The sequence below is a fragment of the Microbacterium salitolerans genome (assembly GCF_019720895.1).
Lineage (GTDB): Bacteria > Actinomycetota > Actinomycetes > Actinomycetales > Microbacteriaceae > Microbacterium.
Genome location: NZ_JAHKSH010000002.1, coordinates 1 through 57671, shown reverse-complemented (window position 1 = coordinate 57671; position 57671 = coordinate 1). Strand labels below are relative to the sequence as shown.

49 protein-coding genes (1 of these 49 running past the window's edge) are annotated in these 57671 nt (G+C 70.1%); 17 read left to right on the top strand and 32 right to left on the bottom strand.

From position 1 onward, the window contains the following. Nucleotides 1-1285, top strand: the 3' portion of a protein-coding gene (locus tag KOL93_RS03430; RefSeq protein WP_221583934.1) for an AMP-dependent synthetase/ligase. Its footprint begins 578 nt before the window's first position; only the last 1285 of its 1863 coding nucleotides appear in the window; the start codon falls outside the window, past its left edge; its stop codon occupies nucleotides 1283-1285. An 88-nt stretch (nucleotides 1286-1373) separates the two neighbouring features. On the opposite strand, the gene def is transcribed toward KOL93_RS03430, so the two are convergent. From def to KOL93_RS03415, 3 genes are read right to left on the bottom strand one after another with little or no spacing between them, the layout of a single operon-like run. Continuing rightward, entirely contained in the window at nucleotides 1374-1865 is a 492-nt protein-coding gene (def, locus tag KOL93_RS03425) for a peptide deformylase (RefSeq protein WP_221583933.1), read from the bottom strand. Further along, nucleotides 1862-3925, bottom strand: coding sequence for a nucleotide-binding protein (locus KOL93_RS03420; protein ID WP_260405919.1), 2064 nt, complete (start codon nucleotides 3923-3925; stop codon nucleotides 1862-1864). The genes def and KOL93_RS03420 overlap by 4 nt, the downstream gene beginning before the upstream one ends. A gap of 47 nt (nucleotides 3926-3972) precedes the next feature. Continuing rightward, the gene (locus KOL93_RS03415; protein ID WP_221583932.1) at nucleotides 3973-7380 is read right to left on the bottom strand and encodes a pyruvate carboxylase; all 3408 of its coding nucleotides are present in this window, start codon (nucleotides 7378-7380) and stop codon (nucleotides 3973-3975) included. A gap of 86 nt (nucleotides 7381-7466) precedes the next feature. On the opposite strand from KOL93_RS03415, the gene KOL93_RS03410 reads away from it, so the two are divergent. After that, nucleotides 7467-8282, top strand: coding sequence for a ParA family protein (locus tag KOL93_RS03410; RefSeq protein WP_221583931.1), 816 nt, complete (start codon nucleotides 7467-7469; stop codon nucleotides 8280-8282). A gap of 71 nt (nucleotides 8283-8353) precedes the next feature. Here the strand turns inward: KOL93_RS03410 and KOL93_RS03405 are convergent, their stop codons facing one another. The 3 genes from KOL93_RS03405 to KOL93_RS03395 form a co-directional block, all read right to left on the bottom strand. Beyond that, nucleotides 8354-8896, bottom strand: a complete 543-nt coding sequence (locus tag KOL93_RS03405; protein WP_221583930.1) for a MerR family transcriptional regulator — start codon at nucleotides 8894-8896, stop codon at nucleotides 8354-8356. Between the two features lie 127 nt (nucleotides 8897-9023). Then, nucleotides 9024-9722 carry a transcriptional regulator FtsR gene (ftsR, locus tag KOL93_RS03400; RefSeq protein ID WP_221583929.1) on the bottom strand — a complete coding sequence of 233 codons (699 nt, stop codon included), beginning with the start codon at nucleotides 9720-9722 and terminating at the stop codon, nucleotides 9024-9026. Beyond that, a complete protein-coding gene (locus KOL93_RS03395) occupies nucleotides 9722-10195 on the bottom strand; it encodes an FHA domain-containing protein (protein WP_221584493.1) in 474 nt (157 codons plus the stop codon). The genes ftsR and KOL93_RS03395 overlap by 1 nt, the downstream gene beginning before the upstream one ends. 153 nt (nucleotides 10196-10348) lie before the next feature. Here KOL93_RS03395 and KOL93_RS03390 point away from each other — a divergent pair, with 153 nt between their 5' ends. Next, nucleotides 10349-11029 (top strand): copper resistance CopC family protein, encoded by a 681-nt coding sequence (locus KOL93_RS03390; protein WP_221583928.1) that lies wholly within the window; start codon nucleotides 10349-10351, stop codon nucleotides 11027-11029. A gap of 44 nt (nucleotides 11030-11073) precedes the next feature. Continuing rightward, complete coding sequence (lpdA, locus tag KOL93_RS03385; RefSeq protein WP_221583927.1) at nucleotides 11074-12471, top strand: dihydrolipoyl dehydrogenase; 1398 nt, start codon at nucleotides 11074-11076, stop codon at nucleotides 12469-12471. 57 nt (nucleotides 12472-12528) lie between these two features. On the opposite strand, the gene KOL93_RS03380 is transcribed toward lpdA, so the two are convergent. The 9 genes from KOL93_RS03380 to KOL93_RS03340 form a co-directional block, all read right to left on the bottom strand. Continuing rightward, on the bottom strand, nucleotides 12529-13131 hold the full coding sequence (locus tag KOL93_RS03380; RefSeq protein WP_221583926.1) for a CYTH domain-containing protein: 603 nt from the start codon (nucleotides 13129-13131) through the stop codon (nucleotides 12529-12531). After that, nucleotides 13131-13349, bottom strand: coding sequence for a response regulator (locus tag KOL93_RS03375; RefSeq protein ID WP_221583925.1), 219 nt, complete (start codon nucleotides 13347-13349; stop codon nucleotides 13131-13133). The genes KOL93_RS03380 and KOL93_RS03375 overlap by 1 nt, the downstream gene beginning before the upstream one ends. A 40-nt stretch (nucleotides 13350-13389) precedes the next feature. Next, a complete protein-coding gene (locus KOL93_RS03370) occupies nucleotides 13390-14463 on the bottom strand; it encodes a YihY/virulence factor BrkB family protein (RefSeq protein WP_221583924.1) in 1074 nt (357 codons plus the stop codon). Between the two features lie 48 nt (nucleotides 14464-14511). Beyond that, entirely contained in the window at nucleotides 14512-14982 is a 471-nt protein-coding gene (locus KOL93_RS03365) for a prepilin peptidase (RefSeq protein WP_221583923.1), read from the bottom strand. Between the two features lie 47 nt (nucleotides 14983-15029). Further along, complete coding sequence (smpB, locus tag KOL93_RS03360; RefSeq protein WP_221583922.1) at nucleotides 15030-15506, bottom strand: SsrA-binding protein SmpB; 477 nt, start codon at nucleotides 15504-15506, stop codon at nucleotides 15030-15032. 68 nt (nucleotides 15507-15574) lie between these two features. Beyond that, nucleotides 15575-16486, bottom strand: a complete 912-nt coding sequence (ftsX, locus tag KOL93_RS03355) for a permease-like cell division protein FtsX (RefSeq protein WP_221583921.1) — start codon at nucleotides 16484-16486, stop codon at nucleotides 15575-15577. After that, nucleotides 16483-17547 (bottom strand): cell division ATP-binding protein FtsE, encoded by a 1065-nt coding sequence (gene ftsE / locus KOL93_RS03350; RefSeq protein ID WP_221583920.1) that lies wholly within the window; start codon nucleotides 17545-17547, stop codon nucleotides 16483-16485. Before ftsE ends, ftsX begins: the two co-directional genes overlap by 4 nt. Before the next feature lie 57 nt (nucleotides 17548-17604). Further along, nucleotides 17605-19263: an ABC transporter ATP-binding protein gene (locus KOL93_RS03345; RefSeq protein WP_221583919.1), complete on the bottom strand. Its 1659-nt coding sequence runs from the start codon at nucleotides 19261-19263 to the stop codon at nucleotides 17605-17607. Beyond that, nucleotides 19260-20930, bottom strand: coding sequence for an ATP-binding cassette domain-containing protein (locus KOL93_RS03340; protein WP_221583918.1), 1671 nt, complete (start codon nucleotides 20928-20930; stop codon nucleotides 19260-19262). Before KOL93_RS03340 ends, KOL93_RS03345 begins: the two co-directional genes overlap by 4 nt. Before the next feature lie 107 nt (nucleotides 20931-21037). Between KOL93_RS03340 and KOL93_RS03335 the strand changes: the two genes are divergently transcribed. Then, nucleotides 21038-21637, top strand: coding sequence for a TetR/AcrR family transcriptional regulator (locus KOL93_RS03335; RefSeq protein WP_221583917.1), 600 nt, complete (start codon nucleotides 21038-21040; stop codon nucleotides 21635-21637). Between the two features lie 61 nt (nucleotides 21638-21698). On the opposite strand, the gene pepN is transcribed toward KOL93_RS03335, so the two are convergent. Continuing rightward, the gene (gene pepN / locus KOL93_RS03330; protein ID WP_221583916.1) at nucleotides 21699-24206 is read right to left on the bottom strand and encodes an aminopeptidase N; all 2508 of its coding nucleotides are present in this window, start codon (nucleotides 24204-24206) and stop codon (nucleotides 21699-21701) included. 109 nt (nucleotides 24207-24315) lie between these two features. On the opposite strand from pepN, the gene KOL93_RS03325 reads away from it, so the two are divergent. After that, on the top strand, nucleotides 24316-25815 hold the full coding sequence (locus KOL93_RS03325) for an alanine/glycine:cation symporter family protein (protein ID WP_221583915.1): 1500 nt from the start codon (nucleotides 24316-24318) through the stop codon (nucleotides 25813-25815). A gap of 40 nt (nucleotides 25816-25855) precedes the next feature. On the opposite strand, the gene KOL93_RS03320 is transcribed toward KOL93_RS03325, so the two are convergent. After that, complete coding sequence (locus KOL93_RS03320) at nucleotides 25856-26500, bottom strand: NAD(P)-dependent oxidoreductase (protein WP_221583914.1); 645 nt, start codon at nucleotides 26498-26500, stop codon at nucleotides 25856-25858. A 94-nt stretch (nucleotides 26501-26594) separates the two neighbouring features. Between KOL93_RS03320 and KOL93_RS03315 the strand changes: the two genes are divergently transcribed. After that, nucleotides 26595-28190, top strand: a complete 1596-nt coding sequence (locus tag KOL93_RS03315) for a cation:proton antiporter family protein (protein ID WP_221583913.1) — start codon at nucleotides 26595-26597, stop codon at nucleotides 28188-28190. 4 nt (nucleotides 28191-28194) lie between these two features. On the opposite strand, the gene KOL93_RS03310 is transcribed toward KOL93_RS03315, so the two are convergent. The 8 genes from KOL93_RS03310 to KOL93_RS03275 form a co-directional block, all read right to left on the bottom strand. Beyond that, nucleotides 28195-28701, bottom strand: a complete 507-nt coding sequence (locus KOL93_RS03310; RefSeq protein WP_221583912.1) for a flavin reductase family protein — start codon at nucleotides 28699-28701, stop codon at nucleotides 28195-28197. A 65-nt stretch (nucleotides 28702-28766) separates the two neighbouring features. Further along, nucleotides 28767-29423: a ThuA domain-containing protein gene (locus KOL93_RS03305; protein ID WP_221583911.1), complete on the bottom strand. Its 657-nt coding sequence runs from the start codon at nucleotides 29421-29423 to the stop codon at nucleotides 28767-28769. A 5-nt stretch (nucleotides 29424-29428) separates the two neighbouring features. Then, on the bottom strand, nucleotides 29429-30121 hold the full coding sequence (locus tag KOL93_RS03300) for a ferredoxin-NADPH reductase (RefSeq protein ID WP_221583910.1): 693 nt from the start codon (nucleotides 30119-30121) through the stop codon (nucleotides 29429-29431). A 3-nt stretch (nucleotides 30122-30124) separates the two neighbouring features. Continuing rightward, on the bottom strand, nucleotides 30125-31021 hold the full coding sequence (locus tag KOL93_RS03295) for a carbohydrate ABC transporter permease (protein WP_221583909.1): 897 nt from the start codon (nucleotides 31019-31021) through the stop codon (nucleotides 30125-30127). Then, nucleotides 31021-31947, bottom strand: coding sequence for a carbohydrate ABC transporter permease (locus KOL93_RS03290; RefSeq protein ID WP_221583908.1), 927 nt, complete (start codon nucleotides 31945-31947; stop codon nucleotides 31021-31023). Before KOL93_RS03290 ends, KOL93_RS03295 begins: the two co-directional genes overlap by 1 nt. Before the next feature lie 66 nt (nucleotides 31948-32013). After that, nucleotides 32014-33297, bottom strand: a complete 1284-nt coding sequence (locus tag KOL93_RS03285) for an extracellular solute-binding protein (protein WP_221583907.1) — start codon at nucleotides 33295-33297, stop codon at nucleotides 32014-32016. A 37-nt stretch (nucleotides 33298-33334) separates the two neighbouring features. Further along, nucleotides 33335-35281, bottom strand: coding sequence for a DUF2264 domain-containing protein (locus KOL93_RS03280; protein ID WP_221583906.1), 1947 nt, complete (start codon nucleotides 35279-35281; stop codon nucleotides 33335-33337). Further along, the gene (locus KOL93_RS03275) at nucleotides 35278-36291 is read right to left on the bottom strand and encodes a hydroxyacid dehydrogenase (protein ID WP_221583905.1); all 1014 of its coding nucleotides are present in this window, start codon (nucleotides 36289-36291) and stop codon (nucleotides 35278-35280) included. Before KOL93_RS03275 ends, KOL93_RS03280 begins: the two co-directional genes overlap by 4 nt. A gap of 112 nt (nucleotides 36292-36403) precedes the next feature. Between KOL93_RS03275 and KOL93_RS03270 the strand changes: the two genes are divergently transcribed. The 3 genes from KOL93_RS03270 (at nucleotide 36404) to KOL93_RS03260 (ending at nucleotide 39664) form a co-directional block, all read left to right on the top strand. Next, a complete protein-coding gene (locus KOL93_RS03270) occupies nucleotides 36404-38290 on the top strand; it encodes a heparinase II/III domain-containing protein (RefSeq protein ID WP_221583904.1) in 1887 nt (628 codons plus the stop codon). After that, nucleotides 38287-39387: a substrate-binding domain-containing protein gene (locus KOL93_RS03265; protein WP_221583903.1), complete on the top strand. Its 1101-nt coding sequence runs from the start codon at nucleotides 38287-38289 to the stop codon at nucleotides 39385-39387. The genes KOL93_RS03270 and KOL93_RS03265 overlap by 4 nt, the downstream gene beginning before the upstream one ends. 76 nt (nucleotides 39388-39463) lie before the next feature. Further along, complete coding sequence (locus tag KOL93_RS03260) at nucleotides 39464-39664, top strand: LuxR C-terminal-related transcriptional regulator (RefSeq protein ID WP_308291524.1); 201 nt, start codon at nucleotides 39464-39466, stop codon at nucleotides 39662-39664. 6 nt (nucleotides 39665-39670) lie between these two features. On the opposite strand, the gene KOL93_RS03255 is transcribed toward KOL93_RS03260, so the two are convergent. The 5 genes from KOL93_RS03255 to KOL93_RS03235 all read right to left on the bottom strand — a co-directional run bounded on the left by KOL93_RS03255 (nucleotide 39671) and on the right by KOL93_RS03235 (nucleotide 43965). Further along, entirely contained in the window at nucleotides 39671-40783 is a 1113-nt protein-coding gene (locus KOL93_RS03255; RefSeq protein ID WP_221584492.1) for a fatty acid desaturase family protein, read from the bottom strand. Between the two features lie 125 nt (nucleotides 40784-40908). Then, entirely contained in the window at nucleotides 40909-41829 is a 921-nt protein-coding gene (locus tag KOL93_RS03250; RefSeq protein ID WP_221583901.1) for an ABC transporter substrate-binding protein, read from the bottom strand. Beyond that, nucleotides 41826-42557, bottom strand: coding sequence for an ABC transporter permease (locus tag KOL93_RS03245; protein ID WP_221583900.1), 732 nt, complete (start codon nucleotides 42555-42557; stop codon nucleotides 41826-41828). Before KOL93_RS03245 ends, KOL93_RS03250 begins: the two co-directional genes overlap by 4 nt. Then, nucleotides 42554-43216 (bottom strand): ABC transporter permease, encoded by a 663-nt coding sequence (locus tag KOL93_RS03240; protein ID WP_221583899.1) that lies wholly within the window; start codon nucleotides 43214-43216, stop codon nucleotides 42554-42556. Before KOL93_RS03240 ends, KOL93_RS03245 begins: the two co-directional genes overlap by 4 nt. Then, entirely contained in the window at nucleotides 43213-43965 is a 753-nt protein-coding gene (locus tag KOL93_RS03235; RefSeq protein WP_221583898.1) for an ABC transporter ATP-binding protein, read from the bottom strand. Before KOL93_RS03235 ends, KOL93_RS03240 begins: the two co-directional genes overlap by 4 nt. A 120-nt stretch (nucleotides 43966-44085) precedes the next feature. Here KOL93_RS03235 and KOL93_RS03230 point away from each other — a divergent pair, with 120 nt between their 5' ends. Then, nucleotides 44086-44517, top strand: a complete 432-nt coding sequence (locus KOL93_RS03230) for a DUF1761 domain-containing protein (protein WP_221583897.1) — start codon at nucleotides 44086-44088, stop codon at nucleotides 44515-44517. Next, complete coding sequence (locus KOL93_RS03225; protein WP_221583896.1) at nucleotides 44514-45851, top strand: dihydrolipoyl dehydrogenase family protein; 1338 nt, start codon at nucleotides 44514-44516, stop codon at nucleotides 45849-45851. Before KOL93_RS03230 ends, KOL93_RS03225 begins: the two co-directional genes overlap by 4 nt. A gap of 63 nt (nucleotides 45852-45914) precedes the next feature. On the opposite strand, the gene KOL93_RS03220 is transcribed toward KOL93_RS03225, so the two are convergent. Then, complete coding sequence (locus tag KOL93_RS03220) at nucleotides 45915-46400, bottom strand: SRPBCC domain-containing protein (protein ID WP_221583895.1); 486 nt, start codon at nucleotides 46398-46400, stop codon at nucleotides 45915-45917. A 106-nt stretch (nucleotides 46401-46506) separates the two neighbouring features. Then, on the bottom strand, nucleotides 46507-47781 hold the full coding sequence (locus KOL93_RS16315; RefSeq protein WP_221583894.1) for a helix-turn-helix transcriptional regulator: 1275 nt from the start codon (nucleotides 47779-47781) through the stop codon (nucleotides 46507-46509). Nucleotides 47782-47900: 119 nt separating this feature from the next. Between KOL93_RS16315 and fdhA the strand changes: the two genes are divergently transcribed. The 5 genes from fdhA to KOL93_RS03190 form a co-directional block, all read left to right on the top strand. Beyond that, entirely contained in the window at nucleotides 47901-49121 is a 1221-nt protein-coding gene (gene fdhA, locus KOL93_RS03210) for a formaldehyde dehydrogenase, glutathione-independent (RefSeq protein ID WP_221583893.1), read from the top strand. Between the two features lie 27 nt (nucleotides 49122-49148). Continuing rightward, nucleotides 49149-49547 (top strand): GlcG/HbpS family heme-binding protein, encoded by a 399-nt coding sequence (locus KOL93_RS03205; RefSeq protein WP_221583892.1) that lies wholly within the window; start codon nucleotides 49149-49151, stop codon nucleotides 49545-49547. A gap of 109 nt (nucleotides 49548-49656) precedes the next feature. Beyond that, nucleotides 49657-50973 carry a coiled-coil domain-containing protein gene (locus tag KOL93_RS03200; RefSeq protein ID WP_221583891.1) on the top strand — a complete coding sequence of 439 codons (1317 nt, stop codon included), beginning with the start codon at nucleotides 49657-49659 and terminating at the stop codon, nucleotides 50971-50973. Nucleotides 50974-50979: 6 nt separating this feature from the next. Further along, nucleotides 50980-51696 carry a GAP family protein gene (locus KOL93_RS03195; RefSeq protein WP_221583890.1) on the top strand — a complete coding sequence of 239 codons (717 nt, stop codon included), beginning with the start codon at nucleotides 50980-50982 and terminating at the stop codon, nucleotides 51694-51696. 166 nt (nucleotides 51697-51862) lie between these two features. Continuing rightward, on the top strand, nucleotides 51863-57671 hold a 5809-nt coding region (locus KOL93_RS03190), incomplete at its 3' end, for a DUF5979 domain-containing protein (protein ID WP_221583889.1).

Below are 57671 nucleotides of genomic sequence, written 5' to 3'. Positions count from 1 at the left end.
GACGATCATCTACACCTCCGGTTCCACAGGCCGCCCCAAGGGGTGCGTGCTCACGCACAGCAACTTCGTCGACCTCGCGCAGAACGCGTACGTCTCGCTGTCCGAGGTCATGGACCAGCCGGGCGCCTCGACGGTGCTCTTCATCACGACCGCGCACGTGTTCGCGCGGTTCATGTCGGTGCTCTACATCCACGCCGGCATCCGAACCGGCCACGAGCCGAACACGAAGAACCTCGTGAAGACGCTCGGGTCGTTCAAGCCGACGATCCTTCTCGCCGTTCCTCGCGTGTTCGAGAAGGTGTACAACTCGGCAGAGCAGAAGACCGAGGCAGAGGGTAAGGGCGGCATCTTCCGTCGGGCCGCGAAGGTCGCCATCGAGCACGCGCGCCGCGAGCAGGAGGGCGAGCGCATCGGCCCCGTGCTCGCGTTCCAGTTCAAGCTCTTCGACAAGCTCGTGTACGGCAAGCTCCGCGATCTTATGGGCGGGCGCGTGACCTACGCCGTCTCGGGCTCGGCCCCCCTCGGTGCGCACCTCGGATACTTCTTCCGCGGCCTCGGGATCAAGATCCTCGAGGGCTACGGCCTCACCGAGACGACCGCTCCCGCGACCGTCAACGTTCCCGCCCGCATCGAGGTCGGCACGGTCGGCCCGCCGCTCCCCGGCGTCGGCATCCGCCTCGACGACGACGGCGAGATCCAGGTGCGCGGCATCAACGTCTTCCGCGAGTACTGGCGCAATCCCGAGGCGACAGACGCTGCGTTCGACGGATCGTGGTTCCGCACGGGCGACATCGGCGAGGTCCACGACGGCTACCTGTCGATCACCGGGCGCAAGAAGGAGATCATCGTCACGGCCGGCGGAAAGAACGTCGCGCCGACGATGCTCGAAGACCCCATCCGCGCCAACCCGATCATCGGCCAGGTCGTCGCCGTCGGCGACCAGAAGCCCTTCATCTCGGCGCTCGTGACGCTCGATCCCGAGATGCTTCCGGCGTGGCTCAAGACGCACGGCGAGTCGGCGGACCTCACCCTCGAGCAGGCGGCGAAGACATCGGCGGTGCGCGACGAGGTGCAGAAGGCGATCGATCAGGCCAATACGCGCGTCTCGCGCGCGGAGTCGATCCGCGAGTTCCGCATCCTCCCGACGGAGTGGACGGAGGCCTCCGGTCATCTCACGCCGAAGCTCTCGATCAAGCGCGCGGTGATCCTCGCCGACTTCGCCGAGGACATCGAGGCGATCTATTCGACCCCGAAGGACGTCACCTCGACGATCGCAGTCGGCTGACTCCGGAGAAGAGCGAGAGGCGGGGCCCGATCATCCGATCAGGTCCCGCCTCTCGCGTGCGGACGTCAAGACCGGATCCGCGCCGTTCTCAGAACCAGTCGCTCTCGCGGACCTCTCGCATCGCGATGCGGCGCTCATCCTTCGCGAGGCGCTGCAGGTAGACCATGCCGTCGAGATGGTCGGTCTCGTGCTGGAGCATCTGCGCGAAGAGGCCCTCGCCCTCCAAGACGATCGTCTCGCCGTCGACATCCTGCCCTTCGACACGCGCGTAGGGATGACGGAGCGCGTCGTGCCAGAGACCGGGGACCGACAGGCACCCCTCTCCCGTCGGAACGACGTCGCCGCGCACCTCGACGATGCGCGGGTTGAGGATCGCGCCGACGCGATCATCGACGTTGTAGCTGAACGCACGGAGGCCGACGCCGATCTGCGGCGCCGCGACGCCCGCGCGCCCCGGGACCCTGACGGTCTCGATGAGGTCGTCGACGAGGGCGCGGATGCCGTCGTCGAACGCGGTGATCTCGGCGCAGGCCATGCGGAGCACCGGGTCGCCGTAGAGGCGGATCTCACGCACGGTCATGCGCCGCGGATCCCCTCGACGACGAGAGCAGCGAGGTCGCGAGCGGCGTCGCGCGTCCTGCTGTCGAGCTCGTGGAACGCGATCGCGCCGCCCGTCGCGAGCCGCGCATCGTACGGGAGACGCACCACAGCGCGGGCGCGTGTGCGGAAGTGCGATTCGAGCTCGTCGAGACGCACGGGGGCCTTGCCCGGCCCGTCCTGATTGAGCACGACGATCGCGTTCTGCGCCTCGTCGGCGAAGCCGTTCGTCTCGAGCCAGGTGAGCGTCTCGGACGCGAGGCGGGCCTCGTCGAGGCTGCGCCCCGCGACGATCACGATCTGGTCGGCGAGGTCGAGGGCCGCGTCCATCACCGAGTGCACGATGCCTGTGCCGGTGTCGGTGAGCACGATCGAATAGTAGTGCTCGGCAACGGCTGCGACCGTGCGGTAGTCCTCATCGCTGAAGGCCTCGGAGACGTGCGGATCCGTGTCGGACGCGAGCACGTCGAGGCGGGTGTCGTCCCGCACCACGAGCGCGGACATGTCGCCGTAGCCGCGGATCTCGTCACGGCCGCGCACGACGTCGCGCACGGTCTTGCCGCTCGCGTGCGAGATCCGCTCCGCGAGTGTGCCGCGGTCGGGGTTGGCATCGACGGCGATGACGCGATCGTCGCGCGCGTCGGCGAGCGCCATTCCGAGAAGCGCCGAGACGGTCGTCTTGCCGACGCCGCCCTTGCGACTCAGGACGCCGACGAATCGCGCGCGACCGCTGAGTGGCGCGGCGATGCGCGCCGTCTGCTCGCGGCGAGCCCGCGTCTTCCGGCCGTCGCCGAGGTTGATGAGGCCGCCCGTCGCCGAGTAGACGATGCGACGCCACGGGTCCACCGGCTCCGGCTTCCGAATCGCGGACGAATCGAGCAGGCGATCCTCCGTGAGCACGTCGCTCGACTCGCGCGCGGCGGCACTCGTCACCTCCCCTGCACGACGGGCGGGCGGGCGCAGGAAGGACCGGCGGTCGTCGCGCGTCACCGGCTCGACGGTGTTCGCGTCATCTTCCGTCGCGGGCGCCGGAACGATCTCGGTCGCACGCACGGGCGCCTCGGTCGAGGGCGTGCGCGGCGCCGGCGCGGGAACGTGGCCGGGGCGACGAGCTGTCACGGTGTCGGTCTCCTCATCGGCGGCCGCGGCGGCCTCCGAGTCGTCTGCGCCGCGCTCGGCGGAAGCGGCCTGGTCGATCGCCGTCTCGATCTCGTCGAGATCGGCTGCGCTCTCGGAGACGACGGCGCCTGGCTCGTGGTCGCTCAGATCCGGGCCGACGCCATCCTCGCCGGCTTGCTCGGTCAGGACGGCGTCGTCGATCGATCGCGCATCCTCCGACGCGCTCTCATCGGCTGCCGCGACGGGATCGTCGACCGGCTCGGCCGTCGCGTCGTCGATCGAGTCATCTCCCGGAGGGACATCCTCGACAAGCGAGACGTCGTCCGCCTCGTCGTCGACCGCGTCCGCGTCGCCATCCGTCTCCGGCTCAGGCACCTCGTCGACGGCGGTGGGAGCCTCGTCGCCGTTCGACACGTCCTCGACGATCGAATCGATGACAGAAGCGGCGGCATCGTCCGCCGGATCGCCGACGGCGTGCTCGCCATCGTCTTCGACGTCATCCTCCGCGCCGCCGCGCGCGACGACATCTGCGGGAAGCTCGTCGGGGGCGAGGTCGTCGACGTCCATCTCGTGAGCGGTCCCCTCGATGTCGACGACGTCTGCGTCGCCATCCGGCTCGACGGTGTCGTCGGTCTCCAGGACGGCGTCGTCGGTCACATCGTCCTCAGCGTCGACGTCATCGGACTCATCCTCGACGTCGTCATCGGATGCGGCCCTCCGCACAGGCACGTCATGGAGGCCGTCGGGGGTGATCTCGTCGGCCGTGACGCCGTCGTCCGCATCGTCATCGCGGTACCCGGCGGGCAGGTGAACTCGCACCTGGGAGGTGCCGCCGAGATCGATCGCGGTCGTGTCGATGCCCACATCGCCGAGCACGCCGTTGTCGTCCAGCTCGTCGCGAGACGTCTTGCGGTCTGCTGCCAAGGTCAGCTCCTGAGAAACGGGGGCGGGGGTATCCCGCCCCCGAGACTTTACTGGGCGGGTGCGATGACGACCAAAAGGTCGCCCGCGTCGACCTGCTGCGTCTCGCCGATCGCGACGCGCTCGACGACGCCCGTCGTCGTGGCCCCCACCGCGGCCTCCATCTTCATCGCCTCGATCGATGCCACCGCGGCGCCCGCCTCGACCTCATCGCCCGGCGCGACCTTGAGGGTGACGACGCCGGAGAACGGCGCGGCGACGTGCCCGGGGTCGGCGCGGTCGGCCTTCTCCGCCTCGTGCGTGTCGACCGCAATGGAACGGTCGCGCGCCTCGACGGGGCGCAGCTGACCATTGAGCGTGGTCATCACCGAACGCATGCCCTTGTCATCGGCCTCGCCGATCGACTCGAGAGCGACGTACAGCTCGACGCCCTTCTCGAGCTCGACCACGTGCTCCGACCCCTGCTCGAGCCCGTAGAGATAGTCGCTCGTGTCGAGCACCGACACGTCTCCGTAGTTGCGTCGGCTCTCTTCGAACACGGCCGTCGGCTGGGGGAACAGCAGACGATTGAGGGCGGTGCGACGCGAGGCCGAGTCGCCGTCGAGCGCCTTCTGCTCGTCCTCGGAGATCGGCGTCACGCCGACGTGCACGTCGCGGCCCGCGAGAACCTTCGAACGGAAGGGCTCGGGCCACCCGCCCGGGAGCTCGCCGAGCTCCCCCGCCATGAAGCCCACCACCGAATCGGGGACGTCGTACTTCTCGGGGTTCTCCTCGAAGTCCTGGGGATCCGCCTTGACGGCCGCGAGGTGCAGGGCGAGATCGCCGACCACCTTCGACGACGGCGTCACCTTGGGGATCCGCCCCAGCATGCGGTCGGCCGCCGCATACATGTCCTCGATGAGCTCGAAGTCGTCGGCGAGGCCGAGCGCGATGGCCTGCTGGCGCAGATTCGACAGCTGTCCTCCGGGGATCTCGTGCGTGTACACGCGTCCGGTCGGCCCCGCGAGGCCGGATTCGAACGGGCGGTAGACCTGACGCACGGTCTCCCAGTACGGTTCGAGGTCGGCGACCGCCTGCAGGTCGAGGCCGGTGTCGCGACCCGTATGTGCCAGCGCGGCCACGAGCGCGGAGAGCGACGGCTGGCTCGTCGTGCCGGCCATGGTCGCGGACGCCGCGTCGACCGCATCCGCTCCCGCCGCGCTCGCGGACAGCAGTGTGCCGAGCTGGCCACCGGCTGTGTCGTGGGTGTGCACGTGCACGGGGAGGGCGAACTCGCGACGCAGGGCCGTCACGAGCGCGGACGCGGCCGCCGGCCGCAGGAGACCCGCCATGTCCTTGATGGCGAGGACGTGCGCACCCGCGTCGACGATCTGCTCGGCGAGGCGCAGGTAGTAGTCGAGCGTGTAGAGCTTCTCCGATGGATCCAGCAGATCTCCCGTATAGCAGACGGCGACCTCCGCCAGCGTCGAGCCGGTCCCGCGGACGGCATCGATTGCGGGACGCATCTGGTCGACGTCGTTGAGGGCGTCGAAGATCCGGAAGATGTCGATCCCGGTCGCCGCCGCTTCCTGCACGAACGCATCGGTGACCTCGGTCGGATACGGCGTGTATCCGACCGTGTTGCGACCACGCAGCAGCATCTGGATCGCGACGTTCGGCAGTTCGTCGCGCAGGCGCGAGAGCCGCTCCCACGGATCCTCGCTCAGGAAGCGCAGCGCGACATCGTAGGTTGCACCGCCCCATGCCTCGACCGACAGCAGCTGCGGCGTCGTGCGCGCGACGTGCGGCGCGACATCGAGCAGGTCCTTCGTGCGCACACGCGTCGCCAGAAGCGACTGATGCGCATCGCGGAAGGTCGTATCGGTGACGGCGAGCGCCTTCTGCTCGCGAAGAGCACGCGCGAAGCCCTCGGGGCCGAGTTCGAGGAGCCTCTGCCGACTGCCGTCGGGCGCGGGCTGCTCGATGTCGATCGTGGGGAGCTTCTCACGGGGATCCACGCGGGTCGGGCGCTCGCCGTGCGGCCTGTTCACCGTGACATCGACCATCCAGCGCAGGAGCTTCGTCCCGCGGTCCTTCGACACACGGCCCTTCAGCAGCTCCGGTCGCTCATCGATGAACGACGTCGACAGGTCTCCCGCGACGAACGCGGGATCGTCGAGAACGGCGCGCTGGAAGGGGATGTTGGTGGCGACGCCGCGGATCCGGAACTCGGCGAGGGCGCGTCGTGCCCGTGCCACGGCCGCGGGGAAGTCGCGTCCGCGCACCGTGAGCTTGGCCAGCATCGAGTCGAAGTGCGGCGACACCTGCGATCCCGCGGCCGTCGTCCCGCCGTCGATGCGGATCCCCGCACCACCCGGAGACCTGTACGTCGTGATCTTTCCCGTGTCCGGTCGGAACCCCTGCGAGGGGTCTTCCGTCGTAATCCGGCACTGCAGCGCCGCGCCGTGGAGCGTGATCCTGTCCTGGGTGAGCCCGAGCGACTCGAGCGACTCCCCCGATGCGATGCGCATCTGCGTCTGAACGAGGTCGACGTCGGTGACCTCTTCTGTCACGGTGTGCTCGACCTGGATGCGCGGATTCATCTCGATGAACACGGCCTCGCCTGTGCGCGGCCCCTCGGTCTCGAGGAGGAACTCGACGGTGCCCGCGTTCTGGTAGCCGATCGACTCGGCGAAGGCGATGGCGTGGCGATGCAGAGAGGCGGCGATCTCGGGAGCGAGGTTGGGAGCGGGAGCGAGCTCGACGACCTTCTGATGGCGACGCTGGACCGAGCAGTCGCGCTCGAAGAGATGCACCGTGCGGCCCTCGCCGTCGGCGAGCACCTGCACCTCGATATGACGCGGCCGGAGCACGGCCTGCTCGAGGAACATGCGCGAATCGCCGAACGCGCTGCCCGCCTCGCGCATCGCCTCCTCGAGCGCGGGCGCGAGCTCATCCTTCGTCGCGACGCGGCGCATGCCTCGCCCGCCACCGCCCGCGACGGCCTTCGCGAAGAGCGGGAAGCCGATGTCGTCGGACTGGGCGACGAGCGCGTCGACGTCGTCGGTCGCGTCGGTCGATCGCAGGACGGGGACGTCGGCTGCGACCGCGTGCTCTTTGGCGGTGACCTTGTTGCCGGCCATCTCGAGCACGTGCGAGGGCGGGCCGATGAAGGTGATGCCGTTCGCCGCCGCCTTCTCGGCGAGGTCGGGGTTCTCGGAGAGGAAGCCATAGCCGGGGTAGATCGCGTCGGCTCCGGATTCGATCGCCACGCGCACGATCTCGTCGACGTCGAGGTACGCCCGAACCGGGTGCCCCTCCACGCCGATCTGGTAGGCCTCGTCCGCCTTCAGCCGGTGCAGGGAGTTGCGGTCTTCGATCGGGAACACCGCAACCGTCCGCGCACCGAGCTCGTATGCGGCGCGGAATGCGCGGATCGCGATCTCTCCCCGGTTGGCGACGAGAACCTTCGAGAACATATGCCTCCCTAGGCAGTGTGCGGATCCGCCGACTGATTTCGGCGGGCCGAGACGGCTCACAGCTTAGGGGAAGGTAACGTGGGCATGTGCACGTACTCAGCGTCAGTTCTCTGAAGGGCGGCGTCGGAAAGACGACGGTCACCCTGGGCCTCGCGTCGGCCGCGTTCGCGCGCGGGATCCGTACGCTCGTCGTCGACCTCGACCCGCAGTCGGATGTGTCGACCGGTCTCGATGTCAACACGGCCGGCCGCCTCAACGTGGCCGACGTGCTCGAGAATCCGAAGGAGAAGACCGTCCGGCAGGCGATCGCCTCCAGCGGGTGGACCAAGGTCCACCCCGGAACGATCGACATCATGCTCGGCAGTCCGTCGGCCATCAACTACGACGGTCCGCACCCCTCGGTGCGCGACGTCTGGAAGATGGAGGAGGCACTCGCCCTCGTCGAGGACGAGTACGACCTCGTCCTGATCGACTGCGCCCCCTCGCTCAACGCGCTGACGCGCACGGCGTGGGCGGCGAGCGACCGCGTGGCCGTCGTCACGGAGCCGGGTCTGTTCTCTGTCGCCGCCGCCGACCGCGCGCTGCGCGCCATCGAGGAGATCCGCCGAGGACTCTCCTCGCGCCTGCAGCCCCTCGGCATCATCGTCAACCGCGTTCGCCCGCAGTCCGTCGAGCACCAGTTCCGCATCAAGGAGCTGCGCGACATGTTCGGCCTCCTCGTGCTCGAGCCGCAGCTCCCCGAGCGCACGTCACTGCAGCAGGCGCAGGGCGCCGCGAAGCCGCTGCATGTCTGGCCCGGTGAGTCGGCGCAGGAGCTCGCTGCCGACTTCGACCAGCTGCTCGACCGCATCATCGAGGCAGGTCACATCGCCGTCCCCGAGAACGGTCCGCACGCGAACTGATCCGCAGCGCACACGAAGAAGACCCCGCCTCGGCGGGGTCTTCGTGTCTGCGGGGCCAGCTGTCCGGAGGATCAGGCCGTCTTCCTGGCCCGGTGCGCGGCCAGCTCGTCGACGGGATCCGGGACGGCGGGGTCGAACTCGACGAGCGTCGACTCGACCTCGCGCAGGACCTTGCCCACAGCGATGCCGAAGACGCCCTGACCGCGGCTGACGAGGTCGATGACCTCGTCGTTCGACGTGCAGAGGTAGACGGAGGCGCCGTCGCTCATGAGCGTCGTGCCCGCGAGGTCGCGGATGCCCGCCGCCCGCAGCTGCTCGACCGCGACGCGGATCTGCTGCAGCGAGATGCCCGTGTCCAGAAGGCGCTTGACGAGCTTGAGGACCAGGATGTCGCGGAAGCCGTAGAGGCGCTGCGAACCGGATCCGTGCGCGTTCCGGATGGTCGGGACGACGAGCTCGGTGCGCGCCCAGTAGTCGAGCTGACGGTAGGTGATGCCCGCGGCCTTCGCGGCGACCGCGCCGCGGTATCCCGTCTCCGGGTCGAGCTGCGGAAGGCCGTCGGTGAAGAGAAGGTCGACCGTGAAGCCGCTGTCGTGGGGGTGTCCCGCGCTCATGTTCGTCCTCTCCTCCGGGGTCTCATCCACAGTACGGCCGCGGGTGTTCCCCATCAACGACATCCGCTCCGGACGTGGCGGCGTGTCGGTGAAGCGTTATCAATTGTGATCGAACGACGCTCATCGGTCACTCGGGAAGGATCCGCGTGAGCGCCTGGCGCACGAAGATCGCCCGCACGTCATCGAGCCGCTGGGCGAGCTGCGGCGCGACCTCGGTCGACCGGGCGCGCGAGTGCGCATCGGTACGGCGCAGGAGAGGCGACAGCGCCGCCTCGATGAGCGCGACCTCGCGATCGGCGCTCTGCCGCATGGCGCGGACATGACGGGGGTCGATGCCGTGCCGCTCGAGCGCGACGAGCGCCCGCAGAAGCGACACCGCCTCGGCATCGTACGTCTCGGCCGGCTTCATGAGCCCGAGGCTGAACGCGTCGTTGAGGAGCTGAGGCGCCGCGCCCGCCGCGTCGAGCAGGTCGGCGCGCGAGTAGGTGCGCTCTCGGGGGTGGATCGACATCGGTGCCTGCGGCACGTCGGGCGAGCGCCCCTCGTCGATGTCGTCGAGGTAGGAGCGAATGACGTTGAGCGGCAGGTAGTGGTCTCGCTGCAGGGTGAGCGCGAGACGGAGCCGATCGACGTCGGCCGGGGAGAACTTGCGATACCCCGATGCCGTCCGCTGCGGTGTGACGATGCCCTGCACCTCGAGGAACCGCAGCTTGCTCGACGTGAGCGCCGGGAACTCGCCCGACAGCTTGGAGAGGACCTGCCCGATCGAGAGAAGGGTCGCCTTCTCCTTCGCGGCGGCCCGACCCCTCGCGGCCGCCGCCGCCATCAGGAAGCCGCCGCCGGAAGGTCGCGCGGCGAACTGAAGAAGTTGAGGCGGAACTTGCCGATGCGCACCTCGTCGCCGTTGCGGAGCTCGGCACGATCGACGCGCTCTCCGTTGACGTACGTGCCGTTGAGCGAACGCTGGTCGACGAGTTCGAACGTCGAGCGCGATCGCGTGATCTCGGCGTGACGACGCGACACCGTCACGTCGTCGAAGAAGATGCCCGCCTCGGGGTGGCGGCCCACCGTCGTCGAGTCGGTGTCGAGGAGGTAGCGCGCACCGGCCGCGGGGCCCGAGCGCACGAGAAGCAGAGCGGCACGCGCGGGGAGCGCGGAGATCGCGTCGAGCTCGGCCTGCGACAGCTCGCCGTGGAAGGGGATGAACGAGAGGTCGGCCTCGTGACCGAACGTCTGCGTGTGGTCGCCTGACCCGTCGTATCCGGCCGCGCTCGGGATGTGCCGAGTGGCGGCGGGCATGGGTTCATACTGCTGGTCTGACACGCGCACTCCTTCCGTTCCCGCAAGCCTAACGGATCCGACCCCCTCGGCGCGCGCCGATCTGACGCGTCGTTCGCGCATCCTGAGCGCGCTGTGAGCGGCGTGCTCGCCGTCGGGCGTAGCGTGTGGCACGTGACTGAACGCACCACCCCCCTGCCCCGCTCGCGCACCCGCCGCGCTCTGGCCCTCGCCGCTCTCATCGGCGCGGCGTTCGTGGCGCCGCTCGCGATCGCCGCTCCCGCCGCCGCGCACTCGTCGCTCGTCTCGACGACCCCCGAGACCGACGGGTCCGTCGGCTCGCCGCCGGCGGAGGTCACGCTGACGTTCAGTGACGACCTCACACAGCCCGCGTCGCCCGGCGACGGCACGACCGACGTCGCGATCTACGACGAGTCGTGCGAGGACGCGGGCCTGATCATCGCGAATCCCGGCACGGCGGACACGCGCGACTGCCGCGACTACGCCGACGGCGATCCCGTCGTCGACGGACCGAGGGTCACGCAGGCGGTCGACACCGCGGATGCCCCCGCCGGGACCTACACCGTGATCTGGCGGGTCCTGTACGGCGACGGGCACGCCGACAGCCAGATGTTCACCTTCACCGCCGAGCAGCCGACCTCCCCCGAGGTGACGCCGACCGCGAGCCCGACCGACGCTCCCCAGGATCCGACGGAATCGGCCGCGCCCTCCGAGGATTCGGGAGATGACGCCGGCCTGTCCGCGCCGGTCGTCATCGCGATCGTCAGCGGCATCGTCCTGCTGCTGCTCGTCGCGTTCATCGTCTGGATGATCGTCCGCTCTCGTCGATCGTGACGGGCCGCGGATGTGCCCGGCCCTGAGGGATTAGGCTGAGAACCATGCCTCATTACGACGTCGTCATCCTCGGCGCGGGCCCCGGCGGTTACGTCGCGGCCGTTCGCAGCGCCCAGCTCGGATTGAACACCGCGATCATCGAAGAGAAGTACTGGGGCGGTGTGTGCCTCAACGTGGGATGCATCCCCTCCAAGTCGCTCCTCAAGAACGCGGAGGTCGCCCACACGTTCACCCACAAGGCCGACTTCTTCGGCATGTCGGGTGAGGTCTCGTTCGACTTCGGCAAGGCGTTCGATCGCAGCCGCAAGGTCGCTGAGACGCACGTCAAGGGCATCCACTTCCTGATGAAGAAGAACAAGGTCACCGAGTACGACGGCCGCGGCAGCTTCGTCGACGCGAAGACCATCGACGTGGCGAAGAGCGACGGATCCACCGAGCGCGTCACCGCCGACAACGTCATCATCTCCACCGGCTCCGTCGTGCGCTCGCTTCCCGGCATCGCGCTGAGCGAGAACGTCGTGTCCTACGAAGAGCAGATCCTCTCCCGCGATCTGCCGAACTCGATCGTCATCGTGGGCGCCGGCGCCATCGGCATGGAGTTCGGGTACGTGCTGTCGAACTACGGCGTGAAGGTCACGATCGTCGAGTTCGCCGATCGCGTGCTCCCGAACGAAGACGCCGACGTGTCGAAGGAGATCGCGAAGGCGTACAAGAAGCTCGGCATCGACATCCTCACGTCGACGGGTGTGACGTCCGCGACCGACAGCGGATCCTCCGTGCACGTCACGTACAAGAAGCAGGACGGGACCGAGGGCGAGCTCGACGCCGACAAGGTCCTCATGTCGGTCGGCTTCGCGCCGCGGACCGAGGGCTACGGACTCGAGAACTCGGGAGTGAAGCTCACCGACCGCGGGGCGATCGACATCGACGACCACATGCGCACGAACGTCGACGGCGTCTACGCGATCGGCGACGTCACGGCCAAGCTTCAGCTCGCCCACGTCGCCGAAGCCCAGGCGATCGTGGCCGCCGAGACGATCGGCGGAGCCGAGACGCAGACGCTCGGCGACTACCGCATGATGCCGCGCGCCACCTTCTGCTCGCCGCAGGTCGCGAGCTTCGGCCTCACCGAGGAGCAGGCCAAGGCCGAGGGCTACGACGTCAAGGTCGCGAAGTTCCCGTTCTCGGCCAACGGCAAGGCCAACGGCCTCGGAGAGCCCGTCGGCTTCGTCAAGCTCATCGCCGACGCCGAGCACCTGGAACTCCTCGGCGGGCACCTCATCGGCCCCGATGTGTCCGAGCTCCTCCCCGAGCTCACGCTCGCGCAAAAGTGGGACCTCACGGCACTCGAGGCCGCCCGCAACGTGCACACGCACCCGACGCTGTCGGAGGCGCTGCAGGAGGGCTTCCACGGCCTCGCGGGCCACATGATCAACATGTGACACCCCTCGCACGCGACGGCGGCCTCGATCCATCCGGACCGAGGCCGCCGTCGTCTGTCAGCGACCGAGCGCGCGGGCCAGCTTCGAGGTGCTCGAGGGGGCCGTCGCGCCCGCACGGAACGCCGCCTCGTCGACCGCAGCGAAGAACGCCTCGACGTCGTCCGGTGCTCCGGGACCGAGCTCGACCTCCCACTCGGACCAGGCGCGCTCCTCCTCGTGGCGGAGATCGGACGAGCGCACGGAGTCGTCGACGAACTCGGCGACGACCTCACCGCCCGCACCGCGCAGCTCGTAGGCCACGCGGTCGTTGAGGATGCGTGCGAGCGGCCGGAGGTCGGTGCCGTCGGTCCAGGCGGACAGCTCCGCGAGCACCTCGTCGGGGACCGCGTCGCCCGCCAGCGGCCACTGCACCTCGGTGCGGCCCCCGTCGACCAGGGGTCCCTTGATGTGCCACCCCTCGTCGGGCCCGCCCGTCCGGCGCCGCAGCGCGACGCCCTTCTGCGCGAGCGCGAGATCGGGCGTGTCGAGGTAGAGCGCGTCCAGATGACGCACCTCCCCGTCGGACACGCTCACGACGCCGGGGACGACCGTCCAGTCGGGAACGGGCGTCCCCGGACGCACGTCGAACTTGCGCTCGACCTCGACGGAACGCGACGCCATCAGTCGTCGCCGTGCGGCACGAGGTCGTCCTCGCCCTCGACGTACCAGAACTGGGCCTCGGTCGGACCGTCGTCGGGCCCGGTGTTCGTCAGCTCCCCTGCGCGTGCGTAGACGAGCTGGCTCGCCGAATACGGGATGATGAGCCGCTGCTCTTCGAGATCCTCGAGGGGGATCACCTGTCCGTCGAGCGGACCGCGATGGAGACGTGCGAGTGCCATGGTCACAATGTACGCCTCCCGGAATATGAGCGGGTGGAGGTCAGCGCATCCTCGTGTCGCTGTCGGACTCGTCGTCCTCGAATCGCTCCTCGAGCGCAGCGATCTGCTCGCGTTCGCGCTTCTCGGCCTCGCGCGCGGCGAGAAGAGCGTCCTCCGCCACTCGCATGTCGCGCTCCGCGGCGCGGACGGCGCGCTGACCGAGGGTCTCCGCGCCGTACCGCTCGCCGACGCGGTTGTGCCGCTCCTCCGCCGTGACGACGATGAAGGCGCACGCGACGAGGATCACCTGCGCCGACAGATTGAACCACAGCAGCAGCGCGATGAGCGACGCGAAGCCGGCGAGAAGCGGGTTGTTGTCGGCTCCCCCGACGAACAGGCTCGAAAGCTGCTGGAGCACGACGAGCCCAGCGCCGCCGATCAGCGCCCCCGGCACCACGTCGCGCGCGTGCACCGACAACCCGGCCTGCAGCCAGAACAGCCACGCGATGATGATCGCGTCGATGAGGAACGTCACCAGCACCGCCACGACACGGGTGAGGACCACGGCGACGCCTCCGTCGCGGATCCCCAACCAGACGAGCGCCGTGTCGACGAAGGAGGATCCGAGGAAGGTCACGACGGCCGAGACCAGCAGAAGCACCCCGATCGACAGCGCGAAGAGCAGGTCCTTCAGGCGCATCACGATCGCGTTCGAGTTGTTCTGACGTGTGCCGGCGAGGATGCGCACCGACACGCGCAGGTTGCCGACGGCGCTCACCAGCGCCAGTACGAGCGCGAGCACCGATACGATTCCTGCGATCGTCACGCCCGTGCCGACCTCCGGCACCTCGTCGACGTTGATCAGAGCAGTCCCATCGGTCGCCACGAGCCCCGGAACGAGGCGGTCGACCGAGGTGATGAGCGACTGCCACAGTTCGCTGTTGGATGACAGAACGAGCGATGCCAGCGAGAAGCCCAGGAGCACGGCGGCAAAGACCGCGAACAGCGCGCGGAACGTGATGGCCGCTGCCAGGAGCCCGCCTCGATGGTCGCCGAACATGAGCACTGCGCGCGTGAAACGCAGCTGAAGCAGCCACGCGAGCGCGGCTTTCACACCAGACAGCACTTTCGCCATACCCGACACGCTATCCGGTCCGGGGCGCCTGCTCACACGTGCCTCGCGTCACACGAGCGCGATCCCGAGACAGGCACCGAGGATCATGCACGGACCGAACGCGATGTGGGTGCGCAGCGTGCCCGCACCGCTCACGATCATGCCGATCGCCCAGGCGCTGCCCACCACGAACGCGAGCCCGGCTCCGAGGGCGAAGGCCAGCCACCCGTCCCAGGCCAGGAGCATGCCGATCGGCACGGCGAGCTTCACATCTCCGCCTCCGAGGCCGCCGCCGCTCGCGGCGCGGAGCAACAGATACACGGCGCCGAGGATCAAGCCTCCGGCGAGACTGCGGAGGGGCGCGTCGGCGGATCCGTCGACGGCCGACACGAGCACGACGGACAGCGCGAGCGCCGCCGTGAGGGGGCCGACGATCGCGTTGGGCAGCCGGTGCTCCCGGATGTCGATGTGAGCCAGCCACGCGGCGACACCGAAGAAGCCGACGTGGACCGCCGCGGTGAGGACGTCGACGAGAGGCACCCGATCAGCGTAGGAACTCCCGCGGGGGTGGCGTATATGCCTGTGAGCTACTCGCCCATGCGGTTGCGGCTGCGCATCGCGCGGTCGGCCTCGCGCTTGTCCTGACGCTCGCGGAGCGTCTGGCGCTTGTCGTACTGGGTCTTGCCCTTCGCGACGGCGATCTCGACCTTGGCGCGCCCGTCGACGAAATAGAGCTTGAGCGGCACGAGGGTGTAGCCGCCCTGCGCGACCTTCTGGCCGATCTTGGTGATCTCATCCTTGTGCAGCAGCAGCTTCCGCTGGCGCTTGGCGGCGTGGTTCGTCCACGTGCCCTGCGAGTACTGCGGGATGTTGACCTGATCGAGCCACGCCTCGCCGCGGTCGACGAACGCGTAGCCGTCCGTGAGGTTCGCGTGACCGGCGCGCAGCGACTTGACCTCGGTACCGGAGAGCACGATGCCCGCCTCGTAGGTCTTCTCGAACGTGTACTCGTGCCGCGCGCGGCGGTTCACCGCGACGACCTTCTCGCCCTTCTCACGAGCCATGCGCTCACCTCCTCAGCCCTCGGCATGGAACAGCCTTCCATCCTATGCCACGCCGGGAGGTGCGCCGATCAGGCGCGGAGCCAGCGGCGGATCGCGACGCCGGCGGACAGTGCGGCGAGCACGACGCCGAGCGCGATGATGATGGGGACGACGAACCACGCGTCGGCGAGCGAGATCCACGGGATCGCTCCCGCCTCGCGGGAGAGGTAGTCCTCGACGCCGACGCGGACGCCGACGAGCACAGCGGCGCTCGCGAGCGCCGCACCGAGGAAAGCCGCGAGCACGCCTTCGAGCACGAACGGCGTCTGGATCGTGCCGTTCGAGGCGCCGACGAGGCGCATGATCTCGACCTCGCGCCGGCGCGCGTACGCCGACAGGCGAATCGTCGTCGCGATGAGCAGAACCGCCGAGACGAGCATGAGCGCCGCGATCCCGACCGCGATGTACGTGGCGATCGTGAGCGTCGCGAACAGCGGATCGAGGTACTCGAGCTGATCGGCGACCTCCTCGACGCCCTGCACGCCGCTGAACGCCTCGCGGATCACGTTCGTCTGATCGGGGTTCAGCAGGTTGATGTGGAAGATCGCACTCGTCTGGTCGACCGTGACGAGGCCGGCGAGATCGTCGTCGAAGCTCTCGACGAGCGCCTCGTGCGCGTCCTCCTGAGACTCGTAGCTGAACTCGGACACGAGCGGTCCGAGCGTGGATCCCTCGAGCTGCGTGCGCACCTCGTCGATCTGCTCCTCGGTCGCGACGCCGTCCACGCAGGTGTCGACCTCCGAGATCGACGAGCACATGTAGACGTCGACCTGGGCGCGGTCCTCGAAATAGGCGTTCGTCTTCGCGATCTGGGCCTGCATGAGGATCGCGGCCCCCACGAAGGTGAGCGACACGAACGTGACGAGGATGACCGAGATCACCATGGACGCGTTGCGGCGGAGGCCCTGGAGCGCCTCGGACAGGATGAGTGACACGTTCACGAGGTCGGCCCCACTTCGTCGTCGTCCTCGCCCTTCAGACCCAGGCGGTCGGCCATTCCGAGCGCCTCGACGTCGACGTCGACCTGCGGGATCGACGACGTGCGCTCCGTCTCCCCCTCCGCCTCCACCGGCTGCTCGTCTGCGGGCGGCTCGCCGGCTGCGCTCTCGGGCTCGCGCGTCTCCGTCGCAGGCTCGGCGGACACGACGGCGTCGGGCACGACCGCGCGCTCGGGTGCGGCGTCCTCCGGCTTCGACACCACGCGGTCGGGGCCGGGCTCGGATCCGGCGACCTCCCGCTGCACGTCGAGCGCGGCCGTGAGCGCCGCGATCGACGACGCTCCCTTGTCGGTCTCAGGCTTCAGCGTGCTGACGACCGAGGTGTCGCCGTAGGATCCGCGCTGCTCGTCGCGCAGGAGGACGCCGTCGCTCAGCTCGATGACACGGCGCTGCATCTTGTCGACGAAGCCCGCCTCGTGCGTCGCCATCACGACCGTGGTCCCCGCCGCATGGATGCCCTCGAGCAGTCGCATGATCTCGACGGAGGTCGTCGGGTCGAGGTTTCCGGTGGGCTCATCGGCAAGGACGATCTGGGGGCGGTTGACGATCGCGCGCGCGATCGCGACCCGCTGCTGCTCTCCACCCGACAGCTCGTGCGGCATGCGCTTGCCCATGCCCTCGAGGCCGACGCGCTCGAGAGCCTCGGGGACCGCCGACTTGATGAGCGCGCGAGAGCGCCCGATGACCTGCAGCGCGAAGGCGATGTTCTGCGTCACGGTCTTCGACGGCAGCAGGCGGAAGTCCTGGAAGACGGACCCGATGTTGCGGCGGAAGTAGGGCGTGCGGCGGTCGGTGAGGCGGCGGGTGTCTCGCCCGAGCACGAGGACGCGACCCGAGGTGGGCGTTCCCTCGCGCAGCATGAGGCGCAGACACGACGACTTGCCGGATCCCGACGCGCCGACGAGGAACACGAACTCGCCGCGTTCGATCTCGAAGTCGACGTCGTCGAGGGCGGGCTGCGACGTGCCGCGATACCGCTTGGTGACGTTCTCGAACCGGATCATGACCCCACGAGAGTACGCGGGGGATCCGCGCCGCGAGGAAGCGACACGGCGGCCCGCCTACGGGCTCGCTGACAATTCGCCATCCGCTTCGTCGCGGACCTCGGGCAGGCGGAGCACGCGCTCGATTCCGGAGATCGCGTCATCGCGGTGGGCCACGACGACGATCGTGAGATCGGGGTTCCCCTCGACGCCCGCGCGCACGAGCCGCTGCGTCTCCGCATCCTGATGGCTCGTCGCCTCGTCGAGGATGAGGATCCGCGGATCCCGCGCCATCGCTCTGGCGATGCTCAGACGCTGGCGCTGGCCGCCCGAGAGCGACAGCCCTTCCTCGCGGAGGGGAGCGTCCAGCCCGTCGGGATGCGCGCGTACGTCGTCCGCCAGTGCCGCCTGCTCGAGCGCCCGCCATGCGGCCGCATCATCGAGTTCGGGACAGCCGAGGCGCAGGTTGTCGCGCACGGTTCCCGACACGAGCACGGGGCGCTGCTCGACGACCGTGATGGCGCGGCGCAGGTCGCCGAGCGCGACGTCGCGCACGTCGACCGCCCCCTGCTCCCCCACGAGCTCGACGGACCCCGACTGCGGATCGCGCTGGCGCACGAGAAGCGAGATGAGCGTCGACTTTCCGGAGCCCGACGGGCCGACGACCGCGAGTCGCCCACCCGGGGCGACCTCGACCGAGCAGGCCGCGAGCACGGGAGGCGCCCCGGGGAACGCGAACGTCGCCTCCGAGACGCGGAGCCCGAGTGGTCCGGGAGGAACGCGGAGTGGATCCGCGGGGTCCGCGATCGAGGTCGTGCGCGCGAGGACGCCGAGATAGCGGCGGGCCGACTGGAGCGCATGCGGCAGACTGCGGCCGAACGCCTCGACGGCCGCCGCCGCGGGGGATGCTCCGACCAGCGCCGCGGCCGCGACGATGTGGGTCGCGACATCGTCGGGAGTCGCAAGCGCGATGATCGCCATGGCGCCGGCGACGGGCCAGGCGAGCCCGATGGCCGCACGCACGCCCTGCGCCTGACCGACGCGCCGGGCGGCGATCGTGAGGTGGTCGCCCTGCCGGCGCAGGGCGGCGAGACGCGCGCGCTCGGCGCCGAGGGTGCGGATCTCCGCGAGACCGACGACGTCGCCCGTCAGATGATCGGCGATGTCGGCTCGCACCCGGGCCGTCTCGCGCGCTCCGTCGCGGACGACGCTCGCCCCGACGAGCGGCACGAGGACCGCCCCGACGGCGAACGCCGCGAACGCGACCGCGCCCGCGAGGGGGCCGACACCTGCGCCGATCGCCGATGCGACGGCGACCGGGACGATCACGGCCGTGACGGCGGGGACGATCGTGTGCGCGAAGAACACCTCGACGCGGTCGATGTCGCGCGTCGCGATGGTCGTGAGGTCGGCCGATGCGCCGGCGTCGTCGTCCGCGGCGAGCGGCATGACGGCGTCGAAGAAACGCAGGCGCATATCGGCGAGAAGATCGAAGGCGGCGCGATGGCCGAGGAAGTGCTCGAGATAGCGGAACGCGCCCTTCGCCAGCGCGAGGCCGACGAGCATGGCGCCGAGCACGGCCACGGGGACGTCATCGCCCGTCGCGGCGCTCGTGATCGCGATCGCGGGCAGCACGAGCAGGAGGATCCCGCAGGCGAGGTTCGCGAGACGCGCGAGCGCGGAGCCCGCGAGCCACGGCCAGGCGGGGCGGGAGATGCGCGCGAGGGCGGCGATCATGACGCGCCTCCCTCGGCAGGTTGCGCTCCGCGTGGCGCGATGCGACCGCCCGCGAGCACCGCGACGTGATCGGCGACGGCGGCCTCGTTCGCGCGATGCGTGATCATGACGACCGTGTGGTCGCGCGTGAGGTCGCGCAGCGTGGCCACGACGCGCGCCGCGGCGGCTCCGTCGAGGTGGGCCGTCGCCTCGTCGGCGATGACGATCGGACGGTTCGTGAGCAGCGCGCGGGCGATGCTGATCCGCTGAGCCTGCCCTCCTGACACGCCCGACGCGCCTTCGCCGACGCGCGTGTCGAGGCCGTGTGCGAGTTCGCGGCCCTCATCTGCGAAGCCCGCACGGAGGAGCGACTCGCGCATCTCGTCGTCGGTCGCCGTCGCACGCGCGAGAAGCAGGTTGTCGCGCACGGTGCCCGGGAACAGCACGGCGCGCTGGGGGACGTAGGCGACGGACCCGCGCAGGCCGTCGGCCGTCGCCGGCTCGCTGCCGAGACGGATCCCCTCGGCCGGGATGAGCCCCGCCATCGCGAGAGCGAGCGTCGACTTGCCCGCCCCCGATGCTCCGACGAGGGCCGTGAGGCTGCCGGCCGGGATCACGAGGTCGAGGCCCGAGATCGGGTCGGCGTCACCTCGTGACACGCGCGCGTCGTCGAGGGTCAGGAGGGCGTCCGCGACCGTGGCTCCGTCGTAGTCAGGAGCGCGATCGCCGAGGACCCCATCGAGCCGCCAGCGCGCCGCATCGTCGCGGCGCGTGCGCGGGAGCTGCGCGGCGATGCGCACGCGGGCCCCGGACGCGCGCCCCGCGAGCCCCACGTAGAACGAGCGACCGAGGCGGTCGACGGGCTCACGGAGGAGCCCGGAGAGCAGGACGAGCGCGATGCCTGTTCCGAGGGTGAGCCACCCGCTGTACACGCCGACGGTGGCGGCGACGCCCACGACGGCGACCGCGAAGATCCCGAACACCGCGTCGGTCACGAGGATCACGAGCTGATTGCGTCGCAGAAGCGCCATCACCTCGACGCGCAGCGCCTCGGTCTGCGCCGCGAGGCGCGCACGACGCTGCGGCTCCGCGCCGAGCAGGCGGATCGTGTGGCGCGTGCGCATCGTCTCGAGGAACGCCGCCGAAAGGCGTCCGGCGGCGGCGCGATACCGTCCCCCCGTTGCGCGGAAGCGGCGCAGGAAGACGGCGATGATCACCGGTGCCAGGGCGGTGCACACGGCGAGCCCGAGTGCGACCCCCCACGAGACGGCGAACGCGATCACGGTGAGCACGATGAGCGGGACGACGACGCCCGCGATGAGCGGACCGAGGAACGCGGTGCGGTAGTGCGCGAACCGCTCGACCTCGTCGCCGCCGTGTGCGACGCGCTCGCCCGTCGGGACCTCCGAGTCGATCGACGCGGCAAGGTTCGCGCGCGCGACGCGCTCTCGCCAGATCGCCTCTTCGCGCGGCTGCGCGCTCGTCGGGACGAGCGCCTCGCCTCCCGCGGCGAGCGCCGCGACGACGAGGGCGACCGTCGCGAGGATCCAGCTCGAGACCGGGCTCTGCCCCGCGACGAGGAGGTCGACCGCGCGCGCGACGCCGAGCCAGACGACCGTGAGGGCGAGGGCTCTGACGGCGGCGAGAGCGACGACGGCCCAGCCCGCGGCGGGGACGTCGCGCAGCATCCGAACGACCATAGACCGTCCATTGTCCACGAGGCGCGCCGCGCTCCCTTGAGATTCCCTGATCCGTTCCACACACGTCGCGCAGATTCTGGGGCAGACTGGCCACCATGACGACGAGTCACGTCTCAGCTTCCGAGGACCCGCGCGCTCTGCGCAGTCGGCAGCGACTCAAGGACGCGCTGATGCACCTGCTGCAGGGCGAGGAGCTCTCCGGCATCGGCGTCGCCGAGCTGTGCCGTGAGGCCGGTGTGCACCGAACGACGTTCTACGGCCACTACGAGAGCGTCGGAGAGCTCGCCGCCGACGTGTTCGCGAGCATGATCGACGAGGCGAGCGCCGTGGATCCCGTGAACGATCAGCCGCTCCACGTCATCGCACGCGTCTACTACGACGGCACGGCCTCCGTGCTGCGGGCCGTGGCGCGCGAACGACAGGCGATCCGCTCGCTCCTCGAGTCCTCGGTCTCGCTCGGGTTCCGTCGGCGCCTGCGCACGTACTTCGTGAAGCGCGCCGCCGAGGCGATCGAGGTCATGCGCGCGAACGGCCTCGACCTGCCGCAGAACACCGACGTCGGCACGGCCTTCATCGCGGGCGGGCTGGTCAGCAGCCTCGAGCTGTGGGCCTCGGTCGACGACGACGACGTCGAGACGTTCACACGACGGGTCTTCCGCAACATGCCGGGCTGGTGGCCCGACCTGCAGGAGTGACGACGAGCGATGGCGGCGCCCCGGAGATGAACGATCCCGGGTGCCGCCGTCGCGGCGCGCGTCACTGCAGGGAGCGCACGTGCAGCTCTCGTGCCAGGTGGTCGCGCTCCTCGATCACGAGCCGGCGCAGCGATGCCGGCGCATCGGCGTTCTCGTCGAGCCACGCGTCGACGAGGTCAAGCGAGTCGGTCGCGGGGAACAGCCCGCGTACGAGACGGCGGGCGATCTCGATCGACCGAGTCGCCCAAGCATCCCTGATCGATGCGAAGTACTCCTCGTCGAAGGGCGCGATCAGGTCGCGGCGGCCGCCCGCGCGGAAGCCCGCGATCGTCGCGCCGAGATGATCGTTCGACAGCGTCTCGTCTGTCCACGCCGCCGTCCATGCGGCTGCGCGCACCGCGGCGTCGGGTCGCGCCGCGAGCGCCTCGATCGAGGCCGTGCGCCCCGACATCGTGTCGTCCTGCGCGAGCTCGGCGCGGATGTCGTCGTCGGTCGCGGATCCGGTCGCGGCGAGCGCCTGCGTCCATGTCCACCGCAGGTCGGCGTCGAGCGGCAGCCCCTCGGGCGCCGGGCGGGTACCCGCCAGGATCTCGGCGAGCTCCTGTGAGCGGCCCGCCGTGGTGGACGCGGCTCGGCCGACGGCCCGCGCCCAGGCCAGCTGCGCGTCGCTCCCCGGCTCGGCATCCGTGAGGGCCTCCCACGCCGTGTCGAGCCACATCTCGCGAGCACGCTCACGGGCGTCGACGGAGACGTAGTGGTCGACCGTGAAGGCGGCATTCTGCAGCGTGCCGCTCAGAAGGCCGACGTTCCGCTCGGCCGGCGCGTGGCGCCGGACGATCTCGAGATAGCGCAGCGCCGCCAGCTCGCCGTCACGGGTCGCGTTCCACAGCGCCGACCAGACGAGACCTCGGGCGAGGGTGTCGTCGATCGTCGACAGCCCCCGTTCGACAGCGCGGAGCGACCGGTCGTCGAGCCGCGCCTTCGCGTACGTGAGGTCGCCGTCGTTGAGGAGCGTCAGCGCGGCGGGCTCGTCGTCGATCGTCGGCAGCTCGACGGGCGTCGTCTCGTCGGCGATGTCGAGCTCGACGCCGTCCCGCCGTACGAGCGCCCCGTCATCCCAGCCGAACAGCCCGATGCGGAGCCGATGGGGGCGCGGATCCGTCTGCACGAGCGCCGTGCCCTCGCCCGATCGGTCGAGGCTCAGCGTCGACATCCCCGTCGTCTCGAGCCATGCCGTCGACCACGCCCGCACATCGCGACCCGAGGCCTCTTCGAGGGCGACCAGCAGGTCCTCCAGCGTCGTGTTCCCGAAGGCGTGCGCCTGGAAGTAGGCCCGCGCTCCGGCGAAGAACGCCTCCTCGCCTACGAACGCCACGAGCTGCTTGAGGACCGACGCGCCCTTCGCGTAGGTGATGCCGTCGAAGTTGAGCTTCGCGGCCTCGAGATCGGGGATGTCGGCGACGACGGGGTGCGTCGTCGGCAGCTGGTCCTGCTGATACGCCCAGGCCTTGCGGCGGTTCGCGAACGACGCCCACGCGTCGGTGAAGCGCGTCGCCGCGACTGACGCGTGCGCACCCATGTAGTCGGCGAACGACTCCTTGAGCCACAGGTCGTCCCACCACTGCATCGTGACGAGGTCGCCGAACCACATGTGCGCCATCTCGTGCAGGATCGTGTTCGCACGGCCCTCGTGCTGCGCATCGGTCGACGCACCGCGGAACACGTAGCTCTCGGTGAACGTGACGAGGCCGGGGTTCTCCATGGCGCCGAGGTTGTACTCGGGCACGAAGATCTGGTCGTACTTGCCCCACGGATAGTCGAACCCGAACGCGTCGGAGAAGAAGTCGAGGCCCTGACGTGTGACCTCGAAGATCTCGTCGGAATCGAAGTGCTCGGCGAGCGAGGCACGGCAGAACGCCCCGAGCTGCACCTGCTGCTCGCCGCGTCGCCAGTCCGTCGTCGCACGATGGTACGGACCGGCGGCGACGGCCGTGATGTACGAGGACATCGGCAGCGTCGCCGCGAACTCGATGGTCTGGGAGGATCCGCCGCCCGTCGTCACCACGGGGCGCTGGTTCGACAGCACGTGCCACCCCACGGGCGACGTGATCACGAAGGTGTACGCGGCCTTCATATCCGGCTGCTCGAAGCACGCCATGACCCGACGCGAGTCGGCGGGCTCGTACTGCGTGTAGAGGTAGGTCTCTCCGTCGACCGGGTCGACGAAGCGGTGCAGGCCCTCGCCGGAGCGGCTGTAGGCTCCCGTCGCCTCGATGCGCACCTCGTTCTCGGGTCCGAGCCCGGAGACGGTCACGCGGGCGCCGTCCCACAGGACGGGGTGGTCGACGCCGTTCACGACGACGCGATGCACCTCCTCGCCGATGAAGTCGATCCACGTCGACTCGGCCTGGGCGTCGAACCGCAGGGTCGTCGTCGTGAGGAAACCCGAGACCTCGGGATCCGGCGCACTCGAGATGTCGAGCTCGACACGGACCGTGTGCAGAGTAATCCGTGCGGAGCGAGCCGCGGTCTCTTCACGGGTGAGATTGGCGGCGAGATTCGTACTCATCTCCCCATCGTAGGAAACCACGCGGCCATGCGCCGCGCCGAACAGGCACTACCGTGTTCTCTCGTGCCGGGTGATTCCCCTCCGCCCGGCATCCGCCGAAAGGAGCTCCGTGTCGGACGTCATCTCATGGGCCAACAGCATCATCTGGTCCCCCGCCCTCGTGTACCTCTGCCTCGCGGTGGGCGTGTTCTTCACGATCCGCACCCGTCTCGTCCAGGTGCGTCAGCTTCCGGAGATGTTCCGGCAGACGTTCCGCGGCACCCGATCCGCCGACGGCGTCTCGTCGTTCCAGGCACTGGCGATGTCGCTGTCGGGCCGCGTCGGCACTGGCAACATCGCGGGCGTCGCGACCGCCATCGCGTTCGGCGGGCCCGGCGCCGTGTTCTGGATGTGGACCGTCGCGTTCCTCGGAGCGTCGACATCGTTCATCGAGTCGACGCTCGGTCAGGTCTACAAGGAGCGCGACCGCGACACGGGCGAGTATCGTGGGGGCCCCGCGTACTATCTCGCGAAGGCCTTCCGTCACACGCGCGCCCGCGGGCTGTTCAACGTGTACGCGTCGGTGTTCGCGTTCGTGTCGGTCCTCGCGCTCGCGCTGTTCATGCCCGGCGTGCAGGCGAACGGCATGGCGGCCGCGATCGACCACGCGTGGGGCGTCGAGCCGTGGGTCACGGGCGTCGGCATCGTGATCGTGCTCGGATTCATCATCCTCGGCGGCGTCAAGCGCATCGCGAACTTCACGTCGATCGTCGTGCCGTTCATGGCGATCGTCTACATCCTGCTGGCCATCGTCATCGTCTTCGTCAACGCGCACATGATCGGCGACGTCCTCTCGCTCATCTTCTCGTCGGCGTTCGGGCTGAACGCGACATTCGGCGCGATCGTCGGATCCGCGGTCGAGTGGGGCGTCAAGCGCGGCATTTACTCGAATGAGGCGGGTCAGGGCACGGGGCCGCACGCGGCCGCCGCGGCCGAGGTGTCCCACCCCGCGAAGCAGGGGCTCGTGCAGGCAGGCGCCGTCTACATCGACACGCTCTTCGTGTGCTCCGCGACGGCGTTCATGATCCTCTCGACCGGCATGTACCGCGTGTTCGCGAACGGAGCGGAAGACGGACCCGTCCTCCACGAGGGCGCCGGCGGCCTCTCGAAGACGGTGGCCGTCGGGCCGGGGTTCGCCCAGGCCGGATTCGACACGCTGATGCCAGGTCTCGGCGCCACGTTCATCGCCGTGTCGCTCGCCTTCTTCGCGTTCACGACGATCGTCGCGTACTACTACATGGCCGAGACGAACCTCAAGTTCCTCCTCGCGAAGGTGCCCGACGCGGGCGCGCGCTCCGTCGTCCTGCGCATCATGCAGGCCGCCCTGCTCGTCGCCTGCGTGTTCGGAGCGACGACGACGGCGACGGATGCGTGGGCACTCGGCGACATCGGCGTGGGGCTCATGGCCTGGCTCAACATCGTCGCCGTGCTGATCCTGCAGCGCCCCGCCCTGGCGGCGCTGCGCGACTTCGAGCGCCAGCGGAAAAGCGGTCTCGACCCGCAGTTCGACCCGACGCTCCTCGGGATCCGCGGCGCGAGCTACTGGGAGGAGCGGCTCGTCCGGACGTGAGCCGGTCCGTGCGGGCGGCGTCGCCGCCCGCACGGGAACCTCAGGAGGCGACGGTGAAGCGCGCGCGGCGATGCGCCGGCGAGACGACCTCGTCGATGACCGCGAGGCCGAAGTCGGCCCCGGAGATGAAGGAGTTGCCGTCGTCGTCCGTGAGGAGCACGTCGCCGCCCATGCGGTACGTTCCGGTCGCCTCGCCCGGCGCGTAGGAGCCGAAGCCGGCGGCGGGGCTCAGGAAGAACCAGTCCAGCGCCTCATCCGCCGCGCGCAGGTCCTCGAGAACGGCCTCGGCCTCGCGCGCTTCGGGCTTGACCTCGTCGGGGAAGCCGTCGGTGTCGATGACCTTCTGTCCGCCCTCCGCGACGAACAGGGATCCGGCGCCGCCCACGACGCCAAGACGGGTGCCCGCGGCCGCTGCGGCAGTCGCGAGCTGCGCGGTCGCGGGGCGCACCGCGCCGAGCATGTCGCCGCGCGGTGCGAGGGTCGAGACGATGACGTCGACGTCCGCCGCGATCTGCGCGGCGACGCCCGCGTCCGTCACGTCGGCCTGGCGGTACTCGACGCCTTCGCGGGGCGCGTCCGGCGCGGAGCGGCTGTACGACACGACATCGAGCCCCTTCGTCAGTGCGGCGTCGACGATGTGTCCTCCGGCGTAGCCGGTTCCTCCGAGCACGGCGATGCGGGTCATGAGACCTCCTGAATCGATGCGAATGGGTGCGCCACGAGACAACCACGTCACCGCGCAAGATGTTCCCTCCTCTCCCGGCCCATAGAATCCCCCCATGTTCACGACGACGGCGGCGATCTACCTGGCCGTCGCGTTCGCACTCGGGCTCGGAGCCGTTCTCCTGCGCCTTCCTCCGCTCGTCGGCTTCCTCGCGGCGGGCTTCGCCCTCGGAGCGAGCGGCATCGACGACCTCCCGCTGGTCGAGGAGGCCGCGGATCTCGGCGTCACGCTCCTGCTGTTCGGCATCGGTCTCAAGCTCGACGTGCGCACGCTGCTCCGCAAGGAGATCTGGCTGACGAACGGCACGCACATGCTCGTGTCGACGGCGCTCGGGATCGGGTTCCTCGCCCTCCTCGCACCGCTCGGGATCGGCATGCTCGCCGGAACGGATCTCGGCACGTGGGCGCTCATCGGCTTCGGCCTGTCGTTCTCGTCGACCGTGTTCGTCGTGAAGGTGCTCGACGACCGTTCGGATGTGACGGCCACCTACGGGCGCATCGCGGTCGGCGTGCTCGTCATGCAGGACATCGCGGCGGTCGTGTTCCTCACGATCGCGAACGGCGAGGTGCCCTCACCGTGGGCCTTCGCCCTGCTCGCGCTCCTCCCCGCCGCGTGGGTGTTCCGGCGGATCTGGGATCGCATCGAGTCGCCCGACCTGCAGGTCCTCTACGGCATCGTGCTCGCGCTCGTTCCCGGCTACGCCCTCTTCGAGGCCGTCGGGCTCAAGGGCGACCTCGGCGCCCTCATCCTCGGCACCCTCCTCGCCAGCCATGCGGGCGCGAACGATCTCTCTCACCGGCTGCTGAGCGTCAAGGAGCTGCTGCTCGTGGCGTTCTTCCTCAACATCGGGTTGAGCGGCGTCCCGACGCTCGAGCATCTGGCGCTGGCCGCGATCCTCCTCGTGCTCCTCCCCCTCCAGACGCTGCTGTATGTCGCACTGCTCTGGGCGATGGGCATGCGACACCGCACATCGTGGCTCACGTCGCTCGTCATGGCGAACTACTCGGAGTTCGGCCTCATCGTGGCGGTGACCGGCACGTCGGTCGGCCTCATCTCGGAGGGCTGGGTCACCGTCCTGGCGCTGGCGGTCGCGATCAGCTTCGTCCTGTCCGCCGTCCTCAACGCGCGCGGCGTGCGCATCGCGGAGCGCCTCGCCGGGCGCATGCCGGCGCAGGACCCGGCCCGCATGCACCCCGAGGATCGCCCCATCGACATCGGCCATGCCGAGGCCCTCGTCCTCGGCATGGGACGGGTCGGGCGCGCGGCGTACGCGCGGCTGCGCGACGGCCACGGCGTCGAGGCGCTCGGCATCGAACACGACGCGACGCGCGTCGACAAGCTGCGCCGGAAGGGCGTGGAGGTGCTGCAGGCCGACGCGACGGACTCCGACTTCTGGAACCGGGTGAGCAGCTCGCACCAGGTGCAGATCGCGATCCTCGCCATGCCCTTCCACACGTCCAACATCGACGCCCTCGAGATGCTCCGCACGAACGGGTTCACCGGAACCGTCGCCGCCGTCGCGCAGAACGATCACGACGTCGCGGAACTCGCGGAGCACGGCGCGAACGCCGTGTTCCACCTCTTCGGCAGCGCTGGCACGGCCCTCGCCGACCAGACGATCGAGTCGCTCGACGGCGGCCCGACGATCTGACGCGTCAGACGACCCCGAGCTGCGGGTCGAAGTCGTAGAACGTGCGGTCGGCGAACAGAAGCGGATGCGCGTCCTCGCCCGCCTCGATGCCCGTCACCTCGGCAATCACGAGGACGGATCCGCCGACGCGGAGCGTATCGCGCGTCTCGCCGCGGAGACGCGCGCGGGCTCCCGCGAGGCGCGGGGCTCCGTCTTCGTCGAAGGTCCAGCCCTGCTCCGGCGTGAACCGCTCCCCGCCGGAGACGGCGAACTGGCTGGCGGTCGCGACGTGTTCGGGCGCGAGGAAGTGCACCTGCAGCTCGTCGGCGCGCAGAAGCGCCCCCGCCGTCCCCGTCGCGCGCGTGACCGAGAACGAGATCGCCGGAGGATCGACCGCCACCGACGCGACGCTCGATGCCGTGAGGCCGACGGGCCCGTCGTCGGTCATCGCCGTGATGATGGTCACCCCAGCGGGGTGCACCCGGAAGATCGACTTGAAGTGCGCCGCGCGCTCGAGAGCATTCTCCTGCATACGACGACGGTAACGCGCGCCAGCCGACCCGGCGCTGGGAGCGTCGTTCTTCGCAATGAACGCCGTCAGGCCGTCGCCCAGCGGGCGGCGGCCTGGAGGAGCGCGCGGTGGCTCTCCGCTCGGAACGCGCGCGCGTCGTGCCCGAGGGTCGAGACGACCGCGCGTCCCTCCTCGCGCGTGAGCGCCCACACCGCGGGCTGCGCCTCGCCGTCGACATCGCTCGTCGCGAGCACGTCGGCCTCGTCGTCCACGTCGAGGTGCGCGTAGCGCTCGTCGAAGACCCGCAGATCGCCGATGTCCGCCGTCACGGGGTGGTCCGGGCGGACGATCGCGAACGTCGCCGCGCCGATCGGCGGGTGCCCGGAGCGACCCACGATCCACTCGCCGCCGATCGCCGCGCGCCACGCGGGATAGTCGCGCAGGCTCGACACGGCGTTGTGCACCGCGAGCACGCCGATGCCGCGCGCGAGAGCGGCGTCGAGCCCGGCGACCGACGCATCGGGAGCGCCGCGCCCCGTCTCGCCGTTGCGCCAGGGATCCCCCGCATCGACGACGAGGAGATTCGCGTCCTCGAGCCGCGTCAGCGCCCGATCGACGTCGTCATCGACGACGGCGTCCCAGCCGTCTTCTCCAAGAACCTCGGCGATCAGCCCGGACGTCTCGACGAACGGGTGCCACGGGTCGGCATACCTGCCCGTTCCGGCGGCGATGATGGCGCGCATGGCGCTCACTCTGCCATGGCCGCGGCCCGCGGCGCCGTGGGCGCCGGGCGGAGCACCGGCTGCAGGCTGTACCGAGAGCCGGCCCACACGACGTAGAGGCAGGCGGCGGCCGTCAGACCCACCGCGAGGGCGGGGGCCAGAACGAAGATTCCGACCTGCACACCGGCCGCCGCCAGCGAGCCGAGCGCGAAGGGCCACCGACGCACGCTCATGATGACGGCGGCGCGCAGCACCTCGACGAGGCGGGCGGACGGCACCTCCGACAGTGCGGCGATCGCGTTCATGCCGGTCGCGACGGCGAGCACCGCGATCACGACGAGCACGGGGGCGGCGACGGCACCGTATCCGGTCGGCACGAGCACGAAGACATCGACGAGCGCGACGCTCACGATCGCGGCGACGAGGGCACTCACCGCGAGCGCCCTCCGCCACGTCTCGCGGACACCGCGGAGGAACGGGCGCACGACGCCGCGCTCCCCATCGCGGTGCGCCCGGAAGGCGCAGAACGCGCCCGCGATGCTCGGCCCGGTGAGCGCCGCGGCGAGCGCGTACAGCGGCCACGCGAGCGACGGATCCGTCGTCACGAGAAGCACGACGAGCGGCGCGCACATCACGGCGACGAGAGCGTTCACGACGAGGACGAGCTGTGCGACGCCGAACAGCGTCTCGTACATCGCGTGCGGGAAGAGGCGCTTCACGGTTCAGCCCTTCATGCCGCTCGTGGCGATGCCCTCGACGAAGAACCGCTGGCCGAGGAGGAAGATCACGGCGATGGGCACGACCGAGATCACGAGCCCCGCGAACAGCACGCCGTAGTCGACGTCGTACAGGCTCGAGACGAAGTTCTGCAGACCGAGCTGCAGGGTCCAGAGGCTCGGATCGCGCAGATACAGCAGCGGCCCGAGATAGTCGTTCCACGTGTTCACGAAGGTGAGGAGCGACAGGCTCGCGACCGCGGGGATCGACAGGGGCACCATGATGCGCCACCAGATCCCGTACTCGCTCAGCCCGTCGAGGCGGCCCGCCTCGCTCATCTCCTCCGGGATCGTCTCGTAGAACTGCTTCATGAGGAACACGCCGAACGCGCCGAAGGTCTGGAGCGCGACGATCGACCACAGGGTCCCGATGAGGGGCGTGTTCGAGATCATGATGTACTGCGGGATCATGTAGGACTGCCACGGCACGGCGATCGTCGCGACGTAGAGCAGGAACAGGGCGTTCCGTCCGGGGAAGCGGATCCGCGAGAACCCGTAGGCGGCGAAGGAGCCCGTGACCACCTGGAGCAGCGTCACCGTGACCGACAGGATGAGCGTGTTCTTCACCCAGGTGAGGATGTCGCTCTCCTCCCAGATGGCGCGGTAGTTCTCCCAGACGAACACCTCGGGGATCCAGCGCACGGGGACCGAGAAGACGGAGTTCGCGTCCTTGAGCGAGCTCATGAGCATCCAGAAGAACGGCGTCAGCATGGCGGCCGCGGCGACGATGAGGATCACGTAGAGCAGGCCGCGCCGGACGCGCGTCCACGCCGACTGCGTGCTGCCCGCCGGCCGCGGCCTCTTCCGCGCGGTCGGGGCGACGAGGGTCATGGTCTCGCTCATCACACGCTCCTCTTCTTGTTCCACATGTACTGGACGATCGTCACCACGAGGCAGAGGGCGAACAGCACGACGCTCGCGGCGGACGCGTAGCCGAAGTCGTTCTCCTCGAACCCCTTGTTGAAGATGAACTGGCTGATGACCGTGGTCGACTGGCCGGGACCGCCCTGGGTGAGCACGAGGATGAGGTCGAAGACCTTGAGGGAGTTGATCGTGAGGATCACGGTCACGAAGAACATGGTCGGGCGCAGGCACGGAAGGGTGACGTTCCAGAAGCGCTGCCACGCGTTCGCGCCGTCGACGCGCGCCGCCTCGTACAGCTCCGGCGGAACGGTCTGCAGTCCGGCGATGAACAGGACCATGTAGTAGCCCATGTCGCGCCACGTGCTGATGATCACCACGGCGGGCATCGCCCAGTCCGTCGACGTGAGCCACCCGGGACCGGGGATGCCGACGGCGCCCAGGAGCTGGTTCACGGGACCGTACTCGGGGCTGAGCAGGAGGTTCCAGACGAGGGCGATCGCGACGATCGAGGTGATGTAGGGGAAGAACGCGGCGGTGCGGAAGAACGCGACGCCGCGCAGCTTCTGGTTGAGAAGGAGCGCGAGCCCGAGCGACACGACGATCGTGAGCGGGACGTGCATGGCCGTGTAGTAGATGGTGTTGACGAAGGACGTGCGGAACGAGCCGTCGCCGAGGAGGCGCTCGAAGTTCTCGAACCCGAGGAACTGCGCCGTCGCGATCGATCCGAAGATGTTCCAGTCCGTCAGCGACATGTAGAACAGCGCGATCACGGGGATGAGCGTGAGCAGCGCGAAGCCGAGGAAGTTCGGCAGGATGAAGCTCCACCCGAGCAGGGTGTTGCGCATCCGGAGGCGCGAGGCGCGTCGGCGACGAGGCGGCGCCGCGGCGATGTCAGGAGCGGTCATGCGTGTCCTTCGGAGCTCGGGCCGTGCCGGTCGGCGCTGCCGACCGGCACGGCGGGGCGGATCGGGTCAGCCGACCTCGTTGGCGACGCGCTCCTCCGCCTCGGCGATGGCGTCATCGATGTCCGTCGATCCCGACAGCACCGCGGTGTGCAGGTCCGCCAGGATGCTCTGCACGGCCGCCGTCTTGTCGGACGTGGGGTTCTCCGGCAGCGTCTCGTGCGCCGTGAGTGCGAACGACGACAGCTCGTCACTCGGCGCGCCCTCGCCCGAGAGATAGGTCTCGGCGACGCCTTCGTCGAAGTGCGCCGGCGCGATGCCCACCTCGGCGAGCGCGGTCGCCGCCTCCGGGCTCGCGGCGTAGGCGAGGAACTCCTTCGCGAGCTCCTGCTTCTCCTCGGAGATGTTGGCGTTGACGCCGAAGCCGGTCGGGTCGCCGAATGTCACGGGGGTGGCGTCCATCCCGGTCGTCGACTCGTCGACCTGCGGGATCGGGGCGATGCCCCAGTCGAACTCCTGCGCCTCGCCCGATGCCTGCTGCGCGATGAGCGACGCGACGAACCACGTGCCCATGGGCATCATCGCGGCCTTCTGCGCGCCGAACTCGCCCTGATAGGTCAGCTGATTCGCCGACACCGTGTTGAACGACTCCTGCGCTCCGGCCTCCTCGAGCTCGAGCGAGCGCTCGTAGAACGGCGCGAGGTGGTCGTACTCGCCGGCGAGGATGTCGGCGCCGCTCTGCGCATTGGCGAAGCCCTGCACGACCGACTGCCAGAGGTGCTGGTAGGTGCCCTTCGCATCCGTCGCCCCGGCGATCTCCTCGGCGGCGGCGACGTAGTCCTCCCAGGTCCACGAGCCGTCGGGCACGTCGACGCCGGCCTCCTCGAAGAGGTTCTTGTTGTAGAACAGCACCCACGAGTCCTGCCGGTACGGGACCGCGTACGTCGTGCCGTCGACGACGAAGGACTCCGCGCCGCCGATACCCTCGGGAAGCTCGACGTCCGAGACGTCGAGCAGCTGTCCGCCCTCCTGGAAGGTCGTGACGTACTTGACCGCCTTCTGCGTGATGATGTCCGGGCCCGAGCGCGCCGCGAGGTCGGCCGTGACGAGCGTGTTGTACTCGACCGGGTCGTACTCCTTGAGCTCGACCGTCACGCCCTCGTGAGCGGCTTCGAAGCCGTCGGCGAGGATCTGGAACTCCGGGGTCGTCTCGAGGCTCCATCCCGCGACTGTGAGCGTGTCGGCGTCGGCGGATCCACCGGATCCGCCGGGGTCGCCGGATCCGCCGGAGCAGCCGGTGAGGAGGAGCGCGGCGCCCGCCGTGGCGGCGCCGATCTGAATTGAACGCTTCATCGCGTAGCCCTTCATGGTGTGATTGCGGTGTTCTGGGTCAGAGCCCGGAGGCGTCCGGGAGCGTTGCGGTGACATCGACGGACGTCGTGCGCCCGTCGGGCCAGGTGATGCGCCAGACGGCCCCTTCGGGGTCTGCGACCGGCGACGATGCGGCGTGCGCGGCGTCGCCGAGGAAGACGGCGCAGACCGTCCAGTCCTCGCCCGCGCGGGCCGTCGCCCACGGCACTCCCGTGCGCCCCGCGAGCGGTGTGACGTCGTCCTCGACGCGGACGCCGGTCTCCGCGATGCCGCGGAGTGCGACGACGCGGCTGGCGAGGCGCAGCGTGCGCGCCTCACCCTCGGCCGTCTCGAGCGGATCTCCCGTGAGCGCCCACCCGCCGATGCGGAGGTCGCCGTCGTGGTCCGCCGTGTCGGATCCTTCTCCGCGCACGCGCGAGAAGCGCACCTCCCACGCGCCGCGGCTGACGGAGACCACATCGATCAAAGGACCGAAGACGGTGCGCGTCGCGGCGCCGCCGTGTCCGTGATCCGGCTCGCCGGCGAGCTCGATCGGCCAGTGCGCACGCGAGGTCGAGGATCCGACGGTCGTCTCGCCGTCGAGCGCATCGCACACGCCCCGGACGAAGCCGGCACGGTGACTCGGCCGCCCTGCGCGCAGGAGCCCGACTGCCCCATCGAGAGGATCGGCGACGCCCGGGCCTGACAGGATCGGCGACGTCGCGGTCGAGTACCCGAGCTTCGCGTAGAGGGGGCCGTCCGGCCCGTGGACGCCTTCGCGGCCGTGATCCGTTCCGTGGTTCACGAGACGGACGACGCCGTCGTCGGTGCCGGAGACGAGCCAGCCGGGTGCGGTCAGCACGCGCGAGAACGCGCCGCGGTCGATTGGGAGGTCCTCCTCCGGTGCCGTCCACACGGAGTGACTCGCCGGGAGCGCGAGTCCGAACAGCCCCTTCGCGGCCCAGTACGGCGATCCCGTGCCGGAGTAGTTCTGCGCCATCTTGCGCCACGCATGGTGCCAGCCGATCGGCAGGAGCCCATCGGCGGAGGGCGCGCCATGACCGACGAAGTGCGCCAGCTGGCCGCTCGCCGCGCGACGGAGAAGACCGGGCGCGTGACGGGAGGATCCCCCGAACGCCGCGGCCCAGACGGGCGCGGCCGTCGCGAATCGATAGGTGAGGCTGCGGCCCTGGAACAGCGGCGCACCGTCGGCGCCGATGAGGTGGAGCGCGTCGTCGAGGTAGTCGTCGAGATCCGCCTGGTACTTCGCGATGCGCTCGTCGTGGCGAGGGTCATCCTTCACCATGTCGGCCCAGATGATCGGGTAGAACGGGAGAGCCCACCCGCAGTAGTGGTCGAAGTCGCGCCCATGTCCGTCGGCCGACCAGCCCCCGCCGCGCTCGAAGCTGTCGAGCAGCGCGAGATCGTCGTCGATGTCGCTCGGGCGGTGGTCGGCGCCGACGCTGGCGAGGAACTGCTCGACGATGATCCGGAACCACGCCCAGTTGTTCGGCGGGTAGCTCGCACCGACGAATCCCGACAGATAGTCGACGATATGCGCGCGGGTCTCCGCGGAAAGGCGCGCCCAGATCTGGTCGCGCGTGAGGTGCAGGCCGAGTGCGAGAGCGGCCGACTCGACCTTCGCCTGGTCCACCTCGTCGGGGCGCAGCCACCGCTCGGGAGAGCGCGGGTCCGCTCCTGCGGCGAAGCCGCGCGCGTACCGTTCCGCGAGCTCTTCGGTCGCCGCGGGGTCGCCCGCGATGCGGAAGGCCGCGAGCATGAAGGTGCGCGAGAATCCCTCGAGCGCGTCGACGTCGGCACCGTATCCGCCCGGCTGACCCGGGTAGCGGATGAGCGCACCGCCCGGGCTCTGATGCCGCGCGGCGCCGTCGAGGATCGCGTCCGCGACGCATTCCCAGTGCGCGCGGGTCCACCCCGTGCGCAGCGACAGCGCCTGGTCGAGAGGGGGCAGCTCGAGCGTCGTCATGCGCTCATCTCCATGTCGTGCGCGTTCACGGGATGCATCGCGTCTCGCCCCGCCGCGAACGCCGCGAGCTCGTCGAGCGCCGCGTCGGCCAGCCGGCGGGTCTCGCCGCCGAGGGAACCCGCGAGGTGCGGTGTGACGGCGACGTTCGGGAGCCCGAGGAGCGGCGACGACGCGGGGAGCGGCTCGGGCTCCGTGACGTCGAGGACGGCATCGAGGCGACCGGCACGGCACTCCGCGGCGAGCGCGTCGTGATCGACGAGCGATCCGCGCGCGGTGTTGACGAGGATCGCTCCGTCGTGGAGCGCGGCGAGCTCGCGTGCGGCGATCATGTGCCGCGTCGAGGCGAGCGACGGGGCGTGAAGCGAGAGGACGTCGACGAGCGGCAGCATCTCGTCGAGCGGCATGAGCTCGGCGCCCGCTGCCGCGACGCGCTCCGGCGACGCGTAGGGATCCGCGACGAGGATCCGGACGTCGTCGAGCTGACGCAGCTTGTCGACCACGCGGCGGCCGGTGCGTGAGAAACCGACGACGCCGATCGTGCGCCCGAGGTTGCCGTAGCCGATCTGGTCGACGTGGGCGTACCAGCCGGTGGCGTTCTCGTGCGCGACCGTCATGTGCGCGAAGGCGCGCTTGGTCGCGAGGACGATGGCGGCGTAGGTGTATTCGGCGACCGGGACGGCGTTCGCATCGGCGGCGCTCGTGACGCGGATGCCGCGCTCCCACACCGCGTCGGTCGCGAAGTCGCGCACCGTTCCCGCCGCGTGGAACACGGCCTGCAGCCGGGGCATGCGGTCGAGCGCCTCCGCATCGAGCAGCGGCGCACCCCATCCCGTCACGAGCGTCTCGACCTGCGCGAGCGCGTCGAGATGCTCGGGATCGTCGAACCGCGGGAGGAGCAGCGGCTGCCCCACGTCGGCGAGCGCAGCGATCCTCTCTCGGCGCGGAGCGTCGAAGAGCAGGTCGGCGGTCGCCGGCGCCATCGCGAGATGCGTGCGCGGGAGGTGGGGCATGTTCTCTCCATCGAGGACGGCGGATTCGGGTCTTGCGACCCGCTGCGTATCCATGAATGCTGAAAGCGAACAGGTTTGCAATCGTTCCGAACAGTCTGGATCTCACTCGAACATGCTCGAACATACAAGCGGGACGGATCGCCCCACCACTCTCATCACCCGAGGTGCCGTCACAGCGCTGTGGCGCGACACCGAGCACGCGTCCGACCTGGGTGTGCCGGATGCGACGGATCGCACGGCCTGGGACCGGGTCTCGCCCCGCGCCCGCGAGGCGCTCCTCGCCGCCGCCGACGCGGAGCGCGGAAAGCCGTGGCCGGACCTGCTCCTCCGGCACTGGTCGGCGTTCGGCGCGAGCGGAAGCCGCCTCGCGTACGAGGATCCGTTCTTCGCCCGCAGCGAGCGCACGCGCCGCGCGGTGCTCGCGGCGACCGTGGCCCCCTCAGAGGAGAGGGTCCGCGAGGCGGCGGACGGACTCTGGCTCCTCTGCGAGCAGTCGAGCTGGTGCTGGCCGGCGCACGACGAGTCGTTTCGCGGCGGCCGCGCGGCGACCGACGTCGCCGTGCCCGTGGTCGACCTGGGCGCCGGCGAGGCGGCCGCGCTCGTCGCGTGGGCGGACATCCTCCTCGGACCCCTCTTCGACGCCCATCTCCCCGGCCTGCGGGACCGGCTGCGACGTGAGACCACGAGACGCGTGCTGAGCCCCTTCCTCGCGCGCGACTGGGCGTGGGAGACCAGGGACCCCCTGAACAACTGGGCTCCGTGGATCCACGGCAACCTGCTCGTGGCCGCGTCCGCCTTCGCCGACGACGCGCGGCGCGACGAGATCGCAGACCGCTGCGTCGACGGCATCGACCGCTATCTCGCCGAGATCCCCGCCGACGGCGCCGTCGACGAGGGCTTCGCGTACTGGTGGCAGGGGGCCGGGCGCGCCCTCGACGCGCTGGCGATCCTCGACCACCAGACGAACGGACGCGTCGCGCGTGCGGCGGGGCCCGGCGGATCCCTGGCGGGGCTCGCCGAACTCGTCCGCTTCCCCGAGCGGGTGCACCTCGGCGGCGACTGGTACGCGAGCTGGTCCGACGCCGAGGCCCGGGCCGCCGAACCGCTCCCCTGGCATGCGCTGTTCCGCGCCGCGACGCTGTGCGACGTGCCCACAGCGCGCGGCTTCGCCGCCGCACACGGCGACCTCGTGACGATGCTGACCTCGTCGAGCGACACGCAGAGCGGGCTCGGCCGACAGATCCGGGCTCTCCTCGACCCCGCGTGGGCGGATGCCGAGGGCGGAGCGGATCCGCTGCCCGCGGCCGTCGAGCTGTCGTCGATCGGCGTGGGCATCCGCCGTGAGCAGGAGGGGTCCTCACGCGGCCTGGCGCTGGTCGTCAAAGCCGGTCACAACGACGAGTCCCACAACCAGAACGACCTCGGCGCGATCGAGATCGCGGTCGACGGCGTTCCGCTCGTCGTGGATCCGGGACGCGAGACGTACACGGCGCAGACGTTCTCGCCGCGCCGGTACGACCTCTGGTACACCGGCAGCGCGTGGCACAGCACTCCCCTGCCGCGGGGACTGGCGCAGGATCCGGGCGCCGACCGTCGCGCCGACGCGACGGCGACGCGCGACGGGTGGACCGTCGACCTCACGCACGCCTACCCGCTCGCCGCCGACGAGCGCTGGGTGCGCGAGGCGCACCTCGCCGACGGCTCCGTGACCATCCACGACACGTGGTCGCTCGCGACGGGTACGGGGACGGTCGTGCTCGTCTGCGTCGGCACGCCGCGCGAGACCGACGACGGCTTCGTCATCGCGGGTCGCGAGGGCGGGCGCGACCTCCTGCTGACCCACGACGCGGCGAGCGCGCACGTCGAGACGCGCGAGATCGCGGATCCGATCATGGCCCGCTCCTGGGGAGACGCCCTCTCGCGGATCGTTCTCGACGCCGGCCCCGGCCGCACGACCCTCGAGGTGCGCGCGACGGTGGCGGACGGAGCCGTGCGATGACCGACGACCCCCGCCCCTTCGGCCTCACCCGCCGCGAGCACATCATGGACGAGCTGCGACGCGCGGGCGCCGTGCGCGTCCGGGACCTCGCGCGCGACCTGGACGTCGCGGAGCTCACGATCCGCCGCGACATCGGGCGGCTCGCCGATCAGGGGCTCGTGACGCGGGTGCACGGCGGAGCGACCCTGCGCAGCGATCTCGACACGTCGGTGGCCGCCCGCGGATCCGCGTCGGCGCCCCGCTTCCGCGTCGGCATGGTCGTGCCGTCGCTGAACTACTACTGGCCGCAGATCGTCCTCGGCGCGCGTGCCGCCGCGACGGAGCAGCGCGTGCAGCTGGTGCTGCGCGGCGCGAGCTACGCGATCGACGATCAGCGCCGCCAGATCTCCTCGCTCGTCGACTCCGGCGGCGTGCACGGCCTCATCGTCGCGCCCGAGACCGTCGGACCCGACGGCCACGCGCTGCTGCAGTGGCTCGACGCCCTGCCGATCCCCGTCGTGCTCGCCGAGCGCCAGGCTCCCGCGGCGCTGGCGCTCACGCGGCTCGAGTGGGTGACGACCGACCACGTGTTCGGCGGCGAGCTCGCGATGCGGCATCTCGCGGCGCTCGGGCACCGGCGGGTCGGGATCGTGACGGCGGACTCCCCCACGTCCGCCCCGCTCCGCCGCGGATGGTTCCGTGCGATCGCGGAGCTCGGCGTCGAGGCGACGGTCGACGTCTCGGCCTCGCTCGATCAGCTCGCCAGCGCCGCGCGCGGAGACCTCGTCGGCTCGCTCCTCGACGAGGTGCGCGCGACGGAGACGACGGCGATGATGGTCCACTCGGATCCCCAGGCGCTTCTCGTGCAGCAGCACGCGACCGACGCCGGCTTCTCGATCCCCGGCGACCTCGCGATCATCGCGTACGACGACGAGATCGCGGGAAGCGGCGAACCGCCCCTCACGGCGCTGCGCCCGGCCAAGCAGCAGGTCGGCCGCCGCGCCGTCGAGGTCATGACCGCGCGGCTGACGGAGGGGCCCCGGCGTCCCGTCGAGCACGTGCAGATCGTGCCCGAGCTGTGCGAGCGCGCGTCGACGGTGCCCGCCGCGGCAGGGTGATCAGGCCCGCGGCCTCGGCAGAAGAGCGTGGGTCCCCCACGCGATGAGCCCGGCGATCGCCCCGACGAGAGCGCCCGTGAACACGATCGATGCGGCCGCTCACACGCGGAACACGACGTCCTGGATTGCACGCGCGCGACGGGTGTTCCTCAGCCCCGAGACCGTGCGCACCTCCGCCAGCCGGATCCTCACCAAGCTCGGCGCACGCGACCGCACCGAGCTCGCCGCGATCGCCCACAGATCGGGGCTGTACACGGACGAGCTCGGTGCGGAGTGACGCCTGTCAGCCGCGCCCGAACTGGGCGGCTGCGGGGCAGTCGAAGGGATCGCGCGCGGCGAGGCCGACGCGGTTCAGATAGGCGATGACGATGCCGTACGACTCGATCAGCGAGGTCTCGGTGTAGGGCACGTCGTGGGTCTCGCAGAACTCGCGCACGATCTCGCGGGTCTGGGCGAGGTGCGGGCGCGCCATGCTCGGGAAGAGGTGGTGCTCGATCTGGTAGTTGAGGCCGCCCATCAGGGTCGTGGCCCACCAGCCGCCGCGGATGTTGCGCGACGTGCGCACCTGCTTCGTGAAGAAGTCCAGCTTCGCGTCCTTGGCGATGACGGGCATCCCCTTGTGGTTCGGAGCGAACGACGCCCCCATGTAGACGCCGAAGACGGCGAGCTGGACGCCGACGAACGCGAACGCCATGCCGAGCGGAAGGAACAGGAAGATCGGCGTGAGATAGAGCACGAAGCGCGCCGTGATGATCGACAGCTCGGTCCAGCGGCCCTTGATCGGGCCGCGCGAGAGCAGATGCACGATGCTGTGGCGGTGCAGGTTCAACCCCTCGAGCGTGAGAAGCGGGAAGAACAGCCACCCCTGATAGCGATTGATGAGGCGGGTCAGTCCTCGCGCTTTGCCCGCGTCCTCATCGAGGAACGCGATCGTGTCGACCTCGATGTCGGGATCCTTGTCGACGCGGTTCGGGTTCGCGTGGTGACGGTTGTGCTTGTGGTTCCACCACGAGGCGCTGAGGCCCATCGACCCGGCGAGGATGACGGCGAGGCGGTCGTTCGCGGGACCCGTCGAGAGGATCTGCTTGTGCGCGGCCTCGTGCGAGAGGAACGCGACCTGCGTGAAGATGATGCCGAGGGCGCCCGCGATGAGCAGCTGCAGCCAGCTGTCGCCGAGCAGGATGAATCCGGCGACGGCGCCGCCGAACGCGACGACGAGCGCCGCCCCGACGAGGGCGTAGAACCAGCGGGTGCGCTGGAGCAGGCCGGTCTCGCGCACGACCTCAGAGATCTGGGTGTAGGCCTTGGCGATGCGCGGGAAGTCCTCGGCGCGGGCGTACGTCTGGCGGACAGGGCCGAGGCGGCTCGGCGTGGCGGTGGTCTGGCTGGAAGAGATGTCAGCACCGTTTCCGATTGCGACGACGCCGGGAACGTCGCCTGCTGGAAGCCAAAGGCGGACGCCGATCGCTTACTTCACGGTAGGCCACTCCACATGCGGCCTCACGTATGTAAACCCCCGAATCAGTCGAACAGGCCTGATTCGTCGAGCCAGCCCGCCGCGATGTCCTCGGACGATGTCTTGTCGACCGTGCTCTGCGTGTTGAGGGCGATGAGGTCGTCGGTCGTGAGGGCGCCCTGCACGGCGTTGATCGCCGCGGCGGCCTCCTCCGACGCGCTGTCGGACGAGATGAGCGGAACGATATTCTGCGCGACGATCATGTTCTCGGGATCCTCGAGCGTCACGAGGTCGTTCTCGGCGATCGACGGCGTCGTCGAGTAGATGTCCGCGACCTGCACGTCCCCGTCGAGGAGCGCCTTGAGTGTGTTGGGCCCGCCGCCGTCGTTGATCGGCACGAGCTCGGCATCGACTCCGTAGACCTCCTTCAGGCCGGGGATCCCATAGGGGCGCTCCGCGAACTCGGGGTTCGCGGCGACCTTGAGATCGACGTCGACATCCTTCAAGTCGGCAAGGCTCGTCACACCGTGCTCCTCGCTGAACTCGCTCGTCACGTTGTACGAGTCCGCGTCGGCCGCTTCGGCCTGATCGAGCACCTCGTATCCCTCGGGCACGGCGTCGACGAGCGCCGCGTAGACCTCGTCGCTCGCCTGCGCCGTCGCCTCCTCATCGAAGTACTGGAGCAGGTTTCCCGTGTACTCGGGCACGAGGTCGACGGATCCGTCCTGCAGGGCCGCGATGTAGACGTCGCGCGCACCGATCGCCGGCGTCACCTCGGCGTCCAGTCCGCTGCGCTCAAGCGCTCCCGCGTACAGGTAGGCGATGATCTCCGACTCGGCGAACGCGGCGGAGCCGACGACGATCGTGTCGGCGGGCGCCTGGTCCGCCGGGGCATCATCCGCCAGCGGATCCGACGAGGCGCAGCTCGCGAGAACGAGCGTGCCGGCGGCGAGACCCGCCGCGGCGAGAACAGTGGTGCGCGTCATGTCACTTCTGCCTTTCGTGTGGCCATGTGCGCGGTGGAGTCGATCGCACGATCGCCACGGTACCGGGATCTGCGCACGCCGCGGGGCGTGATGACACGTTCCGTCACCGCGAACATGCCGTCGACCACCAGCGCGATGACGATGACGACGAGGGATCCGCCGAGCATCTGCGCATAGTCGCGCACGGCCAGGCCGTCGATGAGGAAGCGCCCGAGGCCGCCCAGCGGCAGAAACGCCGCGACCGTCCACGTGGCGATGACCTGCAGCGCCGACGACCGGATGCCGCCGGCGATGAGGGGAAGCGCCAGCGGGAGCTCGACCTGGAGGACCGCCTGCCTCGTCGTGAAGCCGACCGCCCGCGCGGCGCCGCGCGTCTCGGGGTCGATCGCCTCGATTCCCGAGTAGGTGCCCGCGAGCACGGGCGGGATCGCGAGGATCACGAGCGCGATGAGCGGCGGGAGGAGGCCGCTGCCGAGGAGGAGGGCGAGGAGCGTCACGAGCCCGAGCGTCGGCAGCGCGCGAAGCGCGCCCGTGAACGGTACGACGACCTCGCGGCCGCGGCCCGTATGCCCGATCCAGATTCCCACGGGGATCGCGATCGCCGCGGCGATGACGAGAGTGAGAGCCGAGTACGCGAGGTGCTCCCCCGCTCGTGCGGCGATTCCGGCGGATCCGCCCCAGTTCTCGGGGTCGAGGATCCAGCCGATCGCATCGGCGAAGACGTTCACGACGCCACCGCCTCGCGAGGACGGCGCACGCGGCGCGTCCAGGGCATGAGCAGCCGCCCGGCGACGACGAGCGCCGCGTCGAGCGCGAGCGCGATGAGCACAGTGCCGACGATGCCGACCGCGATCTCGGTGGCGAAGCCGCGCTGGTACCCGTCGACGAAGAAGTAGCCGAGCGACTGCACCCCGATCAGGGATCCGACCGTCACGAGGCTCACGGTGCTCACGGAGACGACGCGGAGCCCCGCGAGCAGCACCGGGCCCGCGGCCGGCAGGTCGACGCCCCAGAATCGCTGCCAGCCGCTGAAGCCGACGGCGGACGCGGCGAGACGCAGTTCCCCGTCGACCGACGCGAGCGCGTCGGCGCTCGTGCGGACCATGAGCGCGAGCGCGTAGAAGCTCATCGCGACGACCACGTTGACGGGGTCGAGGATCTGCGTCCCGAGGAGAGCCGGCATGACGATGAACAGCGGAAGCGACGGGATCGCGTACAGCAGCCCCGATGCTCCGAGCAGGACGCCGCGACCGACCCCGTGCCGATTCGCGAGCCATCCCAGCGGCAAGGAGACGAGCGCGCCGATGATCGTCGGGATCACCGCGAGCACGAGGTGCTGCGCCCCGTACTGCGCGATCTGATCGAGGTTCGCGAGGATCCAGCTCATCGGAGGATGCTCCGCGGCCTTCCCGCCTCGATGAACTGCGCGACGAAGTCGCCAGCGGGTTCCTCGAGGAGCTCGCGGGGGGTTCCGATCTGCGCCAGCGTGCCGCCCGGGCGGAACAGCGCGACCTGATCGCCGAGCAGGAACGCCTCGTCGATGTCGTGCGTCACGAACACGACCGTCTTGCCGAGATCCCGCTGCAGGCGCAGCAGCTCCTGCTGCAGGTCGGCGCGCACGACCGGATCGACGGCGCCGAAGGGCTCGTCCATGAGCAGGAGGTCAGGATCCGCCGCGAGCGCGCGCGCCACGCCGACGCGCTGCTGCTGGCCGCCCGAGAGCTGACCGGGGTACCGGCGGGAGAGCGACTCATCGAGGCCGACGGCGTGCATGACCTCCGCCGCGCGCTCGCGCGCCGCGCGCCTGTTCCCGCTGCCGAGGAGAGGCACGGTCGCGACGTTGTCGAGGACCGTGCGATGCGGCAGGAGGCCCGCGTGCTGCATGACGTAGCCGATCGACCGGCGCAGAGCGACGGGCTCGCGGCTCGAGACGTCCTCCCCGCGGACATGGATCGTCCCCGCCGTCGGATCGACCATGCGGTTGATCATGCGCAGTGCCGTCGTCTTGCCGCTGCCGGACGAGCCGACGAAGCAGGTCGTCGTACCGGCGTGGACCGTGAGGTCCAGACCGTCGACGGCGAGCGTTCCGTCGGGGAACTGCTTGGACACGCCTCGAAACTCGACTGCGGCCGGCATGCGGCTCCCCTCTCGACGACAGATCTCTGAGACGCTACCGGCTCGGCCGTGCGTGCGGCACCGCTTTTCGGTATCCGGTGCCGTCTTTCGCGCGGATCCGCGCCGCGCTACTGTCGCGGAATGATTCCCGAGATCAACTACTGGGCTGTGATCCTCGCGACGCTCTCCAGCGCGGTGGTGGGCGCCGTGTGGTACTCGCCGAAGGTGTTCGGCACGAGATGGGCGAAGCTCGCGGGTGTGTCGATGGACGGCGAGACGAAGGACGCCGTCGGTCCCATGATGCTCACGGTGATCGTGAGCTTCGTGACGGCATGGGTGCTTGCGGGAGCGACGACCATCGCGTGGCACTTCTACGCGGGCAGCTACCTGCTGGCGGCCGTCGTGACGGCGGCGCTCATGTGGATCGGCTTCACGGCCGCCCGCTTCATCACGCACGACGCGTTCGAAGGACGCCCCGCGCAGCTCACGCTCCTCAACATCTCGCACGAGGTCGTGACCATCATGGCCATGGGAATCATCATCGGAGTCTGGCCGCCTGAAGGGACGGTATGACCATGTACGACCTCATCGTCCTCGGATCCGGCACGGCGGGAGTCGCCGCCGCAGGGAAGTGCGCCGAAGCGGGCTGGCGCGTCGCGCTCGCGGACCCGCTCCCGCTCGGCGGCACCTGCGCGCTCCGCGGGTGCGACCCGAAGAAGATCCTCCGGCGCGGCGCCGAGGTCGTCGACGCCGCCCGGCTGCTCGACGGACGAGGCATCGCCGGCGACACCGCGATCGACTGGGGTGCGCTGCAGCGGCACAAGCGCGGCTTCACCGACCCGATGCCCGGCCGCATCGAGGAGTACCTCGAGAGCGTCGGCGTCGACGTCTTCCACGCCGCCGCCCGCTTCACCGGTCGCGACGAGGTCGAGATCGACGGGGAGCGCCTCCGCGCGCAGTACGTCCTGGTCGCCACGGGCGCGCGACCCCGTCCTCTCGACATCCCCGGGGCCGACCTCGTCTCCGACAGCACGGCCTTCCTCTCGCTCGACGAGCTGCCGAAGCGGATCCTCTTCATCGGCGGCGGCTTCATCTCGTTCGAGTTCGCGCACATCGCGCAGCGAGCCGGATCCGCGTGCGTCATCGCGCATCGCCACGACAGGCCGCTCGCCGGCTTCGACCCGGGCCTCATCGATCGGCTCGTCGCGCACACGGCGGACCTCGGCGTGGACCTGCGGGCGACGGCAGATGTCACCGCCATCTCGTCGGTCCCCGGCAGCCTCGTCGCGACGCTCTCGACGGGCGAGCAGGTCGAGGCCGACCTCGTCGTGCACGGCGCGGGGCGCATCGCCCACCTCGATTCGCTCGACCTCGACGCCGCAGGAGTCGCGTGGTCCGAACGCGGCGTCGAGGTCGCAGACCATCTGCAGAGCACGACGAACCCGCACGTCTTCGCGGCCGGCGACGCCGCCGACACGGCAGGGAGACCGCTCACGCCGATCGCGTCGACAGAGGGCGCGCTCGCCGCGTCGAACATGCTCGAGGAGGCGCGCGCGACGCCCGACTACCGCGGCACGCCCACCACCGTGTTCACGATCCCCGAGCTGACTCGCGTCGGCATGCTCGAAGACGAGGCGCGCGAGGCAGGGTACGACGTGCGCGTCAGCGAGCACGACACCGGATCGTGGTTCTCGAACTACCGCGTCGCGGAGTCCACGGCCGGCGTCAGGATCGTCATCGACACCGCGACCGATCGTGTGCTCGGAGCGCACCTGCTCGGCCCCGAGTACGCCGAACTCGTGAATCTGTTCGCGATGGCGATCCGCCTGGGGCTGACGACGGAGCAGCTGTCATCCGTGACGATGTCGTACCCGTCCGTCGGGTCGGACCTCTCCTCGATGCTGTGAGGTGACGCGAGCGCGCCGAGACACGGTCGGTCGCATGCCGTCCTGCGACCGACCGCGCCCGTCTCAGCGCACGCTCTCGATGACCCACGCCGCGAGCTGATCGAGGGATGTCGCGAGCGCGGCCTCGTGCACGCCCGCCGGAACGCCCCGGGGCACGTCGCTCGCCGCGATCTCGACGCGCGTCCCCGCGTGTGTGACCGGGATCAGCGACCAGGTCTGCGTCATCGGCGCAGACGCCTCAGCCGGCGTGACGAAGCGCGCCTGCCATTCGACGAGCGCATCGGGCTCGAGGCGCGTGTAGCTCACGTCGACGACGTCGGTGAGCGGGGTGGTCTTCCCCGGGCCGGATCCGTCCGGCTCGAGGTCGCTGTCGGGATACGAGAGCGTCATCCGGAAACCGCCGCCGACACCCGGCGCGAATCGATCGATCGCGGCGGTCATCTCGTCGGGCGGCAGCCAGGCGCCGAGCGCCGTCGGGTCGACGAGCGCCGTATAGACACTCGCGGCACTCGCGGCGATGATCCGCTCGGCGCGATCGATGCGTTCCATGACGTGCACGCTACGGCGCGTCCCGGCGCGATGCCAGGGCCCCGCGACAGGTGACGGCGCCGACGGCCGCCGTTCCGGTCCCCCGTCGATCACGCACGTGACGCACTCAGGCGTCGGCCTCTGAATGATGGACCCGTTCGAGGTACGTGGCCGTCGCCTCGGCGCGAGACGAGACGCCGAGCTTGCGATACACGTTGGCGACGTGGAACTTCACCGTGTTCTCGCTGATCCCGAGCTCGCCGGCGATGTCGCGGTTGCGACGGCCGGCGGCGAGCAGATCGAGCACGTCTGTCTCGCGGGGACCCAGCGACCATGCGGCTGGCGAGATGCCGTGCGCGTGAGGCGGGTCGAGCGGGATCACGATCGACATGTCGGTGCCCCACCCCGGCGTGGCGTCGATGTCGATCCTCCCGCGCAGCGCCTTCACCCGGTCGGTGATGAGCGCGAGCGGACCACCGCCCGCGGTGACCGTCCCGTCGCCGTCATCCCGGATGTCGATGAGGAGATTCGTCCCGTCGCAGTCCCACTGGACCCGTACGCGCCGGACGTCCGCATCCTCGGCGAGCGCGAGAATCGACCCGCGGACGACGGCCCGCGCACCGTGCGCGACCTCGCTCGGCAACGGCCTTCCGTCGGCGGGCGGCTCGACGAGCTGCACGTCGATGTCGCGGTAGTCGACGACCGGCCGCAGGTCGTCCCGCAGGCGTGCGAAGGCCGTCGTCACGGGCTCTTCTGTCGTCGTGCGGGCACGATCGCTCGAGGTGCGCAGGTCCACGAGGCCCTCCGTCGCGAGCGCCGTCGCCTTCGTGCGGGCGACGCCGTCGGCGAGCGCCGTCGAGCGCAGCACCGCGAGAACCGTCGCGAGGGTCGTCGAGTAGGCTTCGCCGACCTCTGCGAGCGCTTCCATGCGCTGCCCGGCCGAGGTGCGCGCCTGCCGCAGGTAGCCAGGGGCGGCCGCATCGGCGAGCTCCTGGATGCGGAGGCTCACGATGTTCCACAGATCGAGCACGACCTGCTCCCCCTCCGCATCCGCGATGGGAGCGGCGAGCGCGAGCAGCGCGCCGTTGCGCGAGAGCACCAGGAGCGTCTCGACCGGCTCCCCCGCGACGTCGAGCCGTTCACGTCGCACGCTCCCGGGGTGCTGAGCACGCAGCCGCTCATCGAGGTCGAGGAAGGACACGCCGGTCACGAATGCGGGGTCCCCCGCCCCGCGCCGGTGCCCACCGTCGACGTCGGCCGTGAGGATGACGAGCGCACCGTGCGGCGCGAAGGGCGCGATGAGGTCCGAGAATCGCGCGGGCACCGCGGACGCGGGAGCGGTCACGGTTTCGACCAGGTCGCGCAGAATGTGGGCCGTGCAGTCGTTCCCTCCGTCAGGCATGCCCTGACCGTACCCACTCGTTCGGGTGGGCGGAACGCCCCGAGGTGGTGATGTTCCCGCCCGAATGGACCGGCGAGACTGATCGTGCGGCGACGTCGCCGCACGATCGGAGGGCGAAGATGCCGGCGAACAGAGCAGTCGCATACAAGAGTCCGGGTGAGGTCGAGGTCATCGACACTCCCTACCCCGAGTTCGAGTTGAAGGACGGGCCGGGAGTCAATCCGGCCAACGTCGGCCGGAAGGTGCCGCACGGCGCGATCCTGCGCACGGTGACGACGAACATCTGCGGCTCCGACCAGCACATGGTGCGCGGTCGCACGACCGCGCCGGCCGGCCTCGTGCTCGGTCACGAGATCACGGGAGAGGTCGTCGAGGTCGGTCCCGATGTCGAGTTCGTCAAAGTCGGCGACATCGTGTCGGTGCCGTTCAACATCGCGTGCGGCAGGTGCCGCAACTGCAAGGAGGGAAAGACGGGGATCTGCCTCAATGTCAATCCCGACCGCCCCGGATCCGCCTACGGCTACGTCGACATGGGCGGATGGGTCGGAGGCCAGGCCGAGTACGTTCTCGTGCCCTACGCCGACTGGAACCTGCTGACCTTCCCCGACCGGGACCAGGCGCTCGAGAAGATCTTGGATCTGACGATGCTGTCCGACATCTTCCCGACCGGATTCCACGGCGCCGTCACGGCAGGCGTTGGGCCCGGCTCGACCGTGTACATCGCGGGCGCCGGCCCCGTGGGAATCGCGGCGGCCGTGGGCGCGCAGCTCCTCGGGGCGGCGGCCGTCATCGTGGGCGATCTCAACCCCGAACGACTCGCACAGGCGCGATCGATCGGCTGCGAGACCGTCGACGTCTCGCAGGGCGACCCGCGAGACCAGATCGAGCAGATCCTCGGAGTTCCCGAAGTCGACGCCGGTGTCGACGCCGTCGGATTCGAAGCGCGCGGACATGGCGACGGGGCCTCGCAGGAGGCGCCCGCCACGGTGCTCAATTCGCTGATGGAACTCACCGCAGCCGGCGGCGGACTCGGCATCCCCGGCCTCTACGTCACGGGAGATCCGGGCGGAGTCGACGAGGCCGCCAAGGAGGGCTCGCTGTCGCTGCGACTCGGGCTCGGGTGGGCGAAGTCGCTGTCGTTCACGACGGGTCAGTGCCCGGTGATGAAGTACAACCGCCAGCTGATGATGGCGATCCTGCACGACAAGGTGCAGATCGCGAAGGCCGTCCGCGCGACGCCGATCAGCTTGGAGGACGCCCCGCGGGGCTACGCGGAGTTCGACGGCGGCGCCGCGAAGAAGTACGTGCTCGATCCCCATGGCTACATCGCGTCCGCCTGAGCGGCGGCGCACACGAGAGGAACGCAGATGTCCATCACATTGGAGGACGCCCGGCGCGTGATCGCCGCGGCCGAGGCGCACGCCCAGCAGATCGGTCAGCCCATGAACGTCGCCGTCGTGGACGCCGGCGGCAATCTCGTCGCTCACGTGCGGCAGGACGGTGCGTGGATCGGCAGCATCGACATCTCGATCTCGAAGGCGTGGACATCCCGGGCCTTCGACATCGCGACGAAGGATCTCAGCGAGAACGCGCAGCCGACGCAGCAGTTCTTCGGCATCCACTCGACGAACGGCGGCAGGGTCGCGATCTTCGCGGGCGGCGTGCCCCTCGCTCGCGACGGCGTGGTCGTCGGGGCTGTCGGCGTGAGCGGAGGATCCGGCGACCAGGACCAGGCCGTCGCGGAGGCGGGCCGCGCCGCCTTCTGATACGTCGCGCGTATGTCGACCCGCTCACCCGCGCGGGGTGAGCGGGTCGGTTCGCCCCCGTGCCGCGGCCCGTACGGTGTCGCATGACACGACTCTGGGGGTGGGCAACATGACCGAAGTGGATGAGCTGCGACGCCGACTGGCCGCTCTCGAGCAGGAGAACGCCGAGCTGCGGGCTCCCGAGAAACCGGCCGCTCGACACGGCCGCGGGCGCACCGTATTCGCCGTCGCCCTGATCGCGATCGGACTGATGCTGGCCCCCGTCGCCGCCCTCGGAACGTGGGCGCGCATGCAGCTCGTGGACACCGACCAGTTCGTCGCGACGTTCGCACCGCTCGCGGAGGATCCTGACGTCCAGGCCTACGTGGCCGACGAGGTGACCGTCGCGATCAACGCCCAGGTCGATACGGACGAGCTGATCGGCAACGTCTTCGACGGAGTCCGCGATCTCGGCCTTCCGCCCCGCGCGGACGCCGCGCTCGGTCTGCTCGAGGCGCCCGCGGCGCAGGGCGTGCAGTCGCTGATCTCGGACGCCGTCGGACAGGTCGTCGCCTCGCCCGCCTTCGCGGACGTCTGGGAGAGCGCGCTCCGCGTCACGCACGAGCGCGCCATCGCGATCATCCAGGGAGACCCGGCAGCCGCGCTGCAGTTGGCCGAAGACGGCACGCTGTCGCTGCAGCTCGACGTCGTCGTCGAGAAGGTCAAGGAAGAGCTCGCGGATCGCGACATCGGGATCGCCGAGATGATCCCCGAGATCGATCGCGAGATCCCGATTCTGCAGGCCGACGCGCTGGTCCTCGTGCGCACCATCTACACGGTCGCGGTCGCGGCCGGATTCTGGTTGCCGTGGGTTGTGCTCGCCCTGCTCATCGCGGGAGTCAGCATCGCTCGACGTCCCCTGCGCGCGCTGACATGGACGTCGGGGCTCTTCGCCGTCGCGTTCGCCCTTCTCGCGACCGGGATCGGAATCGGACGCGTGTTCTTCATCGGAGCCGTGAGTCCGTCGATCATGCCGGCCGCGACCGCCTCGGCGCTCTTCGCCCAGCTCACGCTGCTCCTCCAATCCACGGCCGTCGCTCTGGCGGTGCTCGGGGTGTTCGTCGCGATCGGATCCTGGCTCGCAGGCTCCACCCGGCCCGCACGCGCTCTGCGGACCGCCACGAGCAACGGCACGTCCGCCCTGCGCGCGGCGGGCGATCGCCACGGTCTGAGCACCGGGAGATTCGGAGAGCTCGTCGAACGCGGGCGCTCGGTGATCCTCATCGCCGTCGCCGCGATCGGGGTGCTCCTGCTGTTCGCCAATCGGCCGCCGACCATGGGCGGCGTCATCGGCGTCGTCGTGGGCGTCGCGGTGGTGTTCGCCGTCGTCGAGCTCGTGCGTCGTCCCGTGACGCCTGCCGACTCGGGGGCCGAAGACACGAGGTGAGTCCCGATGCTGTGGGCGCTGCTTCCGATCGCGCTCGGCGTCATGGCGAGTCCGCTCGCCGTGATGGCGCTGATCGGTGTGCTCCTCTCTCCGCATGCCCGCCGCAACGGCGTCGCCTATCTCCTGGGCTGGCTGGTCGCGATCGTCCTGTCGCTCGTGCTGTGGGACGTCGTGTTCGTCACCGTGGCCATCGAGGCGCCGCTCGGTCCCGCGACGTGGGCGCGCGTGGTGCACCTTCTGCTCGCCGCCGGGCTGGCGACGGGATCGGTGGTGACCTTCCGGCGCGCGCGCACGGTGCTCGCGCGCATGTCCGCCGCGCGCACGCCCGATGAGATCGCCGCCGCGACCCCGCAGCTGCCCGGAATCATGAGATCGGCGACTCACTTCACTGCGGCGCGCGCCTTCGTGGTCGGCGGTGGGATCTTTCTCCTGAATCCGCTCAACATGTCCCTCGTGATCGCCGCGGCTCTGGAGATCGCTCTGTCTGCCGCGAGCTTCCTGGAGCGCAGCTGGCTGATCGCAGGCTTCGTCCTGGCCGCCGCCGCACCCGTCGCCGTTCCGGTGCTGTTCGTCTGCGCTCGCGGTCCCCGTGCGGCTCCGATGCTGGCGCGCCTGCGAGCCTGGGTGGCCCGCAATCACGGTCTTCTGAGCGCCGGGCTTCTGCTGCTCGTCGCGGTGATCCAGCTCGGCAAGGGTCTCGACGGCCTGTTCGCCGGAGCCTGAGACCAGCGGTGCGGCCATGCCGAGGACGCACTGTCACCCGCTGTGGGTGAGAGCCAGCTGAAAACACCGTTCACCGCTTGCAAGACTGCACCGACGGACTCCGCGCCGCCTCCGGAATACGACCCCGAAGACACACCGCGTGGGGACGATGCAAGGGGTGAGCTTCATGGCGGAACGTGCGACCTCGCGACCGCGGCGCAGCAGGTTTCGGGCCCTCTGGGCATCGATCGCGACGATCGCCCTGGCCGTGACAAGCGTCATCGGCGGGGTGGCCCCGGCGTACGCGGCCGACGGCGACCTCGAAGTCGAGAAGACGGCGAGCGTCGCAGAGGTCGCCCCCGGCGAGTCCTTCAGCTACACGATCACCGTCTCGTGCACGTCCATCACGACCGGCTGCGTCAATGCCACCCTCACGGACACGGTTCCTGACCAGTTCGAGATCCTGGACGCGTCGATCGGCACCGGGCTGCAGGGCGACCTCACCATCGACGGACAGACGGTCCACGTCGACTTCACGATGCCGATCGCCAACGGCGGCGCCGGGATCCCCGGCGGAACGTCGGGAACGGTCACGATCGAGGTGCGGCTGCGCGAGGACACGCCGTACGAGGCCAACGGCGTTCCGATCACGAACACCGCCACGACGGATGGCGACATCCAGCCCAGCGGACCGCTCTCCGACTCGGCAGACGTGACCCCCGTCATCCCCCTCGAACTCGACACCAGCGTGACCAAGACGATGGATCCGGCCAGCGCCGTCGCATCGCCCGGGCTCCCCGTCACGGCCACCGTCACAGCCGAGAACACGTCCAATGCCGGCGCGGAGTCGATGACGATCGTCGACCCGATCGACCCGACCGCGGCCGACAACCCGTTTGAGATCCTCCCCTTCACCGGGCTCGGTACGGTGACGTACCCGGATGGCGCCGACCAGGCGCAGGTCGAGGTGTGGGACGGCACGGCATGGGTGCCCGGCCCCGTCGTCGACGCACCGGCGCAGCCGACGACACCGGACTCGGTCGCGGCCGAGGACGTCCTCGGCGTCCGCGTCACGTTCACCGATACGGACGACAGCGGCATCGCCGCGGGCGCGACGGCCTCCGTCGAGATCGGAATGGAGCACCCCGACGACGTCGGAACGCTCCCCGAGGACACGACCGTGACGAACACCACGCGCAGCACCGTGGCGCGCGACGGAGAGACGGCCGACGCGGACGGTTCCGCGACGCATGAGATCGTCGCGGAGAACATCGTCGTCACGACGGAGAAGAGCTTCGATCCGTCGTCGATCGCCGCCGGCGACTCGAGCACCGCGACGATCGTGTCCGGGAACGACAGCGAGTTCCCCCTGGCGGCACTCACGATCACGGAGCCGGCGATGACCGGTGACGACCCCTCCGCCGACGGCTTCCCTGCCGGAATGCAGTTCGACGGATTCTCCGGCCCCGTCGCGTACCCCGCTGGCGCGACCGACGCCACGATCACCTACTACTACGCCGATGGGAGCGAGGAGGGCCCGCTTCCGCTCGCCGACGGCTCGACCCCTCCGGCACCCAGCGACGACCCGGTCCGCTTCCAGATCGAGTTCACCGGAGAGATCGAGCCCGGGGCGCAGACAAGCATCCCGTTCGATGTGCTGACCGACCCTGAGCAGGCCGGCTACCCCGCCACGCTCACGAACGTCGCCACGACGACCGGAACGAGCGAGAGCGGCGCCGAGGTCTCCCAGGACGGGAGCGCCGACCTGCTCGTCTACGAGAAGCACATCGAGACGACCACGAACAAGTCGATCTACCCCGGCACGATCCTGGATCGACCGGGCGAATGGGAGCTCGTGACGCTCAACGCCACGATCGATCCGTTCCCGCAGACGACGACCGACGCCGACACGCTGGTCGTCCAGGAACCCACCTCGGTGCCCACTCCCGTGGACGGCACGTTCTGGGACACATTCGATGCCACGGCGATCACCGAGACGGCCGTTCCCGCCGGATCCACGCTCACCATCAACTACTGGAACGGCTCCGCCTGGGTGCCGCTCCTCGATGCCGGCGGTGCGCCCGTCGTCGTCGCAGGGCCGACCGTGTTCAGCATGGACATCCCCGCGTCCGAGCAGGACGAGATCCTCGGGCTGCAGTTCGTGTACGAAGCCGACGACGGGTCGTCGTTCCCGGCAGGGACGACGGTCGAGCCGCACTTCACCGCCGAGATCCGCGAGACCGAGCGCGACACGACGACGCAGACGACGGCGCCCGTCGACATCGAGAACTGCGCGGTGTCCTCCGCCTCGTCGGACGATACGCAGTCCGCCGCTGAGGGCGACGCGATCGGATGCGCCAGCACCAGCCTGGAGCCCTACGATCCCGATGGCGAAGGACCCGATGTCCTCGACAAATCGCTCACGCCCAACATCGTCACGTCGCGGTCCGGCGCCGACGTCGGCGCGCAGCTCCGCTGGTCGACCGGCGGCCTGAGCGACATCGACCAGGTCGTCGTGCAGGACGAGGCGACGCCTCCCTCGGATGCGAACGTGGCCGAGTCGTTCTACGACGCGTTCGACCTCGTCGGCATCGACCCCATCACCGCCGAGATGGACCCGCACCTGAAGTTCGACGACGTCACCGCCGTCGAGATCTGGGACGGCGACGTGTGGCGCCCGATCGAGAACGACCCGTGCGCGGACTCCTGCGTCGGCTCGTTCCCCGGAGTGACCCTCACCGAGGCCGACCGCGCCGACGCGCTCGGCGTGCGCCTCGTCTTCGAGGAGAGCGCCGAACGTGCGGCCGCCGCGGAGGGCGACCCGACCGCGCCTCCGATCGGCAGCGGAGTGGCGCGCTCCATCGACAACGACCGCCAGATCGACCTCAGCTTCGAACTGCGGGACACGCGCCGCTCGGACGGCGCACCCGCCATGGGCGACCTCGACTACAACGTCGTCGAGGACCCGAACGATCCGGCCGTCGGCACCGTGCGAGACACCGCCTCCACCACCGGCACCACCGACGGCGAGGAGATCATCCGCACCGAGGACAGCGCGACGATCGGCATCGTCGACGTGCCCCTCAACGTCGACACCGAGAAGACCTGGTCGAACAGCCCCTTCGGCGTGCCGCCCGACGGGACGCCCACGTCCGACTTCCCCACCGGACGCGTCACGCTGGATGCCACGAACCGCACCGCGACGCGCGTCGACACGCTGTCGATCGCGGATCCCGCCCCCGACAGCGACCAGAATCCGTTCACGTTCTTCGACCTCGACGACATCGGCAGCATCACCGCACCTGCGGGCGCAGTGGCCGCCGACACGGAGGTCGTCCTCAGTCGGGACGCCGACGGCGACGGCGTCGCGGATCCCGGTGGGGACACGACGCACACGATCGCCGAGGCCGAGTCCCTCTCCGCGGCCGAGCTCGCCGACGTCGTCGGCATCGTGGTGACGTTCGACGGACGCATCGAGCCCGACGCCTCGGCCGAGATCGTCATGGATCTGCGCATGCGCGAGTTCGTGCGCGGCACCGAGGGCGACCGCGTGGGCGTCGACGACGGCCCGGTCACGAATGTCACCGAGGCCACGGTCATCGACGCCGGCGGCGGCACGGCCGACAACTCGCCGACGGCGCAGGCCTCCGCCCAGGTCGATTTCGAGGACCTGAACCTCGACGTGGCAGCGAGCAAGAGCTTCGCGCCCGACTCCCAGACCGAGCCCGACGACGCACCGGTCGTGATGACCCTCGCCGGGCAGCCGACCGGATCCGCGCGGACGCAGGGCATGCGGATCGATGACGAGGACGCATCGTTCTGGAACGCCTTCGACTACACGGGCATCGATCCGTCCTTCACTCTGACCGCGCCCATCAACAGCGTGCGCATGGACGTGCTGACGGGTGCGACGTTCACCGCCGCGGGCGACGCGATCGACAGAACGGGCGGCGAGTGGATCGACGGGGAGTTCCAGACCGAGGCGGAGTTCCTCGCCGATCCCCTGCCGACGGGCGTCCAGCCGGCAGACGTGCAGGCGATCCGCTTCACCTTCGCCGACCTCGATGAGAACGGCGAGCCGCAGCAGTGGGAGAACCCGATCGACCCGCTGCAGGAGGTGCCGGTGCTGGTGCAGCGCCGCGCAGACCTGCGGTCCGGCGGAGCGGTTCCGAGCGACCGCTCCGACCTCGACCCCGCGCCGGGCGAGACCGAAGCCGGCGCGTTCACCAACGACATCACCACGACCGTGTGCGCGAATCTTCAGGCCGCCTGTGCGCCCGGCGAGACCGGCGTCGTCTCGGACACCGCGACCGATGTGATCGAGTATGTGCACGCGACGTCGGCGGTCGACATCGTCAAGACGCCGACCGAGGGAAGCCAGTTCGCGCCGGCCGAGCTCATTCCGTACACGATCGAGGTCACGAACACCGGCGACTGGCCCATCGAGAACCCGGTGATCGTCGACGACCCCGCGGCCGACGGGCAGCTGATCCTCGACCCGGACGCCGGCGCGGAAGGACCGTACTCCTACGCGTCCTCGACCGAATCGATGCCGATCGAGAGCGATCTGGTCGACGTCGACGAGACCGGCGGCGCCTTCACATTCACCTTCCCCGACGGCAGCGTGCTCGAGCCGGGCGAGACCTATGAGATCGGGATCGACTTCGTGATCGCCCCCGGCGTCGAGGGCGGCACCCAGGTGGCGAACACGGCAGCCGTGAGCGGCGACCGTCCGTTCGACGAGTGCAATGGGACGGCCGGACCGATCGACGAGTGCGAGACCGACACCTTCATCACCGTGCTCGCGGCGGGAGCCGTGCGCTCCGGAAAGCTGGTGCGGCCCGACGACCAGGAGCTCGGATCCTTCCACAACAGCACCGGCGAAGGGTGCGCTCCGACCGACCTGACCGCCTTCGATCCCGCTGGCGAGGGCTTCTACACGGCCCCGTGCGTTCCGATCGCGAAGCCCGGCGGCGACGTCGAGTGGCGCTTCGCGATCGTCAACACCGGCAACATCCCGATGGACCGGATCGTCCTCGCCGACCTCCTGCCGACTCCCGGTGACACCGGCGTGATCAGCGGTCTCGACCGCGAGAGCGAGTGGACTCCCCAGTTCGCCGGCGGCGTCGAGCTCGTGCAGGCACCGGACGGCGCCGAATGGAGCTACGAGGTCACGACCGGCGACGTGTGCGCGGACGATCTCGACCAGACGCAGACACCCGCGTGCGCGGAAGGCGACTGGGTCTCCCCCGATGACGCGGCAGCGGCCGACGTCACCGGCCTGCAGGTCACGATCGACATGCCCACCGCGCTGGAGCCCGGCGGCGTGATTCTGGTCGACTTCGACACGGTCGCCGCAGCGACCGCGCCGGAGATCCCGACCGAGCGCCCGATCGCCTGGAACACCGTCGCGGCGGGTGCGCACCTGACCGCGACGCAGGCGAGCGGAACCGCCGACATGCCCGCCACGGAGGGCGTGCGCGTCGGCGTCGCCCTCGCGACCGGTTCTCTGGTCGTCGAGAAGACGGTCAGCGGCGACGCCGCAGGCTTCGCCCCCGAGACCTTCGAGGTGCAGCTCGTCTGCGTCTCTGCGGAGGGCACGGCCGTCGAGACCGAACTTCCACCGATAGACCTGACGCTGACCGCGGGCGAACCGCAGCAGGTGGATGGCCTCCCCTGGGGCGCCTCCTGTGAGCTCGTCGAGGGCGACAACGGCCAGACGAGCTCGTCCGGCACCGGAGGCGTCGTCGTCGACACGACGCAGCCCGACGCACCCGACGTCGAGACCGCCACACTCGACAACGAATACGATCTGGCGGGTCTGGAGGTGTCGAAGTCGGTGACCTCCGACGCGGTCGACGCCGACGGCCAGCCGATCGAGTACGGCCCGTTCCAGGTCGAGGTCACCTGCACGTTCCTCGGCGAGACGGTCTACGCGGACGGATACAGCGCCGACGACCCGATGGCCTTCGCGATCACCGACGGCGAGACCGTGT

What these genes read in the sequence shown, in the direction of transcription:
- KOL93_RS03225 (WP_221583896.1), top strand. Translation starts at nt 44,514, where the DNA reads ATGACCATGTACGACCTCATCGTCCTCGGATCCGGCACGGCGGGAGTC.
- KOL93_RS03200 (WP_221583891.1), top strand. Translation starts at nt 49,657, where the DNA reads ATGACCGAAGTGGATGAGCTGCGACGCCGACTGGCCGCTCTCGAGCAG.
- KOL93_RS03235 (WP_221583898.1), bottom strand. Translation starts at nt 43,965, where the DNA reads ATGCCGGCCGCAGTCGAGTTTCGAGGCGTGTCCAAGCAGTTCCCCGAC.
- KOL93_RS03220 (WP_221583895.1), bottom strand. Translation starts at nt 46,400, where the DNA reads ATGGAACGCATCGATCGCGCCGAGCGGATCATCGCCGCGAGTGCCGCG.
- pepN (WP_221583916.1), bottom strand. Translation starts at nt 24,206, where the DNA reads ATGAGTACGAATCTCGCCGCCAATCTCACCCGTGAAGAGACCGCGGCT.
- lpdA (WP_221583927.1), top strand. Translation starts at nt 11,074, where the DNA reads ATGCCTCATTACGACGTCGTCATCCTCGGCGCGGGCCCCGGCGGTTAC.
- KOL93_RS03380 (WP_221583926.1), bottom strand. Translation starts at nt 13,131, where the DNA reads ATGGCGTCGCGTTCCGTCGAGGTCGAGCGCAAGTTCGACGTGCGTCCG.
- KOL93_RS03345 (WP_221583919.1), bottom strand. Translation starts at nt 19,263, where the DNA reads ATGATCGCCGCCCTCGCGCGCATCTCCCGCCCCGCCTGGCCGTGGCTC.
- KOL93_RS03230 (WP_221583897.1), top strand. Translation starts at nt 44,086, where the DNA reads ATGATTCCCGAGATCAACTACTGGGCTGTGATCCTCGCGACGCTCTCC.
- def (WP_221583933.1), bottom strand. Translation starts at nt 1,865, where the DNA reads ATGACCGTGCGTGAGATCCGCCTCTACGGCGACCCGGTGCTCCGCATG.
- KOL93_RS03305 (WP_221583911.1), bottom strand. Translation starts at nt 29,423, where the DNA reads ATGCGCGCCATCATCGCCGCCGGAACGGGCAGGTATGCCGACCCGTGG.
- KOL93_RS03280 (WP_221583906.1), bottom strand. Translation starts at nt 35,281, where the DNA reads ATGACGACGCTCGAGCTGCCCCCTCTCGACCAGGCGCTGTCGCTGCGC.
- KOL93_RS03285 (WP_221583907.1), bottom strand. Translation starts at nt 33,297, where the DNA reads ATGAAGCGTTCAATTCAGATCGGCGCCGCCACGGCGGGCGCCGCGCTC.
- KOL93_RS03275 (WP_221583905.1), bottom strand. Translation starts at nt 36,291, where the DNA reads ATGCCCCACCTCCCGCGCACGCATCTCGCGATGGCGCCGGCGACCGCC.
- KOL93_RS03335 (WP_221583917.1), top strand. Translation starts at nt 21,038, where the DNA reads ATGACGACGAGTCACGTCTCAGCTTCCGAGGACCCGCGCGCTCTGCGC.
- KOL93_RS03250 (WP_221583901.1), bottom strand. Translation starts at nt 41,829, where the DNA reads ATGACGCGCACCACTGTTCTCGCCGCGGCGGGTCTCGCCGCCGGCACG.
- KOL93_RS03195 (WP_221583890.1), top strand. Translation starts at nt 50,980, where the DNA reads ATGCTGTGGGCGCTGCTTCCGATCGCGCTCGGCGTCATGGCGAGTCCG.
- KOL93_RS03415 (WP_221583932.1), bottom strand. Translation starts at nt 7,380, where the DNA reads ATGTTCTCGAAGGTTCTCGTCGCCAACCGGGGAGAGATCGCGATCCGC.
- KOL93_RS03375 (WP_221583925.1), bottom strand. Translation starts at nt 13,349, where the DNA reads ATGGCACTCGCACGTCTCCATCGCGGTCCGCTCGACGGACAGGTGATC.
- KOL93_RS03370 (WP_221583924.1), bottom strand. Translation starts at nt 14,463, where the DNA reads ATGGCGAAAGTGCTGTCTGGTGTGAAAGCCGCGCTCGCGTGGCTGCTT.
- KOL93_RS03315 (WP_221583913.1), top strand. Translation starts at nt 26,595, where the DNA reads ATGTTCACGACGACGGCGGCGATCTACCTGGCCGTCGCGTTCGCACTC.
- KOL93_RS03265 (WP_221583903.1), top strand. Translation starts at nt 38,287, where the DNA reads ATGACCGACGACCCCCGCCCCTTCGGCCTCACCCGCCGCGAGCACATC.
- KOL93_RS03290 (WP_221583908.1), bottom strand. Translation starts at nt 31,947, where the DNA reads ATGACCGCTCCTGACATCGCCGCGGCGCCGCCTCGTCGCCGACGCGCC.
- ftsR (WP_221583929.1), bottom strand. Translation starts at nt 9,722, where the DNA reads ATGGCGGCGGCGGCCGCGAGGGGTCGGGCCGCCGCGAAGGAGAAGGCG.
- KOL93_RS03270 (WP_221583904.1), top strand. Translation starts at nt 36,404, where the DNA reads ATGCTCGAACATACAAGCGGGACGGATCGCCCCACCACTCTCATCACC.
- KOL93_RS03395 (WP_221584493.1), bottom strand. Translation starts at nt 10,195, where the DNA reads ATGCCCGCCGCCACTCGGCACATCCCGAGCGCGGCCGGATACGACGGG.
- KOL93_RS03295 (WP_221583909.1), bottom strand. Translation starts at nt 31,021, where the DNA reads ATGAGCGAGACCATGACCCTCGTCGCCCCGACCGCGCGGAAGAGGCCG.
- KOL93_RS03310 (WP_221583912.1), bottom strand. Translation starts at nt 28,701, where the DNA reads ATGCAGGAGAATGCTCTCGAGCGCGCGGCGCACTTCAAGTCGATCTTC.
- smpB (WP_221583922.1), bottom strand. Translation starts at nt 15,506, where the DNA reads ATGGCTCGTGAGAAGGGCGAGAAGGTCGTCGCGGTGAACCGCCGCGCG.
- KOL93_RS03405 (WP_221583930.1), bottom strand. Translation starts at nt 8,896, where the DNA reads ATGAGCGCGGGACACCCCCACGACAGCGGCTTCACGGTCGACCTTCTC.
- KOL93_RS03205 (WP_221583892.1), top strand. Translation starts at nt 49,149, where the DNA reads ATGTCCATCACATTGGAGGACGCCCGGCGCGTGATCGCCGCGGCCGAG.
- KOL93_RS03340 (WP_221583918.1), bottom strand. Translation starts at nt 20,930, where the DNA reads ATGCTGCGCGACGTCCCCGCCGCGGGCTGGGCCGTCGTCGCTCTCGCC.
- KOL93_RS03240 (WP_221583899.1), bottom strand. Translation starts at nt 43,216, where the DNA reads ATGAGCTGGATCCTCGCGAACCTCGATCAGATCGCGCAGTACGGGGCG.
- fdhA (WP_221583893.1), top strand. Translation starts at nt 47,901, where the DNA reads ATGCCGGCGAACAGAGCAGTCGCATACAAGAGTCCGGGTGAGGTCGAG.
- ftsE (WP_221583920.1), bottom strand. Translation starts at nt 17,547, where the DNA reads ATGATCCGGTTCGAGAACGTCACCAAGCGGTATCGCGGCACGTCGCAG.
- KOL93_RS16315 (WP_221583894.1), bottom strand. Translation starts at nt 47,781, where the DNA reads ATGCCTGACGGAGGGAACGACTGCACGGCCCACATTCTGCGCGACCTG.
- KOL93_RS03320 (WP_221583914.1), bottom strand. Translation starts at nt 26,500, where the DNA reads ATGACCCGCATCGCCGTGCTCGGAGGAACCGGCTACGCCGGAGGACAC.